Source organism: Fibrella aquatica (assembly GCF_041321135.1).
GTDB lineage: Bacteria > Bacteroidota > Bacteroidia > Cytophagales > Spirosomataceae > Fibrella > Fibrella aquatica.
The window spans coordinates 1-57,671 of record NZ_JBGGWF010000007.1 but is presented as its reverse complement, the minus strand read 5'-3'; the positions used below and the strand labels follow the sequence as shown (position 1 = coordinate 57,671).

52 protein-coding genes, 3 tRNA genes and 1 pseudogene (1 of these 56 running past the window's edge) are annotated in these 57,671 nt (G+C 51.0%); 26 read left to right on the top strand and 30 right to left on the bottom strand.

What is annotated here, in order from left to right:
• From ACAW87_RS16650 to ACAW87_RS16640, 3 genes are all read left to right on the top strand, one after another.
• Nucleotides 1–721: the 3' portion of a glutamate racemase gene (locus ACAW87_RS16650; protein ID WP_370724940.1), read on the top strand. 149 nt of this gene lie to the left of the window's left edge; 721 of the gene's 870 nt are visible here — the last part of the coding sequence; its start codon lies beyond the left edge, outside the window; the stop codon is at nt 719–721.
• 152 nt (nt 722–873) lie between these two features.
• Nucleotides 874–1,896 carry a thioredoxin-disulfide reductase gene (gene trxB, locus ACAW87_RS16645; RefSeq protein ID WP_370724765.1) on the top strand — a complete coding sequence of 341 codons (1,023 nt, stop codon included), beginning with the start codon at nt 874–876 and terminating at the stop codon, nt 1,894–1,896.
• Between the two features lie 105 nt (nt 1,897–2,001).
• On the top strand, nt 2,002–3,060 hold the full coding sequence (locus tag ACAW87_RS16640; protein WP_370724764.1) for a peptidoglycan DD-metalloendopeptidase family protein: 1,059 nt from the start codon (nt 2,002–2,004) through the stop codon (nt 3,058–3,060).
• Nucleotides 3,061–3,170: 110 nt separating this feature from the next.
• Here the strand turns inward: ACAW87_RS16640 and ACAW87_RS16635 are convergent, their stop codons facing one another.
• The 8 genes from ACAW87_RS16635 to ACAW87_RS16600 all read right to left on the bottom strand — a co-directional run bounded on the left by ACAW87_RS16635 (nt 3,171) and on the right by ACAW87_RS16600 (nt 10,177).
• Nucleotides 3,171–3,527: a heavy-metal-associated domain-containing protein gene (locus ACAW87_RS16635; RefSeq protein WP_370724763.1), complete on the bottom strand. Its 357-nt coding sequence runs from the start codon at nt 3,525–3,527 to the stop codon at nt 3,171–3,173.
• A 75-nt stretch (nt 3,528–3,602) separates the two neighbouring features.
• On the bottom strand, nt 3,603–3,959 hold the full coding sequence (locus ACAW87_RS16630; protein WP_370724762.1) for a four-helix bundle copper-binding protein: 357 nt from the start codon (nt 3,957–3,959) through the stop codon (nt 3,603–3,605).
• Nucleotides 3,960–3,991: 32 nt separating this feature from the next.
• On the bottom strand, nt 3,992–5,443 hold the full coding sequence (locus ACAW87_RS16625) for a hypothetical protein (RefSeq protein ID WP_370724761.1): 1,452 nt from the start codon (nt 5,441–5,443) through the stop codon (nt 3,992–3,994).
• Between the two features lie 52 nt (nt 5,444–5,495).
• A complete protein-coding gene (locus tag ACAW87_RS16620) occupies nt 5,496–6,296 on the bottom strand; it encodes a heavy-metal-associated domain-containing protein (protein ID WP_370724760.1) in 801 nt (266 codons plus the stop codon).
• Between the two features lie 124 nt (nt 6,297–6,420).
• Nucleotides 6,421–6,984 (bottom strand): AraC family transcriptional regulator, encoded by a 564-nt coding sequence (locus ACAW87_RS16615; protein WP_370724759.1) that lies wholly within the window; start codon nt 6,982–6,984, stop codon nt 6,421–6,423.
• The gene (locus tag ACAW87_RS16610; RefSeq protein WP_370724758.1) at nt 6,981–9,203 is read right to left on the bottom strand and encodes a TonB-dependent receptor; all 2,223 of its coding nucleotides are present in this window, start codon (nt 9,201–9,203) and stop codon (nt 6,981–6,983) included. The genes ACAW87_RS16615 and ACAW87_RS16610 overlap by 4 nt, the downstream gene beginning before the upstream one ends.
• Before the next feature lie 72 nt (nt 9,204–9,275).
• Nucleotides 9,276–9,719, bottom strand: a complete 444-nt coding sequence (locus tag ACAW87_RS16605; protein ID WP_370724757.1) for an HYC_CC_PP family protein — start codon at nt 9,717–9,719, stop codon at nt 9,276–9,278.
• 131 nt (nt 9,720–9,850) lie between these two features.
• Nucleotides 9,851–10,177 carry a hypothetical protein gene (locus ACAW87_RS16600; RefSeq protein ID WP_370724756.1) on the bottom strand — a complete coding sequence of 109 codons (327 nt, stop codon included), beginning with the start codon at nt 10,175–10,177 and terminating at the stop codon, nt 9,851–9,853.
• A gap of 182 nt (nt 10,178–10,359) precedes the next feature.
• Between ACAW87_RS16600 and ACAW87_RS16595 the strand changes: the two are divergent.
• Together ACAW87_RS16595 and ACAW87_RS16590 are read left to right on the top strand one after the other, a co-directional pair.
• Nucleotides 10,360–10,839 (top strand): annotated as a pseudogene (locus tag ACAW87_RS16595) (nucleoside deaminase).
• A gap of 162 nt (nt 10,840–11,001) precedes the next feature.
• Entirely contained in the window at nt 11,002–11,490 is a 489-nt protein-coding gene (locus ACAW87_RS16590) for a hypothetical protein (protein ID WP_370724755.1), read from the top strand.
• A 17-nt stretch (nt 11,491–11,507) separates the two neighbouring features.
• Here ACAW87_RS16590 and ACAW87_RS16585 read toward each other — a convergent pair whose 3' ends face one another.
• Both ACAW87_RS16585 and ACAW87_RS16580 read right to left on the bottom strand, forming a co-directional pair.
• Nucleotides 11,508–12,866: a cytochrome P450 gene (locus ACAW87_RS16585; protein ID WP_370724754.1), complete on the bottom strand. Its 1,359-nt coding sequence runs from the start codon at nt 12,864–12,866 to the stop codon at nt 11,508–11,510.
• Nucleotides 12,867–13,099: 233 nt separating this feature from the next.
• Nucleotides 13,100–13,906, bottom strand: coding sequence for a hypothetical protein (locus tag ACAW87_RS16580; protein ID WP_370724753.1), 807 nt, complete (start codon nt 13,904–13,906; stop codon nt 13,100–13,102).
• Between the two features lie 303 nt (nt 13,907–14,209).
• Here ACAW87_RS16580 and ACAW87_RS16575 point away from each other — a divergent pair, with 303 nt between their 5' ends.
• The 8 genes from ACAW87_RS16575 to ACAW87_RS16540 all read left to right on the top strand — a co-directional run bounded on the left by ACAW87_RS16575 (nt 14,210) and on the right by ACAW87_RS16540 (nt 24,714).
• Nucleotides 14,210–15,346: an efflux RND transporter periplasmic adaptor subunit gene (locus ACAW87_RS16575; RefSeq protein WP_370724752.1), complete on the top strand. Its 1,137-nt coding sequence runs from the start codon at nt 14,210–14,212 to the stop codon at nt 15,344–15,346.
• A 65-nt stretch (nt 15,347–15,411) separates the two neighbouring features.
• On the top strand, nt 15,412–18,618 hold the full coding sequence (locus tag ACAW87_RS16570; RefSeq protein ID WP_370724751.1) for an efflux RND transporter permease subunit: 3,207 nt from the start codon (nt 15,412–15,414) through the stop codon (nt 18,616–18,618).
• Nucleotides 18,599–20,065, top strand: coding sequence for an efflux transporter outer membrane subunit (locus ACAW87_RS16565; RefSeq protein ID WP_370724750.1), 1,467 nt, complete (start codon nt 18,599–18,601; stop codon nt 20,063–20,065). Before ACAW87_RS16570 ends, ACAW87_RS16565 begins: the two co-directional genes overlap by 20 nt.
• A gap of 115 nt (nt 20,066–20,180) precedes the next feature.
• Nucleotides 20,181–20,882: a response regulator gene (locus ACAW87_RS16560; RefSeq protein WP_370724749.1), complete on the top strand. Its 702-nt coding sequence runs from the start codon at nt 20,181–20,183 to the stop codon at nt 20,880–20,882.
• Nucleotides 20,883–20,903: 21 nt separating this feature from the next.
• Entirely contained in the window at nt 20,904–22,268 is a 1,365-nt protein-coding gene (locus ACAW87_RS16555) for a sensor histidine kinase (protein ID WP_370724748.1), read from the top strand.
• 102 nt (nt 22,269–22,370) lie between these two features.
• Nucleotides 22,371–22,568 carry a hypothetical protein gene (locus ACAW87_RS16550; protein ID WP_370724747.1) on the top strand — a complete coding sequence of 66 codons (198 nt, stop codon included), beginning with the start codon at nt 22,371–22,373 and terminating at the stop codon, nt 22,566–22,568.
• A gap of 38 nt (nt 22,569–22,606) precedes the next feature.
• A complete protein-coding gene (locus ACAW87_RS16545; protein WP_370724746.1) occupies nt 22,607–22,825 on the top strand; it encodes a copper chaperone in 219 nt (72 codons plus the stop codon).
• 164 nt (nt 22,826–22,989) lie between these two features.
• Nucleotides 22,990–24,714, top strand: coding sequence for a tetratricopeptide repeat protein (locus ACAW87_RS16540; RefSeq protein ID WP_370724745.1), 1,725 nt, complete (start codon nt 22,990–22,992; stop codon nt 24,712–24,714).
• A gap of 96 nt (nt 24,715–24,810) precedes the next feature.
• On the opposite strand, the gene ACAW87_RS16535 is transcribed toward ACAW87_RS16540, so the two are convergent.
• From ACAW87_RS16535 to ACAW87_RS16515, 5 genes are all read right to left on the bottom strand, one after another.
• Nucleotides 24,811–25,674: an SDR family oxidoreductase gene (locus ACAW87_RS16535; protein WP_370724744.1), complete on the bottom strand. Its 864-nt coding sequence runs from the start codon at nt 25,672–25,674 to the stop codon at nt 24,811–24,813.
• A gap of 102 nt (nt 25,675–25,776) precedes the next feature.
• Nucleotides 25,777–26,631: an SDR family oxidoreductase gene (locus ACAW87_RS16530; protein WP_370724743.1), complete on the bottom strand. Its 855-nt coding sequence runs from the start codon at nt 26,629–26,631 to the stop codon at nt 25,777–25,779.
• Nucleotides 26,632–26,810: 179 nt separating this feature from the next.
• Nucleotides 26,811–27,407: a hypothetical protein gene (locus tag ACAW87_RS16525; protein ID WP_370724742.1), complete on the bottom strand. Its 597-nt coding sequence runs from the start codon at nt 27,405–27,407 to the stop codon at nt 26,811–26,813.
• A gap of 127 nt (nt 27,408–27,534) precedes the next feature.
• Entirely contained in the window at nt 27,535–28,203 is a 669-nt protein-coding gene (gene pnuC, locus ACAW87_RS16520; protein ID WP_370724741.1) for a nicotinamide riboside transporter PnuC, read from the bottom strand.
• 108 nt (nt 28,204–28,311) lie between these two features.
• Nucleotides 28,312–29,955, bottom strand: a complete 1,644-nt coding sequence (locus ACAW87_RS16515; protein WP_370724939.1) for a DEAD/DEAH box helicase — start codon at nt 29,953–29,955, stop codon at nt 28,312–28,314.
• Between the two features lie 494 nt (nt 29,956–30,449).
• Between ACAW87_RS16515 and ACAW87_RS16510 the strand changes: the two genes are divergently transcribed.
• Complete coding sequence (locus ACAW87_RS16510; RefSeq protein WP_370724740.1) at nt 30,450–30,857, top strand: DUF4332 domain-containing protein; 408 nt, start codon at nt 30,450–30,452, stop codon at nt 30,855–30,857.
• A 108-nt stretch (nt 30,858–30,965) separates the two neighbouring features.
• Here the strand turns inward: ACAW87_RS16510 and cdaA are convergent, their stop codons facing one another.
• From cdaA to ACAW87_RS16475, 7 genes are all read right to left on the bottom strand, one after another.
• Nucleotides 30,966–31,769, bottom strand: coding sequence for a diadenylate cyclase CdaA (cdaA, locus tag ACAW87_RS16505; protein ID WP_370724739.1), 804 nt, complete (start codon nt 31,767–31,769; stop codon nt 30,966–30,968).
• 146 nt (nt 31,770–31,915) lie between these two features.
• On the bottom strand, nt 31,916–32,902 hold the full coding sequence (locus tag ACAW87_RS16500) for a ribonuclease Z (protein WP_370724738.1): 987 nt from the start codon (nt 32,900–32,902) through the stop codon (nt 31,916–31,918).
• Nucleotides 32,856–33,275, bottom strand: coding sequence for an STAS domain-containing protein (locus tag ACAW87_RS16495; RefSeq protein ID WP_370724737.1), 420 nt, complete (start codon nt 33,273–33,275; stop codon nt 32,856–32,858). Before ACAW87_RS16495 ends, ACAW87_RS16500 begins: the two co-directional genes overlap by 47 nt.
• A gap of 43 nt (nt 33,276–33,318) precedes the next feature.
• Nucleotides 33,319–34,269 (bottom strand): phosphoribosylaminoimidazolesuccinocarboxamide synthase, encoded by a 951-nt coding sequence (locus ACAW87_RS16490; protein ID WP_370724736.1) that lies wholly within the window; start codon nt 34,267–34,269, stop codon nt 33,319–33,321.
• Between the two features lie 54 nt (nt 34,270–34,323).
• A complete protein-coding gene (locus tag ACAW87_RS16485; protein WP_370724735.1) occupies nt 34,324–35,502 on the bottom strand; it encodes an acetyl-CoA C-acyltransferase in 1,179 nt (392 codons plus the stop codon).
• 34 nt (nt 35,503–35,536) lie between these two features.
• Entirely contained in the window at nt 35,537–36,244 is a 708-nt protein-coding gene (locus ACAW87_RS16480) for a hypothetical protein (RefSeq protein WP_370724734.1), read from the bottom strand.
• 45 nt (nt 36,245–36,289) lie between these two features.
• The gene (locus ACAW87_RS16475; protein ID WP_370724733.1) at nt 36,290–37,243 is read right to left on the bottom strand and encodes a vWA domain-containing protein; all 954 of its coding nucleotides are present in this window, start codon (nt 37,241–37,243) and stop codon (nt 36,290–36,292) included.
• Nucleotides 37,244–37,458: 215 nt separating this feature from the next.
• Between ACAW87_RS16475 and ACAW87_RS16470 the strand changes: the two genes are divergently transcribed.
• From ACAW87_RS16470 to ACAW87_RS16460, 3 genes are all read left to right on the top strand, one after another.
• Nucleotides 37,459–37,548: transfer RNA gene (locus tag ACAW87_RS16470), tRNA-Ser, on the top strand.
• A gap of 61 nt (nt 37,549–37,609) precedes the next feature.
• Nucleotides 37,610–37,686: transfer RNA gene (locus ACAW87_RS16465), tRNA-Pro, on the top strand.
• Nucleotides 37,687–37,775: 89 nt separating this feature from the next.
• Nucleotides 37,776–37,849 (top strand) — tRNA-Arg (locus tag ACAW87_RS16460).
• A 1,092-nt stretch (nt 37,850–38,941) separates the two neighbouring features.
• On the opposite strand, the gene ACAW87_RS16455 is transcribed toward ACAW87_RS16460, so the two are convergent.
• Nucleotides 38,942–42,301: a hypothetical protein gene (locus ACAW87_RS16455; RefSeq protein WP_370724732.1), complete on the bottom strand. Its 3,360-nt coding sequence runs from the start codon at nt 42,299–42,301 to the stop codon at nt 38,942–38,944.
• Between the two features lie 353 nt (nt 42,302–42,654).
• On the opposite strand from ACAW87_RS16455, the gene ACAW87_RS25770 reads away from it, so the two are divergent.
• Nucleotides 42,655–43,074: a DUF7149 domain-containing protein gene (locus ACAW87_RS25770; protein ID WP_441656229.1), complete on the top strand. Its 420-nt coding sequence runs from the start codon at nt 42,655–42,657 to the stop codon at nt 43,072–43,074.
• A gap of 26 nt (nt 43,075–43,100) precedes the next feature.
• On the opposite strand, the gene ACAW87_RS16445 is transcribed toward ACAW87_RS25770, so the two are convergent.
• Nucleotides 43,101–43,430: a LytTR family transcriptional regulator DNA-binding domain-containing protein gene (locus ACAW87_RS16445; RefSeq protein ID WP_370724730.1), complete on the bottom strand. Its 330-nt coding sequence runs from the start codon at nt 43,428–43,430 to the stop codon at nt 43,101–43,103.
• A gap of 306 nt (nt 43,431–43,736) precedes the next feature.
• Between ACAW87_RS16445 and ACAW87_RS16440 the strand changes: the two genes are divergently transcribed.
• Nucleotides 43,737–44,681 (top strand): SGNH/GDSL hydrolase family protein, encoded by a 945-nt coding sequence (locus ACAW87_RS16440; protein ID WP_370724729.1) that lies wholly within the window; start codon nt 43,737–43,739, stop codon nt 44,679–44,681.
• A gap of 51 nt (nt 44,682–44,732) precedes the next feature.
• Here ACAW87_RS16440 and ACAW87_RS16435 read toward each other — a convergent pair whose 3' ends face one another.
• The 5 genes from ACAW87_RS16435 to ispG form a co-directional block, all read right to left on the bottom strand.
• Complete coding sequence (locus ACAW87_RS16435; RefSeq protein ID WP_370724728.1) at nt 44,733–46,520, bottom strand: cytochrome c peroxidase; 1,788 nt, start codon at nt 46,518–46,520, stop codon at nt 44,733–44,735.
• Nucleotides 46,521–46,547: 27 nt separating this feature from the next.
• Nucleotides 46,548–47,108: a tetratricopeptide repeat protein gene (locus ACAW87_RS16430; protein ID WP_370724727.1), complete on the bottom strand. Its 561-nt coding sequence runs from the start codon at nt 47,106–47,108 to the stop codon at nt 46,548–46,550.
• A gap of 74 nt (nt 47,109–47,182) precedes the next feature.
• Nucleotides 47,183–47,539, bottom strand: a complete 357-nt coding sequence (locus ACAW87_RS16425; RefSeq protein WP_370724726.1) for an MmcQ/YjbR family DNA-binding protein — start codon at nt 47,537–47,539, stop codon at nt 47,183–47,185.
• Nucleotides 47,536–47,724, bottom strand: coding sequence for a DUF6728 family protein (locus ACAW87_RS16420; protein WP_370724725.1), 189 nt, complete (start codon nt 47,722–47,724; stop codon nt 47,536–47,538). The genes ACAW87_RS16425 and ACAW87_RS16420 overlap by 4 nt, the downstream gene beginning before the upstream one ends.
• Before the next feature lie 129 nt (nt 47,725–47,853).
• On the bottom strand, nt 47,854–49,860 hold the full coding sequence (gene ispG, locus ACAW87_RS16415) for a (E)-4-hydroxy-3-methylbut-2-enyl-diphosphate synthase (RefSeq protein ID WP_370724724.1): 2,007 nt from the start codon (nt 49,858–49,860) through the stop codon (nt 47,854–47,856).
• Between the two features lie 272 nt (nt 49,861–50,132).
• Between ispG and nspC the strand changes: the two genes are divergently transcribed.
• The 4 genes from nspC to ACAW87_RS16395 all read left to right on the top strand — a co-directional run bounded on the left by nspC (nt 50,133) and on the right by ACAW87_RS16395 (nt 54,768).
• Nucleotides 50,133–51,380 (top strand): carboxynorspermidine decarboxylase, encoded by a 1,248-nt coding sequence (gene nspC / locus ACAW87_RS16410; protein ID WP_370724723.1) that lies wholly within the window; start codon nt 50,133–50,135, stop codon nt 51,378–51,380.
• A 117-nt stretch (nt 51,381–51,497) separates the two neighbouring features.
• Nucleotides 51,498–53,021, top strand: a complete 1,524-nt coding sequence (gene amaB / locus ACAW87_RS16405; protein ID WP_370724722.1) for an L-piperidine-6-carboxylate dehydrogenase — start codon at nt 51,498–51,500, stop codon at nt 53,019–53,021.
• A 160-nt stretch (nt 53,022–53,181) separates the two neighbouring features.
• On the top strand, nt 53,182–54,369 hold the full coding sequence (locus ACAW87_RS16400) for a tyrosine-type recombinase/integrase (RefSeq protein ID WP_370724721.1): 1,188 nt from the start codon (nt 53,182–53,184) through the stop codon (nt 54,367–54,369).
• A 78-nt stretch (nt 54,370–54,447) separates the two neighbouring features.
• A complete protein-coding gene (locus ACAW87_RS16395) occupies nt 54,448–54,768 on the top strand; it encodes a hypothetical protein (RefSeq protein ID WP_370724720.1) in 321 nt (106 codons plus the stop codon).
• Here the strand turns inward: ACAW87_RS16395 and ACAW87_RS16390 are convergent.
• Nucleotides 54,757–55,014, bottom strand: a complete 258-nt coding sequence (locus ACAW87_RS16390; RefSeq protein WP_370724719.1) for a hypothetical protein — start codon at nt 55,012–55,014, stop codon at nt 54,757–54,759. The genes ACAW87_RS16395 and ACAW87_RS16390 overlap by 12 nt on opposite strands.
• Nucleotides 55,015–56,052: 1,038 nt before the next feature.
• Between ACAW87_RS16390 and ACAW87_RS16385 the strand changes: the two genes are divergently transcribed.
• The 3 genes from ACAW87_RS16385 to ACAW87_RS16375 all read left to right on the top strand — a co-directional run bounded on the left by ACAW87_RS16385 (nt 56,053) and on the right by ACAW87_RS16375 (nt 57,343).
• Nucleotides 56,053–56,310 carry a hypothetical protein gene (locus tag ACAW87_RS16385; protein ID WP_370724718.1) on the top strand — a complete coding sequence of 86 codons (258 nt, stop codon included), beginning with the start codon at nt 56,053–56,055 and terminating at the stop codon, nt 56,308–56,310.
• Nucleotides 56,311–56,721: 411 nt separating this feature from the next.
• Nucleotides 56,722–57,168: a DUF6934 family protein gene (locus ACAW87_RS16380; RefSeq protein WP_370724717.1), complete on the top strand. Its 447-nt coding sequence runs from the start codon at nt 56,722–56,724 to the stop codon at nt 57,166–57,168.
• 13 nt (nt 57,169–57,181) lie between these two features.
• On the top strand, nt 57,182–57,343 hold the full coding sequence (locus tag ACAW87_RS16375) for a hypothetical protein (protein ID WP_370724716.1): 162 nt from the start codon (nt 57,182–57,184) through the stop codon (nt 57,341–57,343).
• The last annotated feature ends 328 nt before the right edge of the window (nt 57,344–57,671 follow it).

Sequence of the window (57,671 nt, the reverse complement as noted above, 5' to 3'; positions counted from 1 at the left end):
GGTGTATGACTACACGCTGGAATGCGTAACGTACCTGTTTTCGCGCGGCTGCCGGCTGGTTATTGTAGCCTGTAACACAGCCTCTGCCAAGGCGTTACGTAATATTCAGCAACTGGATTTGCCTGGGCTTTACCCTGCCATTGACTCCGCAGAAACGGACCCCGATAAGGCAGGCTTACCTTCGCGGCGGGTGTTGGGCGTTATTCGACCCACGGCCGAAACTATTGGGCAGTACACCCACACAGGTCACGTTGGTATTCTGGCCACAAACGGTACTGTTTCGTCTGAATCCTATCTGGTCGAGATCGGTAAATTTTTTCCTGAACTTACGATTACGCAGGAAGCCTGTCCGATGTGGGTGCCCCTGATTGAGAACGGCGAGTCTGACAGTCCGGGGGCCGATTATTTTGTAAAGCAGCACCTCGACCGACTGCTGGCGCGCGACCGTGAGATTGATACGTTGCTGTTGGCCTGCACGCATTACCCGTTATTACTGCCCAAACTGAAAGCCCTGTTGCCGCCTACCGTTCGCCCAATCAGTCAGGGGCCAATCGTGGCGCAAAGCCTGATCAGCTATCTACAGCGTCATCCTACACTGGCTAACCAATGTAGTAAGCAGGGAAGCCGACAGTTTCTCACTACCGATTCGCCCGTTGAATTTGGTCGTCAGGCCAGTCTTTTCTGGGGCGAATCAGTCACGGCTGAGAAAATTGTTTTCTGAGTCTATCTGTTGCCCCTAGTGTGCCTGTAGACTTGTAGACTTGGCTTTGTAGCGAATTTTTTTGACCTTTGTATGTGTTCTCTATCTAACGGTAACGCAGGCTAATTACACGTTTTACAGCCTGTTTTCCTGGAAACACTTCTGCATTTACTATGACTCCCGAACACGTTCATTGTCTGATTGTTGGCTCTGGCCCGGCTGGGTATACCGCCGCTATTTACGCGTCTCGCGCAAACCTGAAACCTGTGTTATATCAGGGTGGGCAGCCCGGTGGACAACTAACTATTACTACCGAAGTTGATAATTTTCCCGGTTATCCGGATGGCGTTCAGGGGCCGCAGATGATGCAGGATCTGGAAGCACAAGCCCGCCGGTTTGGCACTGACGTTCGTTACGGACTGGTTACTAAAGTTGAATTCACCGAAAATCCCGGTCCCGGTCGGCCTCACCGTGTGTGGGTTGACGACAATACAGAAATTACTGCCGACAGTGTCATCATTTCTACCGGAGCATCGGCCAAGTGGCTGGGTCTTCCGTCAGAAATGCGGCTGAACGGTCATGGTGTTTCTGCCTGTGCCGTTTGCGACGGATTCTTTTTCCGGAATCAGGATGTGGCTATCGTGGGTGCCGGTGATACGGCTGCCGAAGAAGCGAGCTACCTCTCTAACCTTTGCCGTAAGGTTTACATGATTGTGCGCCGGGGCGAAATGCGGGCTTCACGTTTCATGCAGGCCCGTATCAAGGCCAAAGAGAACATTGAAATTCTGTGGCATACCGACACGCTCGAAATTTTAGGTGATAATGGCGTGACAGGAGCCCGTCTGAAGAATACGCAAACTGGTGAAGAACACGTTATTGACGTGACCGGATTCTTTGTGGCCATTGGTCACAAACCCAACACCGACATTTTCAAGGGTTATGTCACGCTCGACGACCACGGTTACATTATTACCGAAAAGGGAAGCACCCGTACTAACGTACCTGGGGTGTTTGCCTGTGGCGATGCGCAGGATAACATCTATCGTCAGGCTATTACGGCGGCGGGAACCGGCTGTATGGCTGCCCTGGACGCTGAGCGTTATTTAGTGACACTGGAAATGCAGGGTGAACCTGAGGCAATGCCAACTAAAACGGTGGATGTCGACTTAGCCGTTGGCGAACCAATCATAAGCTAACCTACTATACACGAAACCAATGCCAAACGCAGACAACATGGCCCCACAGCCCCATTTATGGCCCCGTTGTCTGCGTTTGGCATTGGTTTCCTTCTTGATCGTTGAATGAAAAAAACTGCATGTACATGGTTTCTGGCCATGAGCTGTTTGTGCGTTACCGTAACCGCACAGGCACAGGAAAGGGGACGTTTTAAGAACGATACAAAGTTTACGCCGAAAGCCAAGGCAACTACGCCGACCCCTAACCAGAAGAAAACCGAAGACGTTTTTGAGCAGGAAAGTACCCAACTGCGCTTCAACAACCAGTTTGAGCCCAAGAAAGAGCTGAACCCGGTTGTTAGTGAAGATACAAGCAGTATTGACGAGGGAGAAACCAGCGTAGTCGAGGTTATTCAGGAAATGACGGTGGGCGATGAATGGGTGAAGATTGCCAGCTATTACGCCGTTTGGGATTCAAAAAACATCAATCCCTACAACATAGATGCCCGTGAATTTGATCAGACGGTCGATCTGAAACTGTACGATCCGAAAGAAAATCATTATTGGTCAGCCCCGCTCGATGAAGGGAAATTAACGTCTCAATTCGGGTTCCGATGGGGTCGCTGGCACAAGGGTGTTGACCTTGACCTGGAAACGGGCGATCCGGTTTACGCGGCCTTTGATGGCATTGTTCGTATTGTGGGTTGGGATGGCAGTGGTTACGGCCGGTTTGTGCTGGTTCGCCACTACAATGGCCTGGAAACACTATACGGCCATATGTCGAAGCAGTTAGTTGAAAACGGCCAACTGGTTAAAGCGGGTGATCAACTTGGCTTAGGAGGAAGCACGGGACGTAGTTCTGGACCCCACCTACACTTCGAGACCCGTTACGAAGGCAATGCTTTTACGCCGATAAACATTTACAGCTTCCCGGAGAACACGATCATTTCGGATCATTTTCTGCTCACACCCTCCGTTTGGGATTATCTGCGGGGAGGTAGCCGGACAGCAGATGTGTCAGAAAAACCCAAGTTCCGCGAAACGAGACTTCATAAAGTACGCTCGGGTGAAACGCTGTCGTCGATCGCCAGTCGTTTTGGTATGTCGGTCAGTAAACTAGCCGAGAAAAACAATCTCTCATCCCGCTCCCGCCTCCGCGCCGGTCAGAAATTGAGAGTGAACTGATTTACGACTGACGAGTTGCGAATTACGATTGAGGCTCCGCTTAATTACCGTCATGGTAGTTAGCGGAGCCTCGATCATAAGCGGCAGATAATAAAGCACGGCTGCTTTCGTCAGTCGTGGTGCGTTGCTACCCCTTTTTTACAGCAGCTGGGCAGTTTTTCGTAGCCTTTCGGGTCGGCGGTTACCTCGTCGGCATCGTAACCGGTTTTGGTGATGTTGGCTTTCAGCTTGTTCACATCCGTTTTCGCTGCATTATACTTGATGGTGACCACCTTTGTTTCCACATCGAGGGTGGCTTCTTTCACGCCTTTCTCGAACGCCAGATTGCGTTCGATGCGCGATTTACACATGCCGCACACGGCAGAGGTTTTGATCTTTACTTCTTTGTCTTTATCGTCGGCGGCCAGTAAGGTGGTGCCGCTCAGGGTTAGCGCCATCAGGCTGCTCAGAAATAGGTTGCGGTTCATGTTAAGTGTTTTTTGGTAAGATGTTCTGACTCTTGAATTGGTGAATGGTAGTGTATTGAGTTAACAAGCAACGACTTACATCTGGTTCGCCATCTCGCGGCATTCTGCGGCACAGCGGCGGCAAGCTTCTGCACAGGCTTTACAATGAGCGTGGTGATCAGCATGCTTTTCGCACTCAGTGGCGCAGGCTTCACATACATCGGCGCAGAGTTGCATATACTGCTTCATAAACTGAGAGCCACGCGCTTCAAGCCGTCCGCAAAGGGTGCAGATATCGGCGCAATCGCGGCAGAGCTTAATGCAGGCAGTCATGTTGTGATGCATACTGTCCTGTTCGCCCATCTCAATACAGGCCGTTGCACAGCGTTCGCAGGCTTCGGCGCATTCAAAACAGGTGTCGGCGTGGCCGTGGGCATGGGTGGTCGTAGTCATAACGTGTGTTGTTTTAAACGTTGATACTGAGTTTATCGATTAACAAGCAAGGCAGGTGTGAGTCGGAGATATACCTGTCCGGATAGCGGTCTGTTTCCATAAAAAGAACGTAATGTCTGGTCTGGCAAACCCATTGTTAATTGGGTACCTAAGGCTACATCCGTGCTGGTCATGCGCAGAAGCCGCCAGTTTGTGCCTAGCGTTACATTGTCTACATTAACCAGTGTATTCTCGGGGTCGATATTGCTACTGGCTGGAAGGGCAAGCTCTCCGGCTGATTTGGTAACGTTTTCGTACCGGCCATATAACGCCAATCGGCCTAGTTGCAGGCTTGTCTCAGCCAGATACGCGTTTTCGTTGACGCCATCGTGGCTGTTCATACCCCATATCAACGACGAAGTCATATAGCGATCGCCAGTGCCAAACGAGGTGCTATGCAACACGGAAGCGGTAGTTCGCCGTACAGTCCCGTGTGAATTCAACACTTCTGGATTTTTTAGCAATCCCTGTGATACCTGCATGGCAAGACCTGCTGTTGGGTTTACGGAAAGTCGGTACGAATAGCTATCGAAGCGGGGCTTGTCGAAGTTATACCGAAATTCGTCGGGTTCGCGGCCGGTAAACTGAGAGAATTCAAGCTTCGCTATTTTATACCTGAACCCTGCCGTAGCTACACCGAACGTGATATGCGTGGCATCAATCCAGTGGTGACTAAGGGGCGAGTCTGGATTATTATACGACGAAATACGGTGCATGAAAGCCGGTGCGCCCAGCGCTGGTTCGCCGGGGTACCCTACATATACGAACGCATCGGCGTCGCGGCTAAACGCATGACTGTAAGAGACCGACAACTCTGAGAACAAATCGTGTGGATGTTGTCGGTCAACCAGGGGCTCGCCCCGGTATGATTCACCCGTTTGAAACAACAGCGGATAACCACCGTTTCCCACCGTCAATGGATCGAGCGACATCATCAGTTTGGCTGTGAATAACCCTTTCTTGCCAACAGCTCGCTGAGCCATACCCATTGCCCAATTGGGTGCATCAATTCGGGCTTCCCGCCCCCGTTTATCAGGATTCGAGAAGTTCTGATTCGTGTGCCGTAGAAAAAGACTGTAATGAAGCATATACATCCACTTACCGGCTCCGGGCGAATGAGCCATGTAGGCGTACATTGGCGTTTGGTCAGGCATCCAGGACGTACCTGAGCCGTTTCGGTTCATCGCCAAATTCCGCGAAAGTGAATGAGACATGCTGCCCATCGGTGAGAAGGAGAGGCTCCCGGCGGAGTTGCCGTGGTTCATTCCATGAGCGTTTATCTTGCCATGATCCATTGAGTGACCATGTTGAGATGTATCCTCTTTAGTTGTTGCCGCTTTGGGCCGGGCAGAGTCGGCTGGCATCGGCATCGTATGGCCTTCGTGTTGCGCCAGCGCCGGTAGCCGTACCACGGCTACAATCAGCATGACAAGTATCTTTTTCATAGGTTGTTGAGTAGTAAAAAGAGCCCCGTCACGTGAACGGGGCTTTAGGCAATTACATCATAGTCAGCATAAGCGCTGCCATACCGATCATCAGGCTGTCTTCAATGATAGTAACGGTGGTCATGGGTAGATTGAACACAGAGCCAAGGCATGCGCACCGAATCTTCCGTTTATCAAGCACGCTTTTCACCACGCCAATCAGGCTAACGCTCATGACAACAAAGGTTACCCAGTTGGTTAGCACCGGATTGAAACCCGTGAGATAGGCGGCTCCAAGAGCCAGTTCGATAAACGGATAGACGTACCCATAACCTGGAATAGCTTTGGCTACGATGTCATACATTCGGTAGCTACTGGCAAATCCGTTAATATCAAGCAGTTTAAAGAACGAAAAGATCAGGAAGAAGCCAGCCATAAAGGTGCTCATAGCCCGCATCCAGTCGATACCAGCGCCGCTAAACGCTCCCATCCTGACCTCGACCAGGGCGGTAATACCCACAATGAAAGCCAGAATGATCAGCAATGGTTTGTAGGTGGTAACCGACGGTACGGCCAGTTGCGCTTCATCGGTAGTGGTTGACGATGTGAGCACATCGAGCTTTGATGCTGCCTGTCCGCTGCCACCCATCGTGTCGATGATTTGCACTTCGTCGGTCAGCGAATAAGCGCCCGCTTTTCGCACGGCGCGGTCAAGTACGGCCGTGTCGATGTGTTGCTTCATACTCACTACTGCTTCTGGCGGGGTTAGTGAAACGGCCGCCCGTTTAACGCCGTCAACGTCCTGAAGGGCTTCCTGCACGCGTTCCACGCAGGAGACGCAATGCATGCCGTCGAGTTTATAGGTATGGATCATGATTGTTCTGATTTTAGGTTGGTCGAGATTGTTTAATTCATCGATCAACTTCACAAAAGTAAGGCTTGGGTAGGGCGGGTGTTTTACAGAATTCCCCGCCTCACTTACATCATTTTTGGTTTGGCTAAACCGTATCCAGCGACTGGCGACCGGTGGGCACTTTGCGAAACTGGGCGGGTGTGATGCCCACTACAGTCCGGAACTGATTGGTGAAATGCGGCACACTACTGTAGCCCAGTTCATAAGCAATATCGGCTATTCGCTGTTCACCATTCTGCAACAATTCTTTGGCCCGTTCTACTTTTTGCGCAATCAGAAACCGTTCAATGGTTGTGCCGGTCTGCGTTGAAAACAACTGACTCAGGTACGTATAGTCGTAACCCAATTTCTGGCTCAAAAAGGCAGAGATGTTCTGATGGTTAGGGCGTTCTTGAGTATGATGTACCTCACTGATTAGGAGCGATTTAATTTGCTCCACAAGTATGTGTTTCGGGTCTGCAACCAGATCAAACCCTTCCGCCTGTAACGTATTCTGAACGGTTTTCAGGTCAACGGCTTCGGGCCAGTGAAGCACGCTGACCTTGCCCAGTTCTACCGCGCCCAGCGTGAGACCAAGCTGGGTCAGGTCGCGCTCTACCGTTCGTCGACAGCGGTCGCAAACCATGCCTTTTACGTGTAGGTCGGTCATGGCTCCAGGGTGAATCGAAATCCGGCGTAAATCATGGCGCCTGTAACGGGTCCCCAGTTTTGCCCGGCGGCATCGAAACTGGTGCCAAACGGATCGGCCGCGCCGATGATCGGGTTTGGTTGCCGGAAATTGGTGAGGTTTTCGCCGCCCAGATACACTTGCCACGCCCGGAAGCTACGCGTGATTTGCGCGTTCAGGTTCACAAAAGACGGCGAGTAATACCAGGTCATTTCTGAGTAGGTCTGATGCGTGTGCGACTCGTCTGAATCGGGCAAACGTTTGGGACCGTTCCACTGCAGGGTCGCGTCGAATTTCCACTTGTCGTAGGGCAGAGCATAGGCCGCATTTAACAGCACCCTATCCCGGCTGATCATCATACGCGGCATCAGTACGCTTTCGCCCAGGGGAGCGCCCATGCTCTGTTGGGCGTCGAACAGACGATAGGCTGCTTTCACCTCAGCCCGTTTAAACGGCGATATGGTTAGTTCGGCCTGAAAACTGGTGGCGTATGATTTTCCCGAGAGGTTGTAGAACAGCAAACTACGGGGCTGATCGGCATCGACCACCAGTTGGTTCTGAAAATTGGTTCGGCTGGCGTCTACAATCAGAGTTGCTTTTTTGCCGAACAGCAAAAACTCATTGGTAACCCCCGCCGTGTAGGTCCAGGCAATTTCGGGCTGCACATTCTGGTTCAGAAACACGCCCCTCGACGACACAAAGTAGCCGTAGTTCTCGGCAATCTGATTCGGAACGCGCCACCCACGCCCTGCCGAAGCCCGCACCGTTAGCATCCCATGCAAATGGTATTTGAGATGCAGCCGGGGTGTCCACTGAGGGCCGAACAGGTTGTGAAAATCGAGACGATTACCCAGCACTACGGCAAACCGCTCCGGGTACGTGTAGGCATACTCGAAAAAAGCACCCGGCACCGACTCGAACCGGTCGATTGGTTGGGCAATGAAGCGTTCCTGATAATTGTCGAGCAGGTAACTCACACCGGTTTTAATTGTGTGATTTGTGTTGTCGATAATGGTCTGATAAATCAGGTTGCCATAGAGTGACTGCTGTTTGCCCGTATAAGGTCGTAAACCAAAGGTCGATTCCTGGTTGTGCCAGGTGGCGTTCAGGATCAACCCCAAACCGCGATAGGGTTTGTCGGGAAACAGCCGAGCCGTTTTGCTGAATAGTTCGGTGCGTTTGGTTTGGTTGCTGAAAACGTAACGATATTGACCCACGCCACTAAGCTGACCACCCTCCCGGTTTTCCGACAGGGCCTTGATACCAAACTGGGTCATCCACCGTTCAGAACTGTATTTGGCCCGCATCACGCCGTTGTATTGGCTGTAAAGGGGCAGATCACGAAACCGATCACCGTTCTGATCCAGTTCGGTTTGTAAGCTGCTTACATGACCCAACGCTCCGATACTCCACTTGTCTGAAAGCGCTTGCGAATAATTGACGTTACCCTCTAAACGGCCAAACGAATTGACGTAGCCGTTGACGAGGGCGTTGGGCATTTTAGTTTCGGCGCGGTATTCTGGTTTTTGTAATTCCACGTTCATCTGCCCGCTCATCGACTCGTAGCCATTCACCACCGATCCGGCTCCTTTGCCAATGTCGATGCTGGTGATCCACGTACCCGGAATGTAGTTAAGGCCGAAGGTGGTAGCCAATCCTCGTATGGTCGGAATGTTCTCTACGTTGGTCTGCACGTACTGACCGCCCAGCCCCATGAACTGAATCTGTTTGGCACCCGTCACGGCATCAGCATACGAAACGCTGACCGAAGCGTTGGTTTCAAAGCTTTCGGAGAGGTTGCAACAGGCCGCTTTTGCCAGCGTACGCTGGGTTAGCACTTCGGTCTGAATCGGGTTCATGCGGTCAATCTGGGTGTTTCCCGCTGTGACCACGACCTCGTTCAATTGCTGCGTAGCCCGGAGCGTAACGATGAGTGGGGACGTGAAGTCGACAATCGTAATCGTGTCGGGTTGGTAGCCCACGTAGCTAATAACGAGTCGGTTTGTCTGATTGGTGGAATCGATTATGAAGCGGCCCAACGAATCGGCGGCGGTCGCCTTCAGGCCACCCGCCCAGTAAATCGAAGCACCGGGAAGGGATATTGTCTGGTTTTTTTCGGTAGCGGTCACACGTCCCGAAAGAGATTGAGCCCCTCCAAGAAGCGGAAGGAGCAAAAGGCCGAAAATGAAAATTCTGATCATGATATTGTCTGATGAAATAAATGCCAAAAGCCCGATTCTTTTGTGAATCAGGTAAATACATTATCGATCAGATCAGATCAGGAAGGTCTGCACAAACACCAGCAGGGTTCGCCCGGATAGGGGAGGAGGCGAAGCATACGCGGGTGCAGGTACGTTGGCTTGCAGGGTGAATACCCAGCCAAATAGCGTTAAAAAGACAGTAGTGATGCCTGTACCAAACTGATCGCCAAGTGCTTTGATGAACGAGGCCAACTTATGGTTCATCGATGACGTAATATCTACTTTCGTGTAGCGCGTGTCATCTTTACAGCAGTCTGTGCGGCCAATTGTTGGGGCTTGTTCAGCAGGCTGGGTACGTACCTGACAGAATTTGCAGGTTGGCATCTCCTCGTGAACCGAGACTATGCGTTTGCCCCTTAGCTGACACGAATGCTCGACCAGTCCGAAGCCCATGCTGCTAAGCAACACGACCACGGCCATGAACAGGTGGAGAAAACGAATCAGGGCGGCTTTCATAAAAACAAAGGTCTACGCCTTTTTCAAGCAAAACAAGTACCAGCTTAAAACGCGTTCCATTGCAGGTGTAATGCAATAAAAATTGCCCCAGACGCATTTCTGCACCTGGGGCAATTTTACAAGTTAAGAAACTACTTCGTTTCGTCAGTTACGACTTCTTTCGTCTTCTTCGCGGCTTTTTTTACACCCCGGCCCGTAGCCTTGGCGGCGTTGCCAACGGCCTTACCAGTGGCTTTGCCCGCATTGCCAACGGCTTTACCCGTAGCCTTTCCTGCTTTTCCAACGGCTCTGCCCGTTTTCACCGCCGCATTGCCTGTAGCCCGCGTACCTTTTTCGGCCGCGTTACCCACGTCGGAAGCTGTGTTCTCTACTTTTTGTTCGGCAGGTGTTGTTTGAGCAAACGCGGTTGCCGACAGAGTCAGGCCAAGAGCCAGACTTAAGAGCCATTTCTTATTCATAACAGTTGTGAATCGTTTATAGGTGAATTGATGGGGTCTCGCTATATCGCGAGCACACCGTTCAGAATAGTATAACTCACCAGCCAACATCTTGCGCTGATTCTTCCAGCCAACGGCCCTCCTGGTAAAAACAAAGTCAATCGGCCAGCCGTTGATTTTAGCAGACACAACTATGATGATACATGATAACCGAGCAAGATCAGCAGTTTTTACGCCGGGCTATTTCTTTGGCGCGTGAAGGAATGACAACAGGAAATGGCGGTCCGTTTGGAGCCGTTGTAGTCAAGTAGGGAGCCATTGTGGGCGAAAGTAGCAATTGCGTTACCTCGACCAACGACCCCACCGCTCATGCCGAAGTGATGGCCATTCGGGCAGCCTGCAAGCAGTTGGGTACGTTTCAGCTCGACGGTTGTACACTATATACGTCCTGCGAACCTTGCCCCATGTGCCTTGGTGCTATTTACTGGGCCAGACCGGCCAGAGTGGTGTACGCCGCCCAACACACCGACGCCGCCGTGGCTGGTTTCGACGATTCGTTTATCTATGCCGAATTAGCCAAACCATATGTACACCGATCCATTTCGACAGAACAAGCCTTGCAGGAGGAAGCCAAAACGGTGTTTGAGGAGTGGGCAGAGAAGCACGATAAAATAGCGTATTAGCCTTGACGATAATCAGGCCTATTTGCAGGCTTACTACGGTATTATACTGGCTGTCTTTGCGGTCACTGTCAGTTGGTCGTTGTACCTGTGGCTGACCAAAATGAAAGCCCAAAATCGCTGGTAGAACCAGCCGGAATAAACTAACTTGAAATCGAGAGGGACATGTTGCGATTGTTTGTTGATAAAGGTGGGGATGGCCATGACGATCTCTTTTTAAAAATAGACGTGATGATTAGTCATCTCAAGGTGGCAGACAGTTATTTTCTGTATGATTTTTTGGAATTGAATGAGGCAAACCTTCAGCACATAGACGCAGATCGCCATAGGTCCTATGCAGTTACCTTGCTACTCGATTACTGGATTGATAGAATACACAAATTAGAGAAAGGCCAACAGACTTTTCTATTGTTCGATTTGTCAGATCAGTATATCGGGGGCCTGATGCTTGAGAAAGTGAAACGGGGGTATATAATGAAAGATGTATATACTACTGATTTACAGGGTTGGGGAGTCAGCAAGTCAACTCTTGATGAGCAAATCTCACAGAGCGAAGCCGTATTTCTGGAAGGATCTGAAAAACGCGAATGGTTAATTGGTGAAGAAGCGTTGTTCAACGGGCTTACCTGGAGCCTTGATCAATTGAAAATGTAACTGCTGCGACTGGGTTGTCAGTTGGCTCGTTTCCTCAATTTAACCTGAATGGGTTGGTTGGGCCGAAGGCTGATGAGTGGCTTGGGTTTGATAGCCGCCGCATTGATCAACTCAAAGTCAAAGGTTCGGACGAAGAACGTGAGCAGAATCTGCATCTCCATCAGGGCAAACTGATTCCCGATGCACAGGCGCGGGCCACCGCCAAAAGGCAGATAGGCGTAAGCTGGTCGGTCTTTGTCGCGGCCTTCGGCGAACCGGTCGGGATCAAAGCGTTCGGGGTCGGGCCAGTTGGTGGGGTCGTGATGCAGCAGGTACGGACTCACAATAATCGTATCGCCCTTCGGAATCCGGTAGGGGCCAATCTGATCGTCGTTCAGCGCCATTCGGCTCATCGCCCAGGCGGGTGGGTAAAGCCGTAACGCCTCCTGCACTACCTGTAGCGCATACGGCATCGATCGGAACGCCGCAACTGGCGGTAACTCGCCAGGTACGTTGCTGCCTAGAACGGTGTCTGCTTCAGCACGCAGTTTGTCGACTACATCGGGGTGTTGCGCCAGCAGGTACGTGAGCCACGCCATGGAGACGGCCGTTGTTTCGTGGCCCGCCGTAAAGAGCGTGACGCATTCGTCGCGCAGTTGTTGTTCCGACATGCCTTCGCCGGTGTCTTCGTCGGTGGCGTAGAGCAGCATATCCAGTAAATCATCCTGCCGGTCGCCGGTTTGTTTGCGGGTGTGAATGAACTCGTAAATCAGCGCATTTACCTGTTTCAGCGCCCGATCGTAGCGAATGTTGTTAGGCGTGGGCCAGGTACGTGGTATCTTGATAGGCGTCAGTAGCGCTTTGTTGGCGAGCACATTCAGCGTTTCGAGCGAATGCGAAAGCCCGTCCAGCCGACCTTCCACGTTGGTGCTGAACAGCGTTTTGCACACAATCAGCATCGTGACGTCCATGTACGACTGCGATATATCGACCGGTTTCGACAGATCTAATCGGGCCAGCGAATCTACCCATGCGGCCGATTCCTGCACCATGGTTTCGGCCAGGAGCGCAATTTTTTGGCGATGGAAGGCGGGTTGCGCCAGTCGCCGTTGTTTTCGCCAGAAATCGCCATCGCTGGTTAGCAGCCCTTCGCCCAAAAATCGCTTCAGCACCATGAATGCGGGCGACCGCACATAATTACGGTTGTTCTCCTGCAACACATATTTTACATCGTCGGGCTGGAGAATCAGGTACTGCCGTCGGCCACCAATGCTTATGCGCACTACCTGACCGTACTGCCGATGTAGTTTAGTGAAGAATCCCAGCGGGTTGCGGGCCAGTGAAAGGGCGTTGCCAAAAACCGGCAGACCGGGATGTACAGGGGCTGGAGTGTTCATAAGCTGGTCCGTCAGTTGAAGCAGGCGGCAATGTAACATAAGTCTCGTTAGGACTATTTTGCTAGATCCGAAATGAGTGTGTGTAAAAATAGGCGCACACTTAATCTCTAAGGGGCTAAAAGTTTCGCCCGGTTCTGAAAATTAACCAGAATGCTTTGCTCGATTTATTAATAAAGATCAATCGGGAATTCGTGACCTTCTTTTGTCGTCTGCTTTACCTGACGATAGCGGGCTTATTTCTGCTTTTTGGCTTTACGTTTGTTTCGCCAGTACTTAATGTCTTTGGTCAGATTTTCGAGGAAAAACGATGGGCCCATCGATACATAAAAGCCGGAGTAGTTGATCTGACTGTCAGGAATGTCCTTCTTCAAAATGAACCGGTAGCCTGTCAGCAAATTGATGCCAAACCAGTGAACAGGGCGAAAGCCACGCACTGCCGGAAACTGATAAGAGGCTAAAACACCAACGCCTGCCGGTATAAAAACGCCCCGGGCAATTTCGGCTTCGGCGGTTTGGTTGCTGACCTCTTCGTAACGTGAATGGCCGTACCCAAGCTCGAGCGGTACGCTGACTTCAATACTATGCTTTCGGTAGAGGTACTTTTCAAAGTAACCGGTTACGATGCGCAAATGCCGTTTGACGGCATCGGACGTACCCGGCAAAAGTCCCGGCCGGTCAATAGTTTGATTGACAAAATAAAAGCCCGCTCCCGTTTTAAACGATGCTCTCAACCGGCCTGTCTGGGTATTGGTATGGTTACGTGCAGGAAACAGAAAACCAGCTTTAATGCCGTAAACGCCTACTGGAATTCGCCTCCCAAAGTTATTACGTGTATCGTGGAAAAAGAAAAAACGCTGGTCGGTAGAAGCGGTGAACGTGAGGGATTTTGGCTTTTCTACCCGGTTGTTGATCAGCGTCGAGTCTTTCCTGACGGATAGCTTGGTCGATTCTTTCACGGTGATTTGTCCCTGCGATAGTGCACCTGAAGCACTGCTCACGACCAGACAAATAAGTAGCGTTATACGCCATAGGAAGTTCATATTCATTACTCAACGTTGCTGGGTTTATAACCCGGAAAAGCGCCAATGGTTAAACCGGTTTACTTCTGGTTTAGCAGAAGTGAAAAAAGGCTTCTATTATTCATTACCTATATAATTGTATTATTTAAATAGGGTACTCGTTAATTCTTCTGATTCTAATGCAATTCTAAGAATTTTCTAAGGCGGCTATAAAGTGTAACAAACAACTTTGCAGGTAGGCATCAGGGCATACAAACGATGAACTCGTTTTCCACATGCCAGTAACACCAACGAATCAACGATCGGCTCGATCAAACCAACCTTATGAACGGCTACACGGGTATTGCCTCTTTATTCATTTTTACAGCCCTCGTTGGCTGTAACGCCAGGAGCGAAAACAAAGAAGAGACCAAAGACCAGGCATTCCCTGTCATTCAACTGACGGAACAAGATGCGACACTCGACCGCGACTATGCCGGTAATCTGGAAGCCGTTCAAAACGTAGAAATTCGGGCACGTGTGGCGGGCTACCTCGACAAGATTCTGGTCGATGAAGGGCAGTCTGTAAAAAAAGGACAGTTGCTTTTTCAGCTTAACGCCGCCGAGTACCAGGTAGAGGTAGCTAAAGCGCAAGCCAGTCTGGAGAGTGCCATCGCACAGTCGAACTCGGTAGAGGTGGAGATGGAGCGCGTGAAACTGCTGGTTGATAAGAACATCATTTCAAAGTCGGAATCTAAACTGGCTAAGGCGAAAATGGAGTCGGCGAAGGCGGCCATCAATGAGGCCAAAGCGGCCCTCGATAATGCCCGGCTTCGGGTTTCACTGGCCAGTATTCGTGCCCCATTTACTGGTGTAATCAACCGGCTTCCGTTCAAACAGGGGAGCCTGATCGAAGAGGGCGCGCTGTTGACCACTGTTTCTGATCTGCGCGAGATGTACGCCTATTTCGACGTCTCGGAAAAAGAGTATCTGAATTCAGTGAAAAAACGCCTCGATCCCAGCAAGACAACCGCGCGTGAGGTAGAGCTGGTGCTGGCCGACGATACACACTATGGTCATAAAGGCCGGGTTGAAACAACCGAAACTGTTTTCGAGGGTAACTCGGGTAACATTGCTTTCCGGGCGCGTTTCCCAAATCCTAAACAACTGCTTCGGCACGGAGCTACGGGAAAAATTCGACTCACCACTGATGTCGGTGATGCCCTGCTGGTACCGCAGAAAGCCGTGTTTGAGGTGCAGGATAAAAACTTTGTCTACGTGGTTGATGCGGCCAATAAAGTAAAGGCCCGCAGTTTTGAGCCCAGCAGTCGGGTCGATCAGTTCTACATTGTGAAGTCGGGGTTGCGCGTTGGTGACCGGATCGTGTATGAGGGCATTCAGAATCTGCGAGATGGAATGACCATTGTGCCTAAGGTGATCAGTACCGACAGTTTGAAGGCGATGTATGCCGCGGCCCGTTAAAGCGGCTCGATTCTTTTCAACCGAACGTACCTACTCGTTCCCCCCTAATCTAGACAGCGTTATCTATGTTCAATACCTTCATAAAGCGGCCCCTATTGTCGGGCGTTATCTCGGTGCTGATTGTGCTGATGGGCGTGCTGGCGCTGACGGGCCTCCCCGTTACGCAGTTTCCCGAAATTGTGCCGCCATCGGTTACTGTAACCACCAACTACACAGGAGCCAATGCTGAGGTTTGCGCCAAAGCCGTAGCTACGCCCCTTGAGCGGGCCATTAACGGGGTGCCGGGCATGACATACATGACCTCCATTTCGAGTAATGACGGGTCAACACTGATTCAGGTATTTTTCGAGGTAGGAACCGATCCTGATCTGGCGGCAGTAAACGTGCAGAACCGGGTAACAACCGTAGTGGATGAGTTGCCGGAGGAAGTGATAAAGGCGGGCGTTGTGACCGAGAAAGAGGTGAACAGTATGCTCCTCTACCTCAACATCATGAGCGACGACCCGAAGGTAGATGAGAAGTTTATCTACAATTTCGCCGATATCAACATCCTGGCCGAGCTGAAACGGATCGACGGAGTAGGGTTCGCGGATATCATGGGCTCGCGCGACTATTCGATGCGGGTGTGGCTGAAGCCTGATCGGATGACGGCCTATGATGTATCGGCTGACGAAGTGATTGCCGGTATTCGCAAGCAAAATGTAGAGGCCGCACCCGGTAAAGCAGGGGAGAGCGCCAACCGTGACCCGCAGGTGCTTCAATACGTGCTGCGGTACACAGGTAAGTTTTTTGAGCCGGCTCAGTACGAAAATATCGTGTTGCGGGCCAACCCCGACGGTTCGTTTCTGCGCCTGAAAGATGTAGCCGACGTTGAGTTTGGTTCGCTGGATTATGGCGTGCTGTCGAAAACGGACGGTCGGCCTTCGGCGGCGATCATGCTGAAGCAGCGGCCCGGCTCGAATGCCAGTGAGGTAATTGCCAACGTGAAAAAACGGATGGCCGAACTGAAGGAGACTTCGTTCCCTTCCGATATCACCTACAACTACGCCTACGATGTGTCGCGCTTTCTGGACGCGTCGATTCATGAGGTGGTGAAAACCTTGATCGAGGCGTTTATTCTGGTATTCATCATCGTGTTCCTGTTTTTGCAGGACTGGCGTTCTACACTAATTTGTGCATTGGCTGTGCCGGTTGCACTGGTGGGTACGTTCGCGTTTATGAGTATGATCGGTTTCTCGATCAACCTGCTTACGCTCTTTGCGCTGGTGCTGGCCATCGGTATTGTGGTCGATAACGCCATTGTGGTGGTGGAGGCCGTTCACGCCAAAATGGAGGCCGAACACTTGCCCGCTATGGCGGCCACGCTCGGAGCTATGAAAGAAATTGCCGGTGCCATTGTGGCCATTACGTTGGTGATGTCGGCGGTGTTTATCCCAGTTGCATTCATGACCGGTCCGGTCGGAATTTTTTACCGGCAGTTCTCACTGACACTGGCTATCTCGATCGTGATTTCCGGGGTGAACGCCCTCACGCTGACGCCCGCACTCTGTGCTATTTTGCTTCGTCCGCATCAGGAAGGGGGCAAGAAAGGGTTACTGGACCGTTTCTTCGCCAGTTTCAACCGGGGCTATGAATCGCTGGCTGGCAAGTATCAGGGGCTGCTGAGCAAGGTCATCAACCGGGGCGTTATTACCTGGGTAGCACTCGGCTTATTTGTGGTAGCTACCTGGGGCGTAAATACCATATTGCCCGCCGGTTTTATTCCGACCGAAGATCAGGGCATGATCTATATCAACGTAACCACGCCTTCAGGCGCTACCGTCGACCGCACGCAAAAGGTGATGGATGACATCGAGGCCATTGCCTCTGAACTGCCGGGTGTAGAAAATATTTCGACATTGGCGGGGTTCAGTCTGATGACCGATGGGGCAGGGGCTTCGTATGGAATGGGTATGATCAACCTGGCTCCCTGGGAAGAGCGCACCATGTCGATGGAGGCGCTGATTAAACAGCTTGAGGAGAAAACCAGTGTAGTAACCGATGCGAGCATTCAGTTTTTCCCGCCACCAACTGTGCCCGGTTTCGGTAACTCCAGTGGCTTCGAGCTACGATTGCTTGACCGTGGGAAAAGCGGGGACCTGCTGAAGACGGCTCAGGTGGCCAAAGATTTTATTGCCGCTCTGAAAAAACGTCCGGAAGTAGGCGATGCCTTCACCAGTTTCGACCCTAGTTTCCCGCAGTATCTGTTACACGTCGATCAGGAGAAAGCGTCTCAGAAAGGTGTATCGGTGGATAATGCGATGGGTACGTTGCAGACCCTGATGGGTAGTTTCTATGCATCGAACTTCATCCGGTTTGGCCAGATGTATAAGGTAATGGTGCAGGCCGCTCCCGAATACCGTACCAAACCGGAAGATGTACTGAATATGCGCGTGAAGAACGATCAGGGCGAGATGGTGCCTTATTCCAACTTTGTGCGCCTGGAACGGGTATACGGTCCCGAACAGCTTACGCGCTACAACATGTATACCTCAGCCATGGTCAATGGCGCTGCGGCACCGGGCTACAGTAGTGGAGATGCCATCAAAGCCATTCAGGAAGTGGCTGCCAGTACGTTGCCCCGTGGCTACACCTACGAGTGGTCGGGTATGACGCGGGAAGAAATTCTGTCGGGCGATCAGGCCATCTATATCTTCGGTATTTGTCTCATCTTCGTATACCTGCTGTTGGTAGCTCAATACGAAAGCATCTTCCTGCCGCTGCCTGTAATTCTGTCGCTGCCGACTGGTATTTTTGGTTCGTTCTTTTTCCTGCAAATCGCTGGTTTGCAGAACAACATCTACGCACAGGTAGCGCTGGTCATGTTGATCGGATTGCTTGGTAAAAACGCCATTCTGATCGTTGAATTCGCCAATCAGCGGCAGAAAGAGGGCTTGCCCATCGTGAAAGCGGCTATGGAAGGGGCAGTATCTCGCCTTCGCCCTATTCTGATGACCTCTCTCGCGTTCATTGCCGGTCTTATTCCACTCTGTATGGCTTCGGGCGCGGGGGCCATTGGTAACCGGTCTATCGGGACAGCGGCGGCGGGCGGCATGTTTACCGGTACCGTGTTTGGGTTGGTACTGGTGCCCGGCCTCTACGTGATATTCGCCAAACTGGCCGAACGTTTTCAGAAAAAACCTACGGAAGGCAACGAGCAAGACCATGATTTGCACGAGTCCGTTTCCGTATCCACACAAAATCACTCAAACGGTGCAGTTCTTCAATCCTAAAGTAAGCCGGCTGGCCGGTCTCGCGTTCGTTTATTTGGTGTTACTGACTGGTTGCCAAACCTACAAGCCACTGCCGCCACCCACCCGCCCTGCTGTTCCGGTGTCTTTTGCCGGTACATCGACTGCCGGTGCTTCTGACTCGGCCAGTATTGCCGACCAGACCTGGCGCAGTTTCTTTGCCGATCCGTATCTGGTGCAACTCATCGACACGGCATTGACGAGTAATCTGGATTTGCTGATTGCTACCCAACGCATCGAAATTGCCCGTGCTGCCTTCGATTACAGCCGTGGGTATCTGGCTCCAACGGTCAGTGCGGTTGCTTCGGCAGGGCTCGATCGCTACGGCCGAAATACACTCAACGGCGTTGGTAACTTCGATACGAACCTGTCTCCCAATGTTCGGGGTAATCTGCTTATTCCTAACCCCACACCCGATTTTTTTCTGGGTGCACGGAGTAACTGGGAAGTCGATATCTGGGGTAAACTGCGTAACCAGCGTAAAGCAGCTTATGTGCGTTTGCTGGCCTCCGAGAAAGGCCGACATGCCGTGATCACCAGTTTGGTAGCCGAGGTAGCCCGCTTTTATTACGATCTGCTGGCGCTCGACGGTGAGTTGGAAATTTTACAAAAGAACATTGATTTTCAGCAGCGGGCGGTCGAACTGGTTCGGGTACAGAAACAGGCAGGCCGCGTAACCGAACTGGCCGTACAGCAGTTTACGGCTCAGTTGCTGAACACGCAAAGTCGCCGGGGTCAGGTACGTCAGCAGATTGTGGAGGCCGAAAACCAGTTGAATCAATTGTTGGGCCGTTTTCCGCAGCCGATTCGGCGGGGTACGTCACTTCAGCAACGTGAATTGCCGGGGCAGGTGTTGGCTGGTTCACCCATACAGTTGCTAAGCCGCCGCCCCGACATTCAGCAGGCTGAACTGGAATTACAGGCTGCCAATATCGACATCGAGGTGGTACGAGCCGAATTTCTACCCTCGCTTAACTTAACGGCCTACCTTGGGTTCAATGCGTTCAGACCCGGCGTACTGTTTAATCCCGGCTCTATTGCGGCCGGCTTGCTTAGCGGTTTGTCAGCCCCGGTTTTTAACCGTCGTTTTCTGAAAGCAAACTACCAGCAATCGGTGGCGCAGAGTCAGGAAGTGTTTTATCGGTATCGGCAAACCGTACAAACTGGTTTTAGCGAGGTAGTCACCGGCATTCGTGGGGTCGAAAATTATCGCACCGTTGCTGAACTTCAGGCGCAGGAAGTGGCGGTGCTGGGGCAGGCGGTAGCGACATCGAACGATCTGTTTGCCACTGGCTACGCCTCTTACCTGGAAGTGATTACGGCTCAGCGGAGTGTGCTTGAGGCCGAACTTGCGCTGATTAATACCAAGCGGGCACAGTACCTGTCATTGACCGACCTGTACCGGGCGTTGGGCGGCGGCTGGGAATAAGTCAGGTACGTTAACCCGGCTATCCTGTAACTCGGTATCTGAAACTATTGCTTCTGTCTGCGAGTCGTTATCTGATACCCACTCTTGTGTTGGGGTAACTTTTCTGTTTTTCGTTATGAAACTGTTGGTAATTGAAGACGAGCCGAAAACGCTACAAGCTATTCAGCAGGGACTGGAAGAGAGCCAATTTGAGGTCGACGTGGCTTATGATGGCCTGCTAGCCAAGCGGCTGGCGCTGAAAAACAATTACGCCGCCATTATTACTGACCTCATCTTGCCGGGCCTGAATGGCTACGAACTCTGCAAACAACTCCGCGCCGAAGGATTAACTACGCCCATTCTAATGCTGACGGCGCTAGGCGAAAGCGACGATAAAGTAAAGGGATTCGATTCAGGAGCTGACCAGTATTTGACCAAGCCGTTTCAGTTTTCCGAATTGCTGGCCCGGGTACGTTCCCTGACAAAACGCGGTACACAGGTATCAATGACTGCGCAGACGCTGAGGTATAGTGGTATTGACATGAATCTGGATGCCAAAACCGTTACCCGCGATGGGCAGGTGATTGAACTCACAGCCCGAGAGTTTGCCCTGCTCGAATTTTTGATGCGCAATCAGGGGCGTGTACTGTCTAAACCAGCCATTGCCGAACACGTCTGGGATGTCAACTTCGATACTGGTACTAATGTAGTAGAGGTATACATCAATTACCTGCGAAAGAAAATCGATAAAAACTTCTCGAAAAAGCTAATTCACACACAGTTTGGGATGGGCTATGTATTGAAAGACGACGAATGGCGGGCCGACTTGAGAGAATAGAAGGAGAAGGAACGACGCCTTATGACTATTCATAAACGCCTGGCCCTTCGATTTACCGGCTTGGTTTCCAGTATTCTGATGCTGACATTTGTTAGCATATATGCGTTTTGCTGGTACTTTGTCTCATCTGACTTTTACAGTCGGCTCGATCGGAAAGCCATCACTACAGTTGATTTGCTGATTCGTCATCGTATCGACGCCCAGTTGATTCGTAGGCTGAGTGACCTCCGAAAAGATCAGTTGCCTAATCAGAAAATCACGGTATTCGACCAGCGCGATTCAATCATTTATGCCTCTAACAGACCCTTGTCGGTGCCCATTACCACCACCCTGCTAACCGATATTCGGGAGAAAGGGAAGAAAGATTTTCGGCGGGGAAGTTATTACCTGTTGGGTATCCGGTTCATGACATCTTCGGGGCAGTTTGTGGTGGTGGCTAGTGCTCAGAATGATAGTGGCGACGAGTTTTTGCGACGGTTGCTACTGGCTCTGATAGCCCTTTTTTGTTTGATAGTGCTCATTACAGCGGTATCGGGATGGGCTTTTGCTGGTGATGCGCTGAAACCGATGCAACAGATTGACGAGACAGTTGGGGCTATTTTCCCCAATAATCAGGATGATCGACTCTATGTAAGTACTGATGAAGATGAAATCAGTCGATTATCAACAACCATTAATCAGTTGCTCGATCGGGTGGCTGAGTCGTTCCGACTCCAACGGATGTTTGTGGCCAATGTATCGCACGAACTGAAAAACCCACTAACGCAAATCAGTTCGCAACTGGAAGTGAGTTTACTGAACGAGCGCGAACCTGAATCGTACCGGCAAACAATCCGATCTGTGCTCGACGATGTGGGTGAACTCACGGCACTTACGCATGAGTTGCTGCAACTCTCGCAGGTGAATGAGGAAGATGCCAATCGTATGCTCACCAACACCGTGCGTCTGGACGAACTGGTATGGGACGTTCGCGACGAAGTGGCCGGTATTCATCCACGCTATCAAATTACGGTTCAATTGGGTACGTTGCCCGATGACCCCGATCAGCTTACTATACAGGGCAACCGGACATTACTGGTCACTGCCTTGAAAAATTTGGTTGAAAACGCCTGCAAATTTGCCGATGATGGTCAGGCGCTGGTACAAACCCACTTTAACGAAAGGTCGGTTGAGATCAGGATTAGCAACAGTGGACAACCGATACCCGAGGCTGACCTGCCCTACATTTTTCAGCCATTTTACCGGAGTCGCCAAACGGCTGATGTACGTGGGTATGGTGTTGGTTTATCGCTAGTTGATCGAATTATACGCCTGCACGGTGGTCATGTGTCAGGCACGTCGTCGCCTGGTGAGTCCACCGTGTTCGTAGTGCACCTGCATCGCTAACGACCTCTAATTAATTTCTAAGGATTTCGTAAGTTTTTTTTAATAGGCGGATGTCAAATTTGCGTAATTACCCCGTACCGATTAGCCTATTAAGAGTAACGTATGTCTAACCAGCACCCCGCAAGCAGGTACGTATCTACTGTGCCGTCAGGGCCAGATAATCAGGGAACTACCGGAAAAAAGACGGTGAACCCTCTCAGCAAACCATCTCGCCGTCAGCCCGACTGGCTGGTGATTGTTGTGGCTGTGCTTTTCCTGCTCTCCATCATCATTGCCTTTCTGGTGTTCGGCCTCGATTAACGTTTTCGCATCTGCTTCGGTCCACACTCAACTTAGTCATGGAAACTCTTCAGTTCAGAACTAATATCACATCTAGTGAAGCCATTGCCGTTGTCTCGCCGGAGTTAAATGATATCGAGCAAATTGACGGCTGGCATATCGAACCAGATGCAGACAACTGTCTGCTTACCGTTCAGACCACCGACACCCGAATTTCGCTGCTGGTCGAGCACGTGATTCAGAACGTGGGTTATGAAGCTGAACTTATAAACCGTTAATTAATGGAGAAGCGTACAGTATCCAAGGTCTAGTACTCTGCAGGATTAGCGGTCTAAGGTAATTCTAAGGAATCTCTAAGTAGGCTCTTATTTGTGTTGTGTAGGTTGCTATTGTTTTCGGGCACATCTGTTTAGTCCGATACCCAATTAAACCTAAACAACGTATGAAAACGCACTTACTAGTGCTGGCAGCTATCACGCTGACCGGCACCCTACCTGTTCTCGCTCAAACGCCTGCTCCCGATGCCACTACGCTGATGAGCATGGGCCGTACAACTGAGGCAAAACAGTTGCTGAAACAAAAGGCAATGCAAAGCCCTTCCATAGATTCGTATTTTCAGGCGGGGTATGGTTATCTGCGTGCTGGTCAGCCCGACTCGGCTAGAGTATGGTTCGAGAAAGGTATACCCATGGACGAGAAACGGGTTCCGCTTAACGAAACGGGTATTGCCATTAGTTACCTCGTGCAGGGTGATGCTGCCAATGCAACTCCTAAACTGGCCGAGGTGCTGAAGAAAAGTAAGAGTAAAAACGCAGCGATACTATTCCGAATCGGCGAGGCCTATACGGGTTACCTAACCCCGGCTAACGGAACCATCAAACCAGTCTACGAAAAAGCGGTTGATGCAACCAAGGCGATTGATTACCTGAATCAGGCATTTGACCGCGATAAGAAAGATGCGTCTATTCAATTAGCTCTGGGTGATGCCCATTACCTGAACAAAGACGGAGGAACGGCAGTAGCCCGCTACGAAACCGCACTGGAAATGGGTATGGAAGCGTCGCGGGTCTATCAGCGAATTGGTGATATCTACTGGCAGGGACGTAACCTCAATCTGGCCGTAGAGAACTACAAGAAAGCCATCGAAGCCAATGCCGGGTATGCACCCGCCTACAACCAGTTGGCCGAATTGTATTACCTGGTGAACCGCTACAAAGATGCCGCCAGTTACACCGATCAGTATATTCAGGTGGCTAATGACCGACGTTCGGATATGTTACTCCGTTCGGCACAGTTTCACTTTCTGGCCAAAGATTACCAGAAAGCGATTAATGTAATCGACAGCAACCGGGCTACACTGACCCAGAACCCAATTGTTCACCGCATTGAAGGCTGGTCATATTCAACCCTGAAACAACCCGAAAAAGCAATTGCCAGTATCCAGACTTTTCTGGAAAAAGCACCCGAAAAAGTGATTCCAGACGATTATAAATACCTGGGACGAGCTTACCTGAGCAAAGAAGCCACGGGTGCTGATTCGTTAAAAGCAATTAGTGATTCGGTGGGTATTGCCTATCTGGAAAAAGCGGCCCCTTTCGATACGTCGGAAAACCTGTATAGCGATATGGCTAAATACTATTATCGGAGCAAGAAGCACCCCCAGGCAGTTGCCGCGCTCGATTCGGCCGCTAAACATGGATTTGAGTCGGATGTACAGGATCTGTTCCGATACGGTATGAGCAACTACACGCTGGGTTTTGCCCGCGATAGTGTGGGGAAACTAGTGCGCGATACGCTTCGCTTCGCTAAAGCTGACTCGGCACTGGCGCTGGCGCAGAAGGGTTCACCCGAGTATGCACCAACAGTGTTGTATCGGGCCAAGGCCAATTACTATGCCTACACGCCCGAAGAAGCTGTAATGAATGGTAAAGCCAAACCCCACTACGAGCAATTTATTGCCATGGTAGCCGAGAAAGATGAAGAACGTACCCGGTACGAGAAAGACATTATTCTAGGCCTGAAATACCTGATTTCGTATCAGGAAATGGTAGCCAAAGACGACAACGCCCGCAAAGAATGGATCGAAAAGGGACTGGCTCTTTTCCCCGGTAATAAAGAGCTGGCCGAAATCAGTGGGGTCGCATCGGCCGGCACCAGTAAGAAGTAATAATTGAGAGTCAAGAAACAAGAGAGGCTCTGCTTGGGTACGTTACCCGGCGGAGCCTCTCTTGTTTCTTGACTCTCAAATCTTAACTCTTAATTTTTAACTATTAACTACTTCACCGCCATTGACGTGAATGACCTGACCGGTGAAATAACTGGCATCTTCTGAGGCTAGAAACACATAGGCGGGGGCAAGTTCGGCGGGTTGGCCGGGTCGTCCTAAGGGTACATCTTTCCCGAATTCGGCCACCGTTTCTGCCGATTTAGTAGCCACAATCAGGGGTGTCCAGATAGGGCCGGGCGCTACAGCATTGACCCGAATACCCCGATCCACCATATTTTGCGACAACGAACGGGTAAACGAAGTAACGGCCCCTTTCGTGGCTGCATAATCAATCAACGCTTCACTGCCCCGATACGATACCACCGATGTCGTGTTGATGATGGTGTCGTACGCCTGCATGTGTGGCAGCACATTTTTAGTGAGCCGGAACATGGCCAAAATGTTCAGCTCAAACGTTTCCCGCATCTGCTGATCCGAGATGTTCGTAAACTCCTTCTGTTCAACGTGGTTGGCAGCATTGTTGACCAGAATATTGATCCGGTTGAACGTACTCAGCACCGAGCCCACCACCTGCCGGATAAACGACATGCTTTTCAGGTCACCGGCCAGCAACAGGCATTTACGCCCTTCGGCTTCTACCAGTTGTTTAGTTTCCTGCGCGTCCTGTTCCTCGCGGGGGTGATACACGATGGCTACGTCGGCTCCTTCGCGGGCATAATGCACCGCAATAGCCCGACCAATACCTGAATCGCCGCCAGTAATCAGCGCCACTTTGTTCAAGAGTTTATCGGCCCCTTTGTAAGTCTCCCGAATATAAATCGGCTTAGGGTCCATCTCATATTCCAAACCCGGCTGTGCATCCTGGTGCTGCGGTTTGGCATCAATTTCCATGTTTTTCATTGTTGAAGTAGAGATGGTTTGTGGTTTATAGTCTGTTGTTTGTGGTTGCTACTCAGCGAAGCAACCACAAACAACAGACTATAAACCACAAACGCTTCATTTTTACGCGTTTACAATCGTTCCGCCGTTGGGGTGTAAAACGGCTCCGGTTACGTAGGAGGAGTCGTCTGAGGCCAGAAATACGTAGGCAGGTGCCACTTCCGAGGGTTGTCCGGGGCGTTTCATAGGTACGTCCTGCCCAAATTCGGCCACCATTTTACGGTCCATCGATGACGGAATCAGGGGTGTCCAAATGGGGCCGGGTGCCACGCCGTTTACCCGGATTTTTTTCTTGGCCAGATTGCTCGACAAAGCGCGGGTGAAGGTCATAATTGCCCCTTTAGTTGAGGAGTAATCAATAAGGTCGGCCCTACTTTGGTAGGCTGTCACCGACGTGGTATTGATGATGCTGTCGCCCTCATGCAGGTGAGGCACCGCCGCTTTGGTGACCCGGAAAAACGAATAAATGTTGGTTTCGTAGGTCTTCACCAGATCTTCGTCCTGGATATGCTCAAACTGGCTGTGTACATATTGAACTGCTGCGTTGTTGACCAGAATATTCAATTGGCCATACTCACGAACGGTATCTTCGACAACCTGCTGACAGAAGGCTTCGTTTCTCAGGTCTCCGCTAAGCAAGAGACAGTCCTGCCCTTCTGCTTCAACCAAATCCTTTGTCTTTTGCGCATCAATATCTTCTTCGGGCGTGTACACAATGGCCACGTCGGCTCCTTCGCGGGCGAAGTGAATAGCCACTGCCCGGCCAATGCCTGAGTCGCCACCCGTAATCAGAGCGATTTTACCTTTGAGTTTTTCGGCTCCTTTATACAAATGCCGAATGTATTTCGGCTCTGGAGTCATGTTGGCTTCCAGACCAGGTTGCGTTTCCTGATGCTGGGGCGGCAGTTTGTTTTCCATGCTTGTTGTGTACCGGCTGTGCGCCGCGTTGAGTCATCTTCTCTGTAAGCAGGAACCAGAAAGAGATGTTTTATAAACCTATAAAAATGATAGGCTAATTACGACAGACCCGGTTAATAGCCCTGTACGACGTCCAGCACGCTGAACGAGTCTGATAGATTGCCAGCAGAGGGATGAAACTAAAACCGGTACCCAGCCCTGAGGCCAAATAGAGGGGCAAAGCCTGTTGGGCCAATCAGTGCTGCCCCCGTATGCAGGCTGACCTGTGTGTTGAGCGACAAGGCGTAGGTATATTCCAACATTCCGTTTCCTCCTATGTTCCAGCCTATTGTTTTTTGGCGTTGCACATAGATGGGCGTACCGCTTGGAATGGGGTAGGGGTCTACTTTTACAAACAAATCGTCGTTGCTAAGCCAGGCCGACGGGCCTACACCGATGCGCAGGGCATGATGCACAGAGTGCAGCAAGTTATAGGATGCCGTGAAATCGAGGGTAGCCCGATGACGGGAGTTGGTACCTACGCTGACCAGGTCGGGCACCAGCACCGTTAACCGCTGACTTTGAACAAAGCCAACCGAGAGGCCAAGCGCCACTTTATCGCGGGCTATATAGCGCCTATAATCCAGTGCGAAGCGGAACTTAAGGCCATTTGCAGGATCGATGCCAATGTAGTCAGCCCCGAGCTGAATGGCATTTTTTGCTGGCACGTAAGGCACCTGCGCAACGCTTTGGTAAGTAGCCAGTAAACAGCAGATTAGCAGGCAGAAGTGCTTCATGCAACAGGCAATTTAGCGATGAGATAAACTGGTAACGCCGAAAAGAGGACACTGTTCGTTGGTAAGCAAAATCAATATAGCGGTTTTAGCTCATCAATCAAAAGGTTGTGTGGTTGACGAAGCCAGCCTACGTCTGTGAAACGGAATAACTGCGGTATTCACGCGTCCAGAAATAAGCACCTTTCAAGGCAATCAGGCAGAAAATGCTGTATTCAATCGAAACTACTTTGATGCCTTTAACAAAATATACGTAGGTGAGTATGGCGTCGACCAGTAGCCAGGCATACCAGCATTCTACCCGCTTCTGAATCATCATGTAGGTGGCCATAATGCTCATGACGGTGGTGAATGAATCGAGGTACGGAAAAGCACTGGGCTGATTGAACACCAGCGGCAACCAGATGTGTAAATTCTGGGCAAACGTACCCAGGGCCAACGTACCGAGCAACCCCATCGCCGACCAGCTGACAAGTTGCCGAGCGGGCATTCGGCTGATTTTTAATTCCAATTGCTGATTTTCTTCACCGGGGGCAGGATGCTTCCACCGCCACCATCCCTGAATGTTTGTGATGAGGAAAAAGACCTGCAAAAACATATCCGGATAAAGCTGAATCTGTAAGAAGATAAAAAAATATAAGGTCACACTGACGGCTCCGACGGGCCAGCTCCAGACATTGGCCTGGGCAGACAGCCACACGGCAACGCCCCCGATAACCACACCGGCAAACTCCAGATAGCTCATGGGGTAGCCCCAAATCGAAAAAAAAATGGTTTTGATGTCGAGAATTTCAGGCATGCTACTGGTAATTATAAATGAAAGAAGGGCTTTTTCTGCGTTGTACCCCGGCAAAACCGGTGTGGTGCAACGCAGAAAAAGCCCTCAAAAGCCCTGGTAGTTTATTGGTTAGTCAATGTCACGCCAGGTTGAGATAGGGGCTAGCGAAACCACTGCTTCGGGCTCAATTTTTGGAGCAACCTCGGCTGTTGGGGAAGTAATAGCGGCAGCACCCTCTTCTTTGGCGCGGGGGCGTCGCCGTTTTTTGCGGCGCGGTTTGGCCGCTTCGCCTGCGGCTGCCTGTGGTACACCCGCTGCCTGCACGTCAGTTGGCTCACCCGTTTGCTCGGCCACTGGGGTCGGCTGCTCCCCGTCGGGACGTGGTCCTTTTTTACGGTTTCGATTACGGCGGCGGTTAGGGTCGCGTTCGGGCCGGGGCGTTACAGCGGCACCTTCTGTCAGTACGGCAGGGCTCGTTTCTCCGTCAACAGTGGCCGGTGTGGTAATAGCTACACTGGCTGTGGGGCGCGGTGTATGTTCACCGGCCGGCCGATCTGGTCGGGCATGGCGATTGCCTTCGTTACTACGACCTGAACTGCTGCGGCCGTTGCGTCCGGCATCGCGTCCACCGCGTCCGTTGCTGCGTCCCCGGTCAAACGGTCCCGGCTCGTCGCGAACACCGGCAACGGGTCCGGGTCCGTAGCCCAGTTCTTCGGTGATAGATAAGCGGTCAAGCTTACGTTCGATCAGTTTCTCAATGCGGCCAAGCTTGTTCATATCGGCCTCATTCACGAAGGTGATGGCGGTTCCTTTGGTGTCGGCCCGGGCGGTACGGCCAATCCGGTGTACGTAATCTTCGGCATCGCGGGGCACATCGTAGTTCACAACGTGTGTGATATTGTCTACGTCGATACCCCGAGAGAGCACGTCTGTGGCCACGATGATCTGTAGCTGCTTATTCTTGAATTCGCGCAGCACAATTTCGCGTTCTTCCTGCTCCAGATCAGAGCTGATTCCTTTGGCAACGTACCCACGTTTGGCCAGGGCCCGCACAATGGCATTTACCTCCATCTTGCGCGACGTGAACAGTACCATGCTCTTCACGTCCATTGTACCCATCAGGTGCTCGAGCAGTGGCAGTTTCTGGTGGTCTTTGGCCAGGTAAATCTGCTGGTCAATACCGGCCGCCGGTTTCGATACGGATAGCCGAATTTCTTCAGGACTTTTCAGGAGCTGACTGGCCAATGTGCGAATTTTCGGAGGCATAGTCGCCGAAAATAACAGCGTTTGCCGCTCTTTGGGTAACGTGGCCACTATCTTCAGAATATCATCTGAAAAGCCCATGTCGAGCATTTTGTCGGCTTCGTCGAGTACCAGGTAGTTGAGCTTGTCGAAGTTGACGTATCCCATCTGCATGTGGGCAATCAGCCGGCCTGGTGTGGCAATGATGATGTCGGCACCGGTTTCAAGGGCTTTGCGTTGTTTATCCCAGTCGTCGCCTTTGCCGCCGCCGTAGATGGCAATGCTGGTGGCCGACACGAAATAGCTGAAACCCTCCACCTGATCGTCGATCTGTTTGGCCAGTTCACGCGTGGGTACCAGCACCAGCGTACTGGTGTGGTTGTGTTCGGCGTGGGCGATCTTGTCGAGCAGCGGAATCAGAAAGGCTGCGGTTTTGCCGGTACCCGTTTGGGCGCAGGCGATCAGGTCTTTGCCTTCCTGAATAAGGGGAATGGCTTGCTCCTGAATGGGCGTAGCCTGTTTGTAGTTCATGGCCTCAACACCCGACCTAAGGTCGTCGTGGAGGTTAAATTCCTGGAATGTCAAGGTAACAGCTTGTAAAGTGAATGATCGGCTGACCTTGTTTTCCCTGGTCAGCAACCGCTTGATACTGAAACAAAGATAGCCAAAAACCCGTTCGGCCAACAGAATACGCTCCTTGCTAACCGATCCTGGTGCCCGGCTTTTTCTTTTCGTATTTTTGCAGCCAGCAATACGGTATTAACCCGCCGCATACTGAAATTTATGACGTTTACAGACTATTTGGCCAGCAAGAAAATAGATGCCGTCCGATTTGCGGAGGCCGAACCCAACACCTTTGCTGAATGGGCTAACCTATTTGTTTGCATGCATCCCGAAAGTTTTACCGTTCAAAAGAAATTTCTACTCAATCCTATGCGGCGTAAATACTTATTGCGTTAATTTATAGTTGAGAAGCTGACCTATTCGTCAGTACCATTTCACTTTACACTCTACCATTTACAATTATGAGCCTAACTCTTGGTGAATTAAAGGGCATTAACGATGCCTTAACTAATTTGTTAAAGGCCCAGGGTCTGGTTGATTCCGATACCTTACTGGAAGCAACCCGTACTCCCCACGGGCGTAAAGAACTGGCTGAAACCATTGGCGTTGATAAATCACTCATTCTGGAATTGGCCAACCGGGCAGATTTGGCTCGCATTAAAGGCATAGGCCGTGTATACAGCGACTTACTGGAGGAAGCGGGCGTTGATACGGTAAATGAATTGTCGAACCGGGTGCCCGCAACCCTGCACGCTAAACTAGTTGAAATTAACAGTGTTCGTCAGTTGACACAACGACCACCCTCTGCCGATCAGGTAGCTGGCTTCGTTGAACAGGCAAAGACGTTGCCTACCATGTTAGAATATTAAGCAACTGATAGTTAATCGATTATCCTTACTTGGCGCAAGTTCTTAAAAAGTTGTAGACTTAAAAAAAGGGTTCAGGACTATCCTGAACCCTTTTTTTAAGTCTACAGATCAGGTTAAGGGTCTGGCCAGGTACGTTACCAAGCGCTCTTCCAGATCATTTAGGGTTAGATTAATATCTAGTTTTCCGTCGGTTGCCAGCGAAAGGCGACCTGTCTCTTCCGAGATGGCAATTACAGCAGCATCCGTGGCCTCACTCATGCCAATGGCCGCCCGGTGCCGAAAACCCAGCGTGGCGGGCAACTCGGCATCGTCGGAAACGGGCAAGATGCAGCGTGCCGCCTGAATCCGACCTTCACCAATAATCACTGCTCCGTCGTGCAACGGGCTATACTGGTTGAATATGGCCAGCAAAAGGGGTTTAGATAGTTCGGCATCAAGACGCTCGCCTGTGTCGGCTACTTTCGACAAATCGTCGTTTCGTTGGATGACAAGCAACCCGCCCGAAAATTCAGCAGCCAGTGTTTTGCAGGCATCCAGCACGGGGCGGATCGGGGTTAAAGGCTCGGGCTTGTCGATCTGCCGGAGTAGCCACCGACGTACCCAGCGGTTGTTACCAATATTGGTCGATTTACCAATAAGCAATAGAAAGCGCCTGATTTCCTGCTGGAAAATAATGATCAGCGCCAATGCACCAACGCTGATGAAATACTCAAGAATCGTTGTCAGTAAGTTAAGCCCCAGTGCTTTGGCTACCAGATAAAACAGGTAAACCAATAAGTAACCCAGAAAAACCCGACTGGCAACGCTCCCGCGCACCAGGTTATAGATCTGGTAAAGCAGAATAGCAACAACGGTAATGTCGAGCAGATCGAGCCAGCCGACGTCGAGAAAGCCAAGGCGGAAAACAAGCATGAAACAGAAGAACTAAATAAACAAAACGCCAGGGCAAGATACGACGATTGCTCGCTCAACCATAGAAATCCTACCCAGCACCGGATATTAGACGCTGGACACGGGGTTTTGGATACAAAAACAGCTTAACTGCTGCTTTGATTGTTTTACACCCGAAAAGATTGCCCTTCGATAGCTAACCCAGTCGCCGGAAATTCATCCTGTGCCTCTGTCAAAAACTCGTCGAAGGTTTTGTAGCGGAGCGAGAAATGACCGATCAATAACTGGCCAACGTCGGCTTTTCGGGCTAACTCACCCGCCTGTCGGGCCGTCGTGTGGTGCACCTCAGAAGCGCGATCGCCATTGTCGTCCCGAAACGTAGCTTCATGATACAGCAGGTCGACGCCCTGAATCTGCTCGATGATCCGTTCGTTATACCGGGTATCCGAGCAGTAGGCAAAGGAGCGTGGTTTGGGGCCAGGCGTTGTGTACTCGTCGGCTGCGTACAGAATCTCTCCGGCTTCATCCAGTACATCGTGACCTTCTTTCAGTGTCTTCAATACACCGACGGGTACGTCGGCTGGCAGTTTATCGCGCAGGAGTTTTGGCTTGGGCTGTTTCTCGCGAAATAAAAATCCGGTGCAGCCGATGCCGTGGTCGAGCGGAATGCTCTCTACCGTCAGTCCGGGAAGATCGAGCAAAAGGGCCGACTTGTGCGGGTCAACAGGCTGAAAGTGGAGGGGAAAGAAAAATTGGCCCTTGGTGATTCTAAATGTTGTGGTGATAATTTCATCGAGGCCGTGCGGACCGAAAATGTAAAGATCTTCGGTCCGCCCGCCCATACTGAGGCTCGACAGCAGGGGCATGAGGCCAAAATAATGATCGCCGTGGAGGTGGCTAATGAAGATATACTTCAGCTTACCGGGGCGGGCTCGTTGTTCCAAGAGCCGGTATTGGGTTGCCTCACCACAGTCGATCAGGAAATAGTCGCCGTTATAATGAACCAGTTGTGCCGTTTGGTGGCGGTCGAGGGCAGGGGAAGCCGACCCCGACCCCAGAATAGTTACCGAAAAAGGAACTGCCGACGGCTTTTCAGCTACCGGATGATCAACGTTCTGGCTCGAAGCTTTCGTCCAACTCTCCATCATACTCATCGTCGGCTCCGCTACCGAAATCGTTTTCTAATTCGTTTATAAACACGGCGTCGATCGCTTCTTCAACCGTGGGTAAAATGGTGAGATCGGCAATGTTGGTCTCGTACAGAAAATCGGTCAGGTCATCGTTTTTCGTCACCAGCACCAGTAGCCCCAATTCGTTGCTACACTGCCGGTTTATCTTTCTGATGGCCATCACGCCGGGGTCATCGACAATCTGGATCGTGGCCAGATCAACAATGAGGCGGCTGAATCCTTCCCGGAACAGGCTCCGGGCTGTTGTTTCAAACTTGGCGGGTGCCTCTCCGGTAAACTGCCCTTCACTGGCGCGAAGTAGGGCATACCGCTCCGTCTTCTCGATACTAAACTCCATTTAACCTGATGCGTTTTTTATTAATTAGTAGGAATGAACACTTTTACTGTAAATAAGCTAGAATAGCCGTTTCAACGCGGTTGCTGGCATTACTAGTGTCGGTACGCTGAAAAGGCTGACCGGTTACGGTTTCATACAGCTCAATGTAGCGGGCCGAAATCTGATCGATCCATTCATCGCTCATATCGGGAATGGTCTGCCCTTCTTTCCCCTGAAAGTTATTGGCAATAAGCCATTCTCTAACGAATTCTTTCGATAATTGTTTCTGGGCCTCGCCCGTTGCCAGCCGGTCGGTATACCCATCTACATAATAATAACGGCTCGAATCGGGTGTGTGTACTTCATCGATGAGATAGATGGTATCGCCGATCTTGCCAAATTCGTATTTGGTATCAACCAGAATCAGACCACGTTCGAGTGCCATTTGGCTACCACGTTCAAAAAGCGCCAGTGCATACTGTTCTAACTGCACGTAATCGGCTTCATTGACCAGACCACTGGAAATAATGGCTTCCCGCGAGATATCTTCGTCATGACCTTCGTGGGCTTTGGTAGTGGGCGTCACAATAGGTTGGGGCAGCTTTTCGCTTTCGCGAAGACCTTCCGGTAACGCTACGCCACACAATTCTCGGCCACCCTCGCGGTAGGTACGCCAGGCATGACCGGCCAGATAGCCCCGAACAACCATTTCGACCGGAAACGGAGCACAGGCATGGCCCACACTCACAGCCGGGTCAGGTACGTCGAGTAGCCAGTTGGGGACAATATCGGCGGTGGCGGCCAGAAAATGAGCTGCCGTCTGGTTGAGTACCTGCCCTTTGTAAGGGATCGGACGAGGTAGCACCACATCGAACGCAGAAATGCGATCAGAGGCAATCATCACCAGCAGAGGCCCTCCGGGATGATTGGCAAATGAATATACGTCGCGTACTTTACCCTTGTAGTAGCCGGTTTGGCCGGGAAAGTTAAAATGGGTTTCCTGAATGGAAGGCATAGAAAAGGAAGTGGTAAGTCAAAAAGAAGTCAAAAAGCCGGGAAAGCTGGTTGATTAGGTTAGTCGTTCAATAATGATGGCCGAGGCACCGCCACCGCCGTTGCAGATACCAACGGCCCCGTATCGACCACCGCGCTGCTGTAGTACGTTGGTCAGGGTTGAAACGATGCGTGAGCCCGACGAGCCCAGGGGATGGCCAAGTGAAACAGCGCCGCCAAACACGTTTAGTTTTTCCTGAGGTACGTTCAGTACCTGACTAAACGCCAGAGGAACCACGGCAAAGGCTTCGTTGATTTCAAAAAAATCGATTTGGTCAATGGTTAACCCAGCACGCTGGAGGGCCAGGGGAACTGCTTTGGTCGGAGCCGTGGTGAACCATTGTGGCTCCTGCTCGGCGTCGGCATAGGCCAGAATACGAGCCAGCGGTTTAAGACCCAGTTCTGCGGCCTTCGTTGCGCTCATCAGCACCAGCGCCGACGCGCCATCGTTGATGGTGGATGCATTGGCCGCAGTAACGGTTCCGGATTTGGTAAAGGCTGGTTTGAGAGTCGGAATCTTATCGAAAAATACGTTTTTGTATTCTTCGTCTTCGTGCACCGTTACCATGCCTTTACGGCCAGGTACGTCGACTGGTACAATTTCTGAGGCAAAGTGACCCGCATTGGTCGTGGCCTCGGCCCGCTGATACGATTGTATAGCGTACGCATCCTGCTGTTCCCGAGTGATCTGGTATTTTTCCGCCGTGGCGTCGGCAAAAACGCCCATCGCACACTGGTCGTATACATCGAGCAGACCGTCTTTTGCCAGTCCGTCAACCAGTTCGGCATTGCCATATTTATAACCGAAACGTGCTTTGGGTACGTAGTAAGGCACGTTCGACATACTTTCCATGCCGCCCGCCACGGCCACATCGATCAGGCCAAGCTGAATGCTTTGCGCGGCCAGCATAATGGATTTTGTGCCGGAAGCGCATACCTTATTGATGGTCGTACACGGAATGTTGGCAGGCAATCCGGCTTTTAGCGCTGCCTGCTTGGCGGGTGCCTGTCCAACATTGGCCGACACCACATTGCCCATATAGACCTCCTGTACCAGTTCGGGAGCTACGCCGGCCCGTTCTAGTGCGCCTTTAATGGCGGCCGCACCCAGGTCGGTAGCCGACAGCGTGGATAAAGCGCCGCCAAAACTGCCGATAGGGGTTCGTACTGCTGCTATAATGACTACTTCCTGCATGGGTAGGTTGTTGAGTGTTGATGAATAAAGAGAGTTACCACCGTCCGTTTGTAGGATCGGTTTTTTGTTTGGCAGCCCGCCGACGAGCCAATTCGTAGGGGAGGTCGTCAGCTTGTAATGCGTCGAGGACCTCCCGGGCCTGTGCATCAGAAAGGGTTGTATTTCTGAACCGGTCGAGCTTATCTCGTTGCTGTTCCGTTTTGTCTACCTGTTGCCCCTGACTGCTTTCTGGCTGCGGTGTAGGCTGTGGTGTTGTCTGAACGGTATTGGGTCGGGCTTGTTTTCCGGAAAAGCGCAATTTAAGCAGTTCGTAATTCTGGCGGGCTGCCACATTATCCGGGTTGTTCAGCAGGGCACTACGGAAGTGCACCAGTGCCAGGGTTGTGTCTTTGTTCAGGCAAGCCAGGAGCCCTAGTTGCGTTGCGGCAACTGACCGCAGCTGAGGCGTTGCTTCTGCGCCTTCCGAGGCATAGTGACGTTTGGCTGATGCATACTGACCAAGTTTAAAGTATACATGCCCCAGATTAATCTGTTCGCCCAACGACGGCGACTGACTGGTTTGAACAATATAGCGATAATGAACCAGAGCTTCCTGAAATCGGCCTGCCTGGTAGGCAACAGCAGCCTGTCGACGCACCTTGTTCCGACGAGAAACCAAACCCAGTCTGGTTTCGTCCACCATAGTGTCGAACCAGGTGGCGGCGATAATCAGCAGACTTGCCAGGCGTACCAGAAGAAGCATAGTGAGGCCAAAAGTAAGGAATTTTATGTGTCGGTTGTGGTTTCATCAGAGCCGAAGTGTTCTAACCGTGACCAGTACGTCGAGCATAATCAGAAAGAGGGCGATACTCAGGAAGTAGTAGTATTTGTTGGTGGTTACCGTTACCCGGCGCTGATTAATGGTTTTACCGGGTAATGACCGTAGCCCGGTTGCGATTTCATCGGCTACCTGATCTGACAGATCGAAATACTGGCCGTTCATCGGTTTGGCAAGTGAGCGTAGAAAATCGCGGTTCAGCCTGGTGTGCGCCAGTTGTCCCTGCTCATCGGTCAGGTATTTTTTGCCATTTCGCAGGGTGCTGCCTGCATCGGTACCCATACCTACGGTGAAGAGGGCAATATCGTACCGGGCCAAGCTGGTTAGAGTGGCTGGCGGGCAGTTGCCAAAGTTTTCGCCGTCGCTGAGCAACACAATGGCCCGGGTACGTTGCTGTGTGCTCGAGTCGGCCAGTATTTTGTCGCGAGCCAGGGCAATGGCATCGCAAAGATTTGTTCCCCCGCCAACGGCGTCACTTCGCACCGCCCGTAAGAGTTGATTCACTGCCTGATGATCGGAGGTGAGTGGTGATAGCACAAACGCATCATTGGCCACCAGAATAAGTCCAAACCGATCGGTGACGAGTGAGTCGCTCAATTGCTGAAGGGTGAATTTAGCGCGTTCCAATCGGGTTGGTGCTACGTCTGTAGCCTCCATGGATCGGGATACATCGAGCAGTAGAAATACATCTCTTCCCTGCGCCGACATGGCCCGGCTGGCTTCGCCGAAGAGTGGCCCCATCAACGCGATCAGCAGGAGGCCAAGGGCCAGCGAGCGAAGCACAAACTTGGGTACTACCGACCAGGGGGTGGTATTTAGCTGGCGAGCCAACCGAAGAGTACGGACGAAATAGAAACCGTAGAAGCATAAAAAGAGCCCAACGAAGATTGCTTCCGTTGTTGAAAATGAAAATAACCAGTTCATAAAAAAAAGTTGGCCAACTGCGTATAAATCGTGAGCAGAGCCAGTAAGCTCACTTACAGACATTTGTCTGAAGCAGGTGATAGAACGGGCGGGCCGATGATTGGCGAATTTAACAGCAATGTGAAGAAATTCTTGCTCAGTGTTTGTCAGACGCAATTTATTACCCTACATTTGTATCCTCATCAGGCAGGAAACGGCAGGATGATCAGCCAAGTGGAGAGATGGGTGAGTGGCTGAAACCAGCAGTTTGCTAAACTGCCGTACCCGCAAGGGTACCGCGGGTTCGAATCCCGCTCTCTCCGCCACAAACAGTACCAGTACTTTTGCTTGTTAATTTTTTTACCGGTAACAAGTAAATCAACACCTCGGGGTGTAGCGTAGCCCGGTATCGCGCCTGCTTTGGGAGCAGGAGGTCGTAGGTTCGAATCCTGCCACCCCGACCAGTAAAGAGTTTAAAGTTTAACGTCTAACGTTTGACAAAGCCCCGGCCAGATCAAACATTAAACTTGAAAACTTTAAACTCTTTTTTTTTGGTCCCATAGCTCAGCTGGATAGAGCATCTTCCTTCTAAGAAGGCGGTCATTGGTTCGAATCCAATTGGGATCACTATGATAATCAATTAGTTAAGTGTTTTAGTTGATTGTGTTTTTATTTTTGGTTGAAACAATCTGTGATTACTTGTATGAGTATTCTAAACGGTAGTCTTACAATCAGAGGTTCGGGAGGTTCGAAACTCTAAATCCTTACCATTGAAAATTAAGCACTTAGCAGATGATGTTAAGTGCTTTTTTGCATTTAGGTACAACAATTGATTGACTGCTCTTTTCGTGTATCAATGACCTACGACAAGTGATTATTACAAAGCAATTTAAAACCCTATATGCTTACAATTCATAATCGCTTATACTTCTGTCGACAGCTAATTGACTATACAAGAATATACCTGCTAAAGTGATTTAAACGAAACTGACGTAAACAATTCTCTAAATGGAGTATGAGACTTGGAGGTGCAATAGCTGTGATTAAGCAAGCATAAATGTTGAAGATGTTTGTGTTGAGTGGATATGGCGACCAGAAGTAGGTGGTGAACACCCGAAGATGGTTGGCCTTCGTTTGGTTCATCAATAGTTTGCAAGCCTTTCAAAACTGAACTTTGGATGCAATTATGATAAGGACGAAGAGTATTCATTACGAAAGGGTATCGTTCAGGAATTGGGATTGAAGGAATACCCAGGGAGTGAGGGTCTTCTAAGGCTACTAGAAATGCTTACTAGCAATGAATTTTCCACCCAGGGTTCAGTTAACTTAATAAAGAGTCTGCATATACCCGGCCACGAAAAACCAAGGGGGCATTACAAAGCAGCTATAGGCGAGGGTATAATTTTGCCTAGCAGATATGAAGATTCGCACATACAGGGAAAAATTTAACGAGTGTTGGCTTAGGTAGAAAGTCCCATGAGCGAGGAATTTTTGCGTTAGCCATGTAGACAGTGCATAGTTCATCAGCTTGTTTACGCACATCTTTTTCCTCGAGAGTGCTGGCTAAACTGTATCATTCGAAAGCCAATGGAGCCTTCTTCATAATTGTTGTGGTAACAGAAATAGGTCACGCATAGAGATGGGTTCTGAAAGCGGAGTTGAAATAGGGTAAGTTGTGAGGGTATAAAATTTAGCGTGTCAATGACCACTTTGAGCTGTTTAGCGGACTCGTAGCTCAACCTGTGCCGTATCATCTTCGCCATTCAAATAGCCGTTGCCGTGAGAACTATCGGGATCAGGCCAATCGCAAGACTGTATCTCGGTGAAGATCGTTTTGGAACCTGTTGCATTGACCTGTACCTGGAAACTAAACGTAAGGGCTGGAAAACAGAAATAGATACCACCCGCTACAGTTACCTCTTGCCCATTGGCAGAAATACCATTGCCGGCCAAAAAACTGATGCCTTCGGGTAAGGTACAGCGAATAACAGGCGTCAGCATCCGGCTCGACTGATCGTTGGTCAGGGTCAAGCTAATCGATATCACATCGCCAACAGTTGGGCTGCGGTTGCTTAGCGCCATGGTAAGTCCCAAGTCAGCAAACCCGTCAGGCAAGGTAGAGGGCGTTTGTTGCACGGTGGGAAGGATTGCTGGATTGGGTTCGGGTGAAGAGTAGGTGCCGCCTGTTTCCTCGGTACGTAGGTCAACCCACACCACGTCATCCTGTCCATCATTGGTACCGGAGTTGGGCCAGGAGTCGGGGTCGGGGTTTGTCGAGGCCGTGATTTGCGCCGCCAGCCTACTCGTGCCGGGCAGTTGCTGCTGCACGGCAAATACTAATTCCTGCCTACCACCCGGCACTAGCGAGGTAATGACACCCTGAACAGCGTCCACCAAGGCTTGCATATTTCCTAGATCGGCTATGCCTATAGAAGCGGGCAATCGGCTCATAATTTGCAGATCAGAAACTGTAGTTGTGCCTTCGTTTACCGCCGTGATCGTGACCGAAATCGGCTCGCCTACCTTCGCTAATCGTCTATTAGTTCGCATCCGCAAGGCTACATCGGCGAGAGGCTGATTTAGTACCGTAATTGTTAGTGGGTCAGATGGGTTACTTGTACAATTATTTGCTTTGCAGGTGGCCCGGTATGTGGTCGTTATAGTTGGCGCAACAACGATACTTTTGCCCGTCATTTGATTTGACCAGACAATATCATAGGGACTGAACGTCGGACAATTAGTAGCCGTCAGAGTTACACTTGATCCAGATGCAATCACGCCCTGACTGGCCATGAGTTTAGGGGCCTCCAGTCCATAGTTAATGTATACGGTATCTTTAATGGCAGCATAATTGCAGTTTGCGCCAAAGGTGGTTGTCAGTATATACCGCCCTGCATCAGCGGCTGTCGTGTTGGGTACATCAAGCTCACTAGGGCCATCAATTGTCTGCCCATTCGGACGTTCCCATGAGTAAGTTGGTTGGGGGAAAATGTCTTGCCACCAGTAACTTGAACTGGCAATTAACCCCAGCAAGGAGCCATCACAAATACTGGCAGGCGTAAAAATGTTGGCCATATAGCCGACCAGGCTTCTCTGTAAAATAGTGCTGGACGGTGTCTCTACGGCCAGCGTCAGGAAATCCACCGCGTAACCTGCGCAGGTACCAGAATATGTTGCCGTCACACTATAAATGCCACTCATAGCAGACGTGACATTTGTTAGGATTGCTGTGGCGGTCGTAGCACTAAAATTATCAGGGCCTTTCCAACGAAACGAATCAGGTGTACTAGTCTGTGAACTGGCAGTCAGCATAATAGTTGAGCCAGGACAAACCTGATCAAACGCGCCTATTCCGCTCCTCACCTCACTTTGGGCGTCGATAAGCGGAGGACCAATGGTTAGCATATGGGTACTGGTAAGCGTAGTAGCACAACTACCTGTGTATGTTGCTGTAACGCTGTACGAACCTGCTGATGCATTCGTTACCGAAATAGCCTGCGTGGTGCCGATGGCTCCGGTTGGGCCAACCCAAGCGTATGAGCTGGGGGACTCATTGGTGTCTGCTATCAAAATGACCGTCGAATTCGGACAGTAGCGGCTCGTTGTGTTTCCAGCTACATCATAGCTGGTGATACTTAGTGTAGGCAATTCATAAGCAAACGGATATGTGCTCACCATACTGCCACACCCATTGGGAAACGTGGTGGTAAGTGAATACAGGCCACTTGCCACAGGCGTTCCCGTAACCGTCGGATTAGGCGACGTGCTGGTGAAACCACCTGGCCCTGTCCATGCATATGTTGCTGACGAGGTGTTTGGGTATATGTTTAGATCAAGCGTATTAACGGGGCATGACGTTTCCCTACTACTATAGATCTCCACGGCTGGCGGCCCGATCGTGATGGTTTGCCACATTACCACGGTACCAGAGCAGGCACCCGAATACTTCATCGTGACCTTATACATGCCTGCCGCACCATTGACAACTGTTACGGAGGAACCAGTAGCTGTAAAACCATTTGGTCCAGCCCAAACAAAAGTGGTTGACAGTGGTGAAGAGCCAAACGTGTAACTGGCAGTCATCGTGAACGCTCTATTGGCACAGACCCGAATGCCGGTTGCGCCAAACTGGCCTTCGGGTACATTGATGTTTATCCTTGGCTGATACTGAAGTGCACCACCTCTACTGCTTATTCCGCATCCGTTAGGATAACTAGCTGTACAGGTATATATACCCGGTGGAACGGGGTTACCTGTTACCACAGGGTTTTGCTCGGTGCTATTGAAATTGTTTGGGCCTGTCCAGGAGTACGTTGGCTGTAGGGCATCATTGGATGTGCTCGCAGACAGCGAATAGCTGGTTACCGGGCAGGTAGTTAGCCCATATGACCCGGATGCAGAGCTGGTTCGACCAGTAAGGTTAACCTGCGGCGTGCTACTATAGATGTATTGTGTGAGTGAGATAGTCTCAGCACAGCTACTGGAAACCGTAACCTGGTAGTAATCCGTTGCATGTAAAGTATGTGAAGACAATACAGTAAGTGCTGGCAACGTACTCAACACGGTGCCCACTGAATTACGCCACACGTAGGAAGTTGAACTTGGTTGAGATTCCAGGCCTGTGGCCGTCAACACGGCTGTTGTGCCCGGGCAGAATTCAAAGACAGGCTTATTTTTACTGTTTGTTACCGATATGTATACAGAAGTGTAAGAAAACGGCGGCGCTGTCAGCGAAACAGTATCGCTCGACACACCACACGTACCTGGAAATGTAGCTGTCACGATATATGACCCTACTGGTACTGGTGATCCGGTAACTATGGGTGATCGGCTGTTGCTGGAGTAACTGTTGGGACTCGTCCACAGGTAGGTTGTTGCGATAGGATGCCCCTGGAAATCCATGCTAAGCGACAGACTACTGGGTGCGCATGCGACTACTGCTTTTGACCAGTAAGCCATATCAGCGGTACGACCATATGCATTCACTTTAGGTGTACCTGGCGCAGGCGTGATGCTGCTGGTAGCAAAGCCGGTGTTGTTGCCTGTATAAGCAATCGTCAGGCTGTAGGAACCGCTCATGGCGGCTGTACTATATGGCACTAATGGTGTAAAACTATTACTTGTGAAACTGTTAGGTCCGCTCCAAAAGAAAGTAACACTGATACCCGATGGCGGCGGAGTCCACTGGGCGTATAAATAGATAGGTTGGCCCTCACAAACAGGTATGGCTTTAGCCGTCGGATTAGGATTGTATGATTGGGCAAAGCTAACGGTGGGTAAAAGGAGCCAAAGAACGAACCGGTAGAGGAAAGCCATATAGGTTAGGTAGTAAGTAAATAATTAGGCTATATTGAGCGCAAAGTAGACAAACTTACTGAGTACTTATAGATAGTTGCTAAGTAATAATTCTGTTGGCTTTGTCGAAAGAGTAGATTGTTTTTCTAGTTGTATCATTAGCCCGTAAAATAGGTCACAAATCTTATGTTACTTTAGCTGTTCTGAACGATACAAGTAATTTACTGACGCCCCTTACGCCCACTGAATCTCTCGAAAAAGTATACCGTTTACAATTAGGAAACCACGAACAGATTGACCGGTTCAAGGTCAACTTTGTGAAGCTGATAAACCTCATCAATGAGGGGGAGAGCGAGGAGAATGTAAAAGAGCATTCGATGGACTTTCTCAAAGAGGTCTATTACAAAGACGCATACATCGTAGCTTTTAAAGGCAAAACAGATTTTGACATTCACACCGGCAAAGAGGCCACTCCGCCCGCTGGAGTGCTGTTTGAGGTGAAACGACCGGATAACAGGAGGAGGTCAGCCCGCCAGCACCAGCTAACGGGCTTTTAGGATTGTAACAACAGGCGCGAATGCTGTCAGCTCATAAACTGACCTAATCGGTTAAGCGCCTCCAGTGTGTCGGCGGCTCGCCTACGGGATACCAACAGCATCGTATCATCCTTTAAACGCAGATGGGTGGCCCGCCCTTTTTTGACCACGCGCAGGACGAAGGCAGGGTTGACCAGTGAGGACTTACTAATGCGTAGAAAGTCCGGCAGTTGTTTCTGGAAGTAGAGCAACGTTTGACTGGCCAGGAAGGGGACGGGCTCACCAAGACGGTAGATGTTAGTGTAGTTGTCAACCCCTTCCAGTCGAATGATAGACGCTGGATTTTGTAAGACTTTTTGATTTGGAATATGGATCAAAGCGTAACTGGTTAAGTGATGTGCGTCGCCTATCGACAACAGAACTTATCGGTTGGCTAATTCATAGCTTCGACAAAGCCGGTACCTAATCGTTTAATGGCTGTGAGGGTAACGGTCTTCTATTTACATATACCTGGTCGGGAGCATTACTTCTCTACAGACCCATTCGGGAATGACATACGCCACAGCTGGCTTATTCCCCTGACTGGTTGCGGCTGTTGATCATAAAAATGAAAATTCGATCATTCGGTTATATGTAGCGGTGGCCAACAGCCTATATTAGCTACCCCAAAAACCAATTAGCGTATGACTCCCGATTTTACCCGTCGCAGCTTTCTTATGGGAAGTGCCACGTTGCTGGGCACGGCTTTACTGGATAGCTGCATAGGCACTACGACTGAATTGATCGCACCGGCCGATATCGTCGCGTGGGGTGACAGCCTGACGCAGGGCGAAGGGGGGACACCTTATCCCACCCAACTGGCTACCCTGCTGAGTGGCCGTACCGTGAAGAACTTTGGCATTACCGGTCAGATTGCCCAGCAGATTGCGGCTCGTCAAGGTGGCCTACCTGTAACCATCACCGTTCAGGGTAATAGCTTTGCCGGGACCTCTCAGGTGCCTATAACTACTATCTCTACTCAGTTGATTTCCACGCCAGCCAACGGCCAGGTATATACCATCAACGGTACGGTTGCTGGTGTGCCCTGTGTCATGACGCGGTCTACAACGGGTAATCCGCCCAATCGGGTAGAAATCTACACCATTGCCCCGGTAACGGCCTCGACAGCAAGCGTCCCGGCCGGCACGCAGTTCATTCCTGATGAGGCTGTTACTAACAAAAGTGCTGTCCAGTTGCTTTGGATGGGACGAAACGATACCCGATTGGCTGGCGTAGTGGACCCGCTTATTCAGGCAAGCGTAAATTACCTCACTGCGCCCCGTAAGGCTCTGGTTATTGGCGTATTGTCGGGCCGAAATGAAACGGCAACCACCACCGAGGGGCGAACTATTAGTAGCTTCAATTCCATGCTCGCCACTACTTACGGCGATAACTATGTAGTGGCCACGCCCCCCACTGATGCTGAAATGATGGCCATTGGTTACACCCCGACCGATGCTGACAAAGCCAGTATCGCGGCTGGAACCTGGCCCTACGATATGTATAGCGACTCGGTTCATCTGAAGACGGCTGGTTACCAAATAATCGCCAACCGGGTGGCTGCGAAGTTGAAGGCCAAGAACTGGTAAGTTGACTCTCTTTTTTGTTTTTAGTGTAGTTTGATCCTAGACTTCTTCTGATTACAGCGACTTCAGAAAGGCGACGAGCGCTCGCTTTTCAGTCGCTGTCAGGTGAAGTGGCTCGGGGGGGAGGGTTTGATTGGGTAAGGGAAAGCCAAGGCCTAGCCCACCCCCTTTGTCGTAGAAATCAACGACCTGTTCCAACGTGGTGTAGACGCCGTTATGCATGTAGGGTGCAGTTTGCCCAATGTGCCGTAACGACGGGATTTTGAACGCTCCCCGATGAAAGTCGATCTGTGTAATGCCTCCCCGGCCCGAATCGGGGCTGAGTTGTTTGTTGAGGGGAGTGGCGGGTGTGCCAATTACTTCGCTCTCGGTGCGCCTGTAGGCGGGGGGAAGCGTGCCGTTATAGAGCGGAAAATAATGACAGGTAGCACATTTGGCCTTACCCATAAATACGTTGAAGCCCAGTCTTTCACTGCTAGTAAGCGCTACGGGTAAACCACGCAAATACCGATCGCTTCGGCTGTCAACGCTAACCAGCGAACGAACATAGGTGGCCAGTGCATGTTTGACCGTAAAAGCAGTCAGGCCTTCGGTATATTCTGATTTGAACCGGGTGCGGTAGGTTTCCTGGCTATTCAGGTGAATGACGGCTTTAGCCAATGAGCCACCCATTTCGTGGCTGTTATGGATGACATCGTTCAACTGCTGCTCAAGGGTGAACACACGCATATCCAGAAACTGAGCCGATTGCAGGCCTGCATTCCAGAGTGTAGGTGTGTTTCGGGTTGGGTGGGTAATGGTTTTAGAGTCAGAAGGGAGTAGTTGAGCTACTTTCAGGCCGTCCTGAAACGCCCGGTCGGGTTGATGGCAACCGGCACAGCTGCGACCACTTCCCTCTGCCGCCAGAATGGGGTCGTTGAATAGCCGTTTACCCAGCGCAATGCGGGCGGGTGTACTGGGCAGGTCGCTGTGATTGGCAAAGTAACCAGGGTCAAAGGCAGTGGGGTCCGACGGTGTACGGGCCGACGCGCGCAGTAATCGCCTGCCCTCGGGTAGGGGAATACCCAGCGATCGATGTGCATCGAGCAAAAGTTCCATAAGCGGATGGGTACAGGTACGTATGAACGCCAACCGATCAAATGTGTTGAATGATCTGGCCGATCGAAGCATGCGCTGCGCCTTCGCAATTGTCTGGTTGATTCGGGTAGCTAAAGCGGGGTTAGTTGAAGCGAGCGGGTAACAGGCCAGCGTTTGTTGAACATTATCGAGTGCCGACACTGCTTCGGGCAATGAGTGCTGAGCCACCGGAGAATCGAACCCTGTAATACCCAGCGTTTCCAGTCGAAATACTTCCTGACGTAAAGCATCAAAAATAAAGGCATCCGACAATGGGTTGCCGGCCGATAGCTGCCTGAGCTGGGCAACGGTGCGGTGCATGGCCATGAGCTGTTGCCTAAGCTGAGTGCGCCGGACGGTGTCGAACGGAAACAGAGCGGGTTCGATTACCTGAAATCCCTCGGGCAATAGAATGACTGCCACGCCATCATCTACTTCGCCTTCAGGTACGTTGGGCCCGTTGAGGTTCTTGGCCGATTGCAGAAAGTAATACTCGGTCAGGGTTTCAATATGCTTATAAGCCAGCCGTGCCCGCCGAAATGCGGCTTGTACCTCGTTGGCTGACTGGGGCCGGTCAATCTGACGGGTAAGATCAGCAAGTACCGTGTCGAACCGGGTTAAGTTGGCCTGATACAGGTTGCTGACTACCTGAAGTGGGGGATGAGACGGCGCGGGCCGCGACAGGCCGAAGAGCAACAGGCTGAACCCAATGAGGCAGGCCAACATGGACAATTGTCTTCGGTACGCTGGCATTTACAGGTTGCTGTTGACCGGTTTGGGCCGGGTAAACGGAGGCTGTCGAAGCAGTTGAAACGCATTTTCGTCGCCCAGCAACACGGCCCGACGAAGGTCGTTTTCTGCCTGGCTAAGCTGCCGGAGCTGAATCCGGGCTACAGCGCGCCATCGATACGCATCCGGGCGCTCGTCGCGAATGTGCCAAACCGCCTTGTCGAATTCGCGGAACGACTCGGTAAACTGATCCACGCTGTAATAGGCAATACCCCGATCGAGGTAGCAATCGGCCAGGGTGTTGTCGATGCTGATCGCCTGCGTGAGGTCGTAAATGGCCGAATAATGATTGCCCAGCATTAGCTGACATTTTCCCCGCCAGGCATAGGCCACCGCCGACTTGGGGTGCTTCAATACAGCATCGTTGAAGTAATCGAAAGCCGTTTCGATGCTACGCTCTTTGACCAGCTGAATACCCTCCTGAAAGCGACGGGTGTCCTTTTCAGAGGCTGTCTCGTGGTCGATCAGGTAATAGCGCATTACCAGATAAACCATAAATAATAAACCCAGTAGTGCAATTTCCATACCGCTACTCGCTCTGTTCTGCTTGCTAAATTACCTATTGTTCAACAACATCGAAAGCCCGCTTGCACCCGTTTTCAGGCGTTCGACAGGCTTTCCCGCATGGCCTTTGGCAGGCCGGCCACCACCTGCTCGTAGGAATGGTCAACCAGTTGGCGGATGAACGTATCGCGGAGAGACCCGTCTGAAGTCACCGTGTTCCAGTGCTTTTTGTTCATGTGGAAAGCGGGCTGAATGGCTTCATGAAGGTCACGCAATTCCACTGCCCGCTCCGGCTCGCATTTTAAACTGACGCGCATTGGCCTGCTTTCCAGATTGGAAAGGGCAAACATTTTCCCCGACACTTTAAAAACCAGCGTTGTTTCGTCGAACGGAAACGACTCGGTGGTAGCGGGTTTGCTCAGGCAATAATCACGTAGTTCGTCGACCGTCATCGAATAAAAGCACGGTAAATCATGACCATGAGACAGAACAGGAACATAACGATCGAGATCCGGTTGATCCCATGCATCATGCGCAGGTTGACATTGGAAGGTTTACTGGGGTCGGGCTTGCGAAAAACGCGCAGGAAGTAATTGAATACGGGCCCAATTTTGAAATAATCAGCTAAACGGCTCACAGAAAGTGTGTTTATCGTTTGAAATTGAATACTTGACAGGCGGATGAACTAAGTGGTATCCGCCTGTCTATAAAGCCAATTCCCCGCCAAAAAGGTTTGCTGATTGGCTTATATTTTCTGCTCGATAACTCAATAAGAAGCCACCTGCGAGGGCTCCAGCCACCGGCCATCCTCGCGGATCAACTCAATTAATTCATCGACAGCATTGGCAGCCGGTACCGATTTTTTCATCACCTGCTGCCCGCGATAGAGGGCAATTTTGTCGCGCCCGATACCAACGTACCCATAATCAGCATCCGCCATTTCGCCGGGGCCGTTTACGATACAACCCATAATGCCAATTTTTACGCCTTTCAGGTGATCGGTGCGCTGCCGGATGTGGGCGGTGGTTTCCTGCAAATCGAACAGGGTGCGGCCACACGAAGGGCATGAAATGTATTCGGTTTTGGTGATGCGGGTACGGGCGGCCTGTAAAATGCCAAAGGCCAGCCCGTTTAGTGACTTCAGATCGTCGGGTTGACTAGCCTGTAAGAGAATGCCGTCGCCAAAACCATCAATGAGCAGACCCCCCACGTCAGTAGCTGTATAGAGCGGAAGGTCTGCCGCTGGTACATCTGTATAGCCGCGCTGTACCACAATAGGCAGCATCAGCGACCGGTTCATGAGTTCAACGAACAACCGCCTCAGTTCGGGCATGGCATGGGTGTTGGCAGTGGTGACGACACCTACCAGATTGCGGTTTTGTTGAAAGGCATCGCTCAACTCGTCGGTAAGATTGGCCAGGGTAAACTGAACAAAGTTGAGGCGAATATGAAGGCCCTGCGGAAGGTTACGGGCCAGCAGATACTCCGCCGCCGTCAGCATGGGGTACGTAGCTGTCTGGTCGGCCTGTGCTCGCCAGACCGAATAATCCTGCACTTCTTTAAGGCCATTGGGCAACATAAAGCTGGCGGGGCTTTTACCTGTGTAGAGATAATCGACGCCGAGGTCGTTCATACCCCATTTATCAGGCACAGGCAGGTAAAAATGACCCACGGATTTCAGTAAATCGGTGTTATCGACCGGAATCTGGCTGTAATCGGCCATGACTCTGGGTACGTTGGTGCCACCGAAATTGGCTACTTCGTGCGTTTGTCGCCGACTGTATTGAAAAGGATTATACGGCAGTTGCGTTAAAGCAGGAATCGGGCTCGCCGTGTTGGCACGGCTGGTATAGCGGTCGATCAGGGCTTTGGCAACGGGGGCTTCCAGCTCCGGGTCTTCCGTCAACGACACGCGAACGGTATCGCCCAGGCCATCTTCAAGCAACGTACCTATACCCAATGCCGACTTAATCCGGCCATCTTCTGCTTCGCCCGCCTCTGTTACACCGAGGTGGAGCGGGTAGGGCTTCAGTCCTTCTTCATCGAGCCGTTGCACCAAGAGCCGGTAAGCCTGCACCATCACCTGGGGGTTACTCGATTTCATCGACAGCACAATGTTGTAATACTGTTCATCTTCACAGATCCGTAGAAACTCGAGCGCCGATTCGACCATACCGGCGGGCGTGTCACCATAGCGGCTCAGAATTCGGTCAGACAGGGAACCGTGATTAGTGCCAATCCGCATGGCTGTGCCGTACTCTTTACAGATGCGGATCAGGGGCAGGAATTTTTCGCGAATTCGTTCCAGTTCAGCGGCGTACGAATCGTCGGTGTAATCGATATGCTCGAACCGTTTCCGGTCAGCGTAATTGCCGGGATTGATGCGCACTTTTTCAACCACACGAGCGGCCAGTTCGGCGGCGTTGGGGGTAAAATGAATGTCAGCGATCAATGGCGTAGTGTAACCCCGTGCCCTAAGTTCCTTGCGAATATTCTCCAGATTCTGCGCCTCCTTTACGCTTGGTGCCGTGATTCTGATGTATTCGCAACCTGCCTCAATCATCCTGATCGATTGCTCCACTGACCCTAGCGTGTCCATCGTATCAATGGTCGTCATCGACTGCACCCGAATTGGATGGGCTGAGCCCATAGGTACGTTACCGATGTTGACGGTAATGGTCTCGCGCCGAACGTATTCAGTCAGCGACGGGGCAAAGAGTCGGGGCGTTTCGGGGGCGTCGCCGGTGAAGGCACTGGTCAGGAAATCGAGCATACAAATGGCTTATAGAGCACTGCAAAGGTAACACAAACCAGAGTAAGGCTGTTCACTGTTTACCCCAACCCCTCCCCTTAAACAAGGGGAGGGGAGCCGCACTAGAGTAGCTTCGCCCTATTAAAACAGCAATCTGATCATTCATTTTTCTGTAATCGTGAGAGTAACGTAAAAACGCGCGTGTTGCAGATAAGCGAAGCTACTGTAGTACGGCTCCCCCTCTCCTTGTTTTAAGGAGAGGGGGTTGGGGGGTGAGGTGTTATCTTTGCGGCATGTATCCAGAAACAGCAAGACTAGCGCAGGCACCGTCGCCCTGCTTTGTACTCGACGAAGCTAAACTTCGGCAAAACCTTCAACTCATCGATGCCGTACAACGCGAGGCGGGTGTAACCATCATTCTGGCGCTGAAAGGCTTTTCAATGTTCAGCGTGTTCCCGCTCGTGCGCGAGTACCTCAGCGGAGCCACCGCGAGTAGCCTCAACGAGATTAAGCTTGTCAACGAGTACATGAACGTACCCGCCCACGCCTACGTACCCGCCTACCGCGACGACGAGTTCGACGAAATCATGAGTCGCAGCAGCCACGTGACGTTTAACTCGTGGAGTCAGTGGGAAAGGTTTAGAGGAGGAAAGGTACTTAATGGAGGAAAGGAGGAAAGGGAGGAAGGAGGAAAGGGAGCGCTGCACGGGCAGGATCCGGAAACCAGCAACGCCCCCCTTCCTCCATTCTCCCCTTCCTCCTTTCCTACCTCCTTCGGTATTCGCGTGAATCCGCAGTATTCGGAGGTGGCGACGGATATGTATAATCCGTGTGTGCCGGGGTCGCGGTTGGGTGTGACGCGGGACAAATTACCCGACACCTTACCCGCTGAAATTGAAGGGCTGCATTTCCACACTCTTTGTGAGAATGACTCGTTCACCCTCGAACGGACGTTGGCGGCGCTGGAAGAAAAATTTGGTGATTTGCTGCGTCAGGTAAAGTGGGTAAATATGGGCGGGGGGCACCTGATGACCCGCGAAGGCTACGACACGCAGCACCTGATTGGCCTGCTGAAAGCTTTCCGTGAAAAATATGGTGTGGAAGTCATCATGGAACCCGGATCGGCCATTGGCTGGCAAACGGGTGTGCTGGTGAGCACCGTGCTCGATGTGTTCGATAGCCAGGGTATTCCCGTGGCCGTGCTCGATACATCGTTTGCTGCCCACATGCCCGACACGCTGGAAATGCCCTACAAGCCGCGCATCCGCGATGCCTATCAGGAACCGGTAGCCGGTAAACCTACTTACCGCCTTGGCGGCATGACCTGCCTGGCCGGTGACTTCATGGGCGACTACAGTTTCGATGAGCCGCTGAACGTGGGCGACCGTATTATTTTTGAAGATATGATTCACTACACGATGGTGAAAACCAGCACGTTTAACGGTGTTAACCTCCCTGCCATCGGCATCGCCAAAGAAGACGGCACGTTCCAACTGGTGCGTGAATATGGATATGAGAGCTTTAAAGATCGTCTATCATAACAATATGTTTCGGGTTTGATGTTTTGGGTTTGATGTTGCGTTGCTGTGCCATCATCTGGTAGGTTAAGCAGAGTAACCTCAAACACAAAACATCAAACCCGAAACTATTTTTCTTCTATGGAAAATATCCTCCCCGTTCCGCAGCATAAGAACAAGCCTGGCACCAGTACCGGGCAGCAATTCTGGCATCACGGCGACAAAACCATCGACTCGTATTCGCCCACTGATGGTAGCCTGATCGCCCGTGTCTACACCTCAACCCGCGCCGATTACGACCAGGTGGTGGAAACGGCACAGGCCGCTTTTGCCCAGTGGAAGCTCGTGCCCGCCCCGAAACGCGGCGACATTGTGCGGCAAATGGGTGATCAGTTCCGGTTGTATAAAAGCGATCTGGGTAAACTGGTGAGTTTTGAAATGGGTAAATCACTGCAGGAAGGTCTCGGCGAAGTGCAGGAGATCATCGACATCTGTGACTTCGCCGTTGGGCAGTCGCGGCAGTTGTATGGTCTGACCATGCACTCCGAACGCCCGGCTCACCGCATGTACGAACAGTATCATCCGTTGGGAATCGTGGGTATTATTTCGGCGTTTAACTTTCCGGTGGCCGTTTGGTCGTGGAACGCCATGCTGGCCTGGGTCTGTGGCGATGTGTGCATCTGGAAACCGTCTGAGAAAACACCGCTCACGGCTCTGGCCTGTCAGCAGATCATCCAGGACGTATTGCGGAACAACGACGTACCTGAGGGCGTCTCCTGTCTGGTGTCGGGCGGCCGCGAGGCTGGTGAATGGCTGGCGCGCGATCCACGGGTGGCGCTGGTATCGGCAACGGGCAGCACCCGTATGGGTAAAGCTGTGGGCGTTGCCGTAGCCGAGCGTATGGGTCGAAGCCTGCTCGAATTGGGTGGTAACAATGCCATCATCGTGTCGCCCCATGCCGATCTGGATCACGCCATTCCGGCTATCGTTTTCGGAGCCGTTGGTACGGCTGGGCAGCGTTGCACCACTACCCGGCGGCTTATTGTTCATCAGAGCTTATTGCCCGAGGTACGTACCCGACTGACCAGAGCCTACGCCCAACTCCGCATTGGCGACCCGCTCGACCTAAACGTGCATGTTGGTCCCCTGATCGACAAAGACGCTGTGGCTGGTTACCAGAAAGCCGTGGCCGACATTCGGGAAGCGGGTGGGACGTTTATTGTAGAGCCAGGTACGTTGACGGGCGCGGGTTATGAGTCGGGTTGCTACGTGAAGCCCTGCGTGGCTGAAGCGCAAAATCACTGGCCCGTAGTACAGCGCGAGACCTTCGCGCCCATCCTCTACGTCATTCCGTACACTACCCTTGATGAAGCCATTGCCCTGCAAAACGGCGTACCGCAAGGTTTATCGTCAGCCATATTCACGCTGAACCTGCGCGAAGCCGAGCAATTTCTGTCTGTCGCCGGGTCAGACTGTGGCATTGCCAACGTCAACATCGGTACGTCGGGGGCCGAAATAGGAGGAGCCTTTGGGGGCGAGAAAGAGACTGGTGGTGGTCGCGAATCAGGCTCCGACGCCTGGAAAGCCTACATGCGTCGACAGACCAACACCATCAACTACGGCACCACCATGCCCTTGGCGCAGGGAATCACGTTTGAGTTGTGAGGGGTGAAGGGTGAGGGGTGAAGGGTGAGGGGTGAGGGGTGAAGGGTGAGAGATAAGAGGTAAAGTACGAGACCATTGGCTGTGTTTACCAGTCTTAGTTCTTGCTTCACCCTTCACCCCTCACTACTCACCCCTCGCCCTTCACTCCTCACCCCTTCCAATGATCACCATTCGCATTGACCCGAAAAACCCGGCGCTATTAGCTGTCTATTTTCCCGCCGACACCCTGGCTAACGACATTATCCGTAACGTACCCGGCCGACGATTTAGCTACTCGCGGCAGGGCTGGACAGTGCCCAACACCCGCGAGTCTGTCGTAAAACTGGGTCAGCTTTTTGGCAAAGAATACTGCCGGTTCGACGAAGATGTAGTGCGACTCTACAAGCCAACCGTTACCAACGTCGAGGTAGAGCAAGCCACCAATCCGGACTGGCCCCCGTTAAGCAGTCAGATTACCGAGTCTGAGCTACCTCGAAAACCCTTCCGGCACGTTCCGTTGCTGACTGCTTACGATACTCACCCCGTCATTGCTGCCCTTTCTGATCAAATGCGGCTCCAGAACTACAGCCTGAAAACGGTCAAAAATTACAAACAGGCGCTAATTTCGTTGATCCGGTACATGGGTGTAAAACCGCTGGATGAGCTAACGAAACCTGACTTCAAAAAATATCTGCTCTATTTGCGCGACAAGCGTTGCCTAAGTAGTTCGTCGCTCAACGTTCACATCAATGCCTGGAAATTTTATCAGGAGAAGCTGATGCAGCGTGACAAAACCTTCTACGAAATCGACTATCCCCGGCAGGAAGATAAACTGCCTTCGGTTTACAGTGTCGAGGAGGTGAAAGCCATTTTCAAAGCAGCTACAAGTTTGAAGTATCGAACCCTGTTTCAACTCGTATATGCCACGGGCCTCCGGCTTGATGAAGTAGCGCATCTGAGAATCAACAGCATTGACCGGCAGCGCAAGCTGATCATTGTCAGACTGGGAAAGGGAAAGAAAGACCGCGTAGTCATGCTTTCTGAGAAACTGATTGGCTACCTCGACGAATACCGAAAACGCTACAACCCGCAGATGTACTTGTTTGAAAACGCACTTACGGCCGAACCGTTGGCAAAGCGAACCATTCAGAATGTCTACAGTGAAACAGTTCGAGAAGCTCGGATTCGGAAACGGGGTGGTATTCACACATTACGGCATAGTTTCGCAACTCATTTGCTGGAGTCAGGGACCGACATTCGGTATATTCAGCAACTGATGGGCCACGAAAGTATTCTGACAACCATGCGTTATACCCACGTCACCGCCGACAAAATCAGCGTCATCAAATCCCCAATCGACGATTTGTAGTTAATCTATGAAAATCAATATCTTTGAGTAAACACCACCAACTATGACACCTGAAAACGCCTAGACCAACTCGAACCTATGATTGGCGAGTTCGCCGCCCAACTCGACCTTCACACCGCCCAACTGCGGCGGGTCAATACTGGAATTAGCACATTGATCGAAATTACCAGTCGCCAAAGCGACGATATTATTTTCCTTCTCCAGGGACAGGCTAGCCAACAGGAGCAACTGGCTAAACTGGAGGTTGGCCAAGCTAAACTAGAGGCTGGTCAAGCTAAACTGGAGGCTGGTCAAGCCAAACTAGAGGCTGGTCAGACTGCAATTCATGAACGCCTCGATGGGTTTGGGCAAACGCTAACAGCCATCCTAAACGCAGTTCAAAAACCGTCAGGGAATTAGGTTTCCATCATCGGCTTCAATGTGTCGCCGCAGCAACGGCCGTAGTTGAGATAGGCTATAGAACCGGCTCTTAAGCACGTACCCAGCCGTATAGCGCAGTATAATCCGTTTGTTTCGCCACAGTCTACCGCGCGAATCGTACCGATAAAGTTGTTTGTCTTTCCCAAAGAAATAGTTGGGAAAGCCCTCAATGTCCCACATCCGATCAACTAGCTGATCTACGGGAATATTTTTACTCGTCTTCACTTGCGTATGTCAACGTATGTGCCTAAGATTGTGACACAATTAGTACTCGTTTTTTTCTAACAGCGAAGGTATAAAAGCCGAGCTAAGAATAAATCACTGTCGTTTGATTATCAGTCGTTTGTAGTTTAGTGCCCTTGCGCCCTCTAATCCGTTGGGTGGCCCGTCCATGTGAGCGGGTATTTCGCGTGTCGTGCGACAAGATAACAGATTGATAATGAGCGTTATTTGTGGGTGTTTTGCGTTGCGGTCGACAGGGGAATCACCGTTCGACAGAACGCTTTGGCTGGGGTCTCACGTGTGGTTGGACAAGTCGATCAGCGTTGTACAGCACTTCGACAGAATGCGTTTCGCGCAACATAACAACGCACCGGTAGACGGGGCTGTGCGGACAACGTTAGGATGTTTGTCTAGTTAATTGTTGAAAAATTAACGGTCATTAATCATCCGAAAAGATTGCGTTCCAAATCAGTTCGAAAATTGCCATAATCAACTCACCAAGTCCGAATATTGGTTCCATAATCATTTATGTTTGATGTAACATTTAAAACGCTCAGCATATTTAAATGTGCTGACAACTGAAAAAGGAATCGATGCAAAACTGTTCAACCTTTACGGCTCACAACTTATAGAAAAGACAGCTGCTGTACAAATGTAAAATCGCTAATATATAGTGACACTTAGCTATTTCGACTGTCCGTTGACCCATTGCAGATTTATGCGTTTTTGGTTAGCGTTGCCGGGTCCACTTACGGGGGACAGGCATCACTCGGAGTAGGCCAATGCGGCAGCCCAACAGGCAGGGGGTGCAAAGGTTGTAACGCACCTGAGTTTTAGCTTATCTTGCGGTGCACCATCAGCCCCCTGGGGCGTTGGGTGGCCCGTTCAAGTCAGTGGGCGTTTCACGTATCATGCGACAGGGTAACTAATTGATAGTGAACGTCATTTACTGGTTTGCCACATACTCAGTAACAGGTCAATGTCCGTTGGACGAAAGGTTTTCGTCGGCGTGTGGTGGCTCGGTCGAAAAAGGAGACAACTATGACAGTTGAACAAAAAGATTTGTATAACGCCATCGATGATATTCTTTGGAATGACTGGGACCCGATTGGTGTGAATACCTATGCACCACGTGATGAGTACCGAAGCTACACACCAGCTATTTTAAGGTTGAAAATCAATAGCGCTAATGCTGAGGTCATTGCTGACACCCTGCATCAAATTGAAACTGTGACAATCGGTGTATTAGGTGATTCGAAGCATTGCCTGCACGTGGCTACTAAAATTTGCAACTTGTAGGCTTCTAAATGAAAGTATTAGCGCTGCTTTGGCGTGTTAACTCTGACAGGGGACTCATGGAGCGCTCAACGCGGCAGCCCAACGCAGGCAAAGTTGTAAAGGTGTAACGTACCTGAGTGTGCTCTATCTTGTGTCCACCATCAGCCTTTGCGGATGTTGGGTGGCCCGTCCAAGTCAGTGGGTGTTTCGCGTCACGGTCGACAGGATAACGAATTGATAGTGAACGTTCTTTGTAGGTCTGCCACGTACTTGGCGACAGTCTTGTTTCCATTCGATAGCGCGTTTTTTGCGGGCGAATCACGTCTGGTTGGACAGGTCAATCTCCTGTGGACAGCTCGTTGACAAATGCTTTCAGCCGGTAGGAGCTATGGCAACATGGCTTGTTTGGCAATTGAGTTATATTTACAGCTTATGAAGCTTGATAAATACTCGCTCAAAGCGGAGCAAAGCTTAACTGTTTTTGAATTCGTTAGCGAAGGGCCAAAGGGCATGATTCGTAAACTCATTCAATTTCAGCAAACAAACCACCCTAACTTATATAATCTCGCTTTTGGTGATAAAAATGCACAAACTGGCGAGATTGATGATCTAGCCATCTCAAACAATGGAGATACGGATAAAGTACTAGCAACTGTTGTGGCTGCCCTGTATGCCTTCTTTGAGAAATATCCTGATGCCTATGTGTATGCTACTGGAAGTACCGCTGCCCGGACAAGGCTCTACCGCATGGGCATCACTCGTTTCTACGATGAGGTTGTGGAAGACTTCGACTTATACGGTCAGGTCGGAGACGAATTTTTGGTTTTTGAAGTTGGTAAAGAGTATGACGGTTTCATTGCGCAACGCCGATTAAGTTAAAACTCTAGATACTATGAAAAGCGTACAAGAACTGAATAGTAGCAAAGCCCCCATTGTTAGCATTGACTCGTCGTTAGATCAGTACCGGGGACAAATTCTTTTTCCTGAGAAACTAGCAAAAGCAAATGCCCTGCTAAAAGGGGTTAAACTGCCTCCCCGAAAGGAAAAACAGTAACAGGCTATTCATCGATTTTAGCTTTGCGGGGTCCACTCGCGTTGGACAGGACACTGCCCGGCTAGCCAAAGCGGCACCCAACGTGGGCAAAGGTGTAAAGGTGGTAACGTACCTGAGTTTGGCTTATCTTGCTTCCACCATCAGCCTTTGCGGGCGATTCCTATAAGACATCCAAGCCTTTTTCACTAAAAATTATCCAATTTTTGGACACTCCGCTGTGTAGGGCGTTCCCCGCTCCATAACCGCCATCATCCGATGCACCAGCTTGTTGCGAACCGCGTTCAACACACTCATTTTCTTCTTGCCCGCAGCCACCTTTCGCTGATAG

Coding starts and splice junctions, on each gene's coding strand:
- trxB (WP_370724765.1), top strand. CDS start 874: ATGACTCCCGAACACGTTCATTGTCTGATTGTTGGCTCTGGCCCGGCT.
- ACAW87_RS16640 (WP_370724764.1), top strand. CDS start 2,002: ATGAAAAAAACTGCATGTACATGGTTTCTGGCCATGAGCTGTTTGTGC.
- ACAW87_RS16635 (WP_370724763.1), bottom strand. CDS start 3,527: ATGAACCGCAACCTATTTCTGAGCAGCCTGATGGCGCTAACCCTGAGC.
- ACAW87_RS16630 (WP_370724762.1), bottom strand. CDS start 3,959: ATGACTACGACCACCCATGCCCACGGCCACGCCGACACCTGTTTTGAA.
- ACAW87_RS16625 (WP_370724761.1), bottom strand. CDS start 5,443: ATGAAAAAGATACTTGTCATGCTGATTGTAGCCGTGGTACGGCTACCG.
- ACAW87_RS16620 (WP_370724760.1), bottom strand. CDS start 6,296: ATGATCCATACCTATAAACTCGACGGCATGCATTGCGTCTCCTGCGTG.
- ACAW87_RS16615 (WP_370724759.1), bottom strand. CDS start 6,984: ATGACCGACCTACACGTAAAAGGCATGGTTTGCGACCGCTGTCGACGA.
- ACAW87_RS16610 (WP_370724758.1), bottom strand. CDS start 9,203: ATGATCAGAATTTTCATTTTCGGCCTTTTGCTCCTTCCGCTTCTTGGA.
- ACAW87_RS16605 (WP_370724757.1), bottom strand. CDS start 9,719: ATGAAAGCCGCCCTGATTCGTTTTCTCCACCTGTTCATGGCCGTGGTC.
- ACAW87_RS16600 (WP_370724756.1), bottom strand. CDS start 10,177: ATGAATAAGAAATGGCTCTTAAGTCTGGCTCTTGGCCTGACTCTGTCG.
- ACAW87_RS16590 (WP_370724755.1), top strand. CDS start 11,002: ATGTTGCGATTGTTTGTTGATAAAGGTGGGGATGGCCATGACGATCTC.
- ACAW87_RS16585 (WP_370724754.1), bottom strand. CDS start 12,866: ATGAACACTCCAGCCCCTGTACATCCCGGTCTGCCGGTTTTTGGCAAC.
- ACAW87_RS16580 (WP_370724753.1), bottom strand. CDS start 13,906: ATGAACTTCCTATGGCGTATAACGCTACTTATTTGTCTGGTCGTGAGC.
- ACAW87_RS16575 (WP_370724752.1), top strand. CDS start 14,210: ATGAACGGCTACACGGGTATTGCCTCTTTATTCATTTTTACAGCCCTC.
- ACAW87_RS16570 (WP_370724751.1), top strand. CDS start 15,412: ATGTTCAATACCTTCATAAAGCGGCCCCTATTGTCGGGCGTTATCTCG.
- ACAW87_RS16560 (WP_370724749.1), top strand. CDS start 20,181: ATGAAACTGTTGGTAATTGAAGACGAGCCGAAAACGCTACAAGCTATT.
- ACAW87_RS16555 (WP_370724748.1), top strand. CDS start 20,904: ATGACTATTCATAAACGCCTGGCCCTTCGATTTACCGGCTTGGTTTCC.
- ACAW87_RS16550 (WP_370724747.1), top strand. CDS start 22,371: ATGTCTAACCAGCACCCCGCAAGCAGGTACGTATCTACTGTGCCGTCA.
- ACAW87_RS16545 (WP_370724746.1), top strand. CDS start 22,607: ATGGAAACTCTTCAGTTCAGAACTAATATCACATCTAGTGAAGCCATT.
- ACAW87_RS16540 (WP_370724745.1), top strand. CDS start 22,990: ATGAAAACGCACTTACTAGTGCTGGCAGCTATCACGCTGACCGGCACC.
- ACAW87_RS16535 (WP_370724744.1), bottom strand. CDS start 25,674: ATGAAAAACATGGAAATTGATGCCAAACCGCAGCACCAGGATGCACAG.
- ACAW87_RS16530 (WP_370724743.1), bottom strand. CDS start 26,631: ATGGAAAACAAACTGCCGCCCCAGCATCAGGAAACGCAACCTGGTCTG.
- ACAW87_RS16525 (WP_370724742.1), bottom strand. CDS start 27,407: ATGAAGCACTTCTGCCTGCTAATCTGCTGTTTACTGGCTACTTACCAA.
- pnuC (WP_370724741.1), bottom strand. CDS start 28,203: ATGCCTGAAATTCTCGACATCAAAACCATTTTTTTTTCGATTTGGGGC.
- ACAW87_RS16515 (WP_370724939.1), bottom strand. CDS start 29,955: ATGAACTACAAACAGGCTACGCCCATTCAGGAGCAAGCCATTCCCCTT.
- ACAW87_RS16510 (WP_370724740.1), top strand. CDS start 30,450: ATGAGCCTAACTCTTGGTGAATTAAAGGGCATTAACGATGCCTTAACT.
- cdaA (WP_370724739.1), bottom strand. CDS start 31,769: ATGCTTGTTTTCCGCCTTGGCTTTCTCGACGTCGGCTGGCTCGATCTG.
- ACAW87_RS16500 (WP_370724738.1), bottom strand. CDS start 32,902: ATGAGTATGATGGAGAGTTGGACGAAAGCTTCGAGCCAGAACGTTGAT.
- ACAW87_RS16495 (WP_370724737.1), bottom strand. CDS start 33,275: ATGGAGTTTAGTATCGAGAAGACGGAGCGGTATGCCCTACTTCGCGCC.
- ACAW87_RS16490 (WP_370724736.1), bottom strand. CDS start 34,269: ATGCCTTCCATTCAGGAAACCCATTTTAACTTTCCCGGCCAAACCGGC.
- ACAW87_RS16485 (WP_370724735.1), bottom strand. CDS start 35,502: ATGCAGGAAGTAGTCATTATAGCAGCAGTACGAACCCCTATCGGCAGT.
- ACAW87_RS16480 (WP_370724734.1), bottom strand. CDS start 36,244: ATGCTTCTTCTGGTACGCCTGGCAAGTCTGCTGATTATCGCCGCCACC.
- ACAW87_RS16475 (WP_370724733.1), bottom strand. CDS start 37,243: ATGAACTGGTTATTTTCATTTTCAACAACGGAAGCAATCTTCGTTGGG.
- ACAW87_RS16455 (WP_370724732.1), bottom strand. CDS start 42,301: ATGAGCGGTTCCTACAGCCTGACGATTGCTTATACAGGCAACAACACC.
- ACAW87_RS16440 (WP_370724729.1), top strand. CDS start 43,737: ATGACTCCCGATTTTACCCGTCGCAGCTTTCTTATGGGAAGTGCCACG.
- ACAW87_RS16435 (WP_370724728.1), bottom strand. CDS start 46,520: ATGTTGGCCTGCCTCATTGGGTTCAGCCTGTTGCTCTTCGGCCTGTCG.
- ACAW87_RS16430 (WP_370724727.1), bottom strand. CDS start 47,108: ATGGAAATTGCACTACTGGGTTTATTATTTATGGTTTATCTGGTAATG.
- ACAW87_RS16425 (WP_370724726.1), bottom strand. CDS start 47,539: ATGACGGTCGACGAACTACGTGATTATTGCCTGAGCAAACCCGCTACC.
- ispG (WP_370724724.1), bottom strand. CDS start 49,860: ATGCTCGATTTCCTGACCAGTGCCTTCACCGGCGACGCCCCCGAAACG.
- nspC (WP_370724723.1), top strand. CDS start 50,133: ATGTATCCAGAAACAGCAAGACTAGCGCAGGCACCGTCGCCCTGCTTT.
- amaB (WP_370724722.1), top strand. CDS start 51,498: ATGGAAAATATCCTCCCCGTTCCGCAGCATAAGAACAAGCCTGGCACC.
- ACAW87_RS16400 (WP_370724721.1), top strand. CDS start 53,182: ATGATCACCATTCGCATTGACCCGAAAAACCCGGCGCTATTAGCTGTC.
- ACAW87_RS16395 (WP_370724720.1), top strand. CDS start 54,448: ATGATTGGCGAGTTCGCCGCCCAACTCGACCTTCACACCGCCCAACTG.
- ACAW87_RS16385 (WP_370724718.1), top strand. CDS start 56,053: ATGACAGTTGAACAAAAAGATTTGTATAACGCCATCGATGATATTCTT.
- ACAW87_RS16380 (WP_370724717.1), top strand. CDS start 56,722: ATGAAGCTTGATAAATACTCGCTCAAAGCGGAGCAAAGCTTAACTGTT.
- ACAW87_RS16375 (WP_370724716.1), top strand. CDS start 57,182: ATGAAAAGCGTACAAGAACTGAATAGTAGCAAAGCCCCCATTGTTAGC.